This window comes from Arcicella gelida, from assembly GCF_034931025.1.
Lineage (GTDB): Bacteria > Bacteroidota > Bacteroidia > Cytophagales > Spirosomataceae > Arcicella > Arcicella gelida.
This window is the reverse complement of the sequence record NZ_JAYGIL010000012.1, coordinates 115,344-163,201: the sequence shown is the minus strand read 5'-3', so window position 1 is coordinate 163,201 and position 47,858 is coordinate 115,344. Positions and strand designations below refer to the sequence as shown.

Genomic DNA, 47,858 nt, shown 5'->3' with positions numbered 1-47,858 from the left:
AACTAATCACTTAATCTTACCAAATCTTGCTAGTAATTATCTTCTTAATTACTCTAACTATTTCCCCCTATCTCAGCCCGTTGGCGTCGTTTGGGAGTGCAAAGATGCAAGGTTTATTTCGAAATACAATGACTCCACATTAAAAAAAATTAACTTTTTTGAAAGTTTTTCGCAAATACCCTGTTTATCAATAAGTTAAAATCAAAAAAATTTTCCATAAAAAACAACTAAAAAGTAATGACTAAAACTACTCAATTTTAGACAATTAAAATATTTATAAAAATACACAAAATAAACATATTGTTTTTTTGTGCAAATTAAATGTAGCCTAGATAAAACTAAAATATCCAAGCTCCTTTTTGAAAGTAACTTGGATATTTACATCTATACTGATGAATAACAGACTAATAATTTAGTAATTGTATCATATCATCAGATATTTCTACTTCTCTTCCTTCTTTACTCATCCAATATTGGAATTTTTCAAGTCGGTTATATGGATTATATAAATCTCTTAAGGAGAAAATCATACCCATGTGCTGTTTGGCTATTTGCGTTGGTTGATTGTCTGCACTAAAATACCATTCGCTATTTCGACCAGCTTCCTGCATTTCATTTATTAAGGTAAGCTTATCGTTATCAGTCAAAGCATCATATCTTCTTTCAAAGTAATTCAGTTCCGCTTCTTTAAATAGTATTATAAGTTTTTTAAACTCTTCATGCTTATTTGCTTTCTCTGTTTCCTGTTTAACCTTCTGTTTTTTCTCTTCTACTTTCTTCTTTTTCTGTTTGGTATAGCCTTGATGTTGCTCAAATAAATTTTTCGTACTAAAGTATGCCATACTCCGCACTACAACTTTTTTATCTATTAAAGCATTGAAACAATCTTCTACTACTTCTCTCCCATTCTTTTCTACATAAGCATCTATCTCTATTTCTATCGTATTTGCTTCTGGTTTCTCTACTAAATTGATTTTCTTGAATAGTGTATATAAGTAAGTATTGTTATCTGGCTGTTCTTTTTGTTCCAAAGGTTCCGTCATTTCTGAGAAACTTTTGAATTCAATGTGTTTAATCATATCGTCCATTTCTGGCGATGGTGTTTTTTTCTTGAGCTTTATTACAAACAATAACCCCGTAATTTTTGGCCGTAATTTATCAAGGTTAGTTCCTTTCTTTTGGTAGGTAATAAAGATGTCTGTTTTATCATTGATTTCTTCAATGGCTGGAATGAGTACTCTTTTTTCAAGATTCGAGAATTTCAGGTATCCGCTGGTATTATATTCAAATTGAATTTTGAAGCGTTCAATGTCTATTTCATAAAAACCTTTGTTTAACCAAGACTTAAAAAATGGGTATAATTTAATTGATTGGCTATTCTGTAATCTAAAGAAATTCTCTTTCAAGAAACTGAAATTTTCTCTTTCGTTTACTTCCAGAATCTTTTGAGCTAAATCACGCACGATGAAAAGCTGGATTTTCCCAGAACCTTCGTCGTGAATCATTTGAGAAATAATCGTCGTACTTACTTCTAATTTTCCTTCACGCCACTTTAATAAAGTTGTTTGAAGCATTTCCGCACTTTCTATCAAATAATTATACCCCTTTTTGTGAGTTACTCCTATTCTTTCTAAAAAGTCTTTAATATGAATGGTAAAGCAAACACTTTCGTTTTGCTCCATTCCGAACAAATGTGAGGGTTTTAGACGAGAGGCTATTTCAATGAATAATTTTCTGGTATAAATATCATCTACCGAAACCGATTCATTCTTAGAAATTCTTCTAATGAATTTGGGATTGGCTAATGGATTATTGAAAATCAGATAATCTGGATTGTTCTGAAATAATTCAATACTCAAGCTTGGTTCTAATTCATTTTTCATCTGCATATTGGTTACCTATACAAAACTAATTTCTTTTGGCAACTTTACAAAAAAATGTTTCCAAAGTGGTCTATTTTTTACAGAATATTTGGTTGTTATTTTAATCCACATCCACAAAAACAAAGATTATTATCCGATAATTACCTTTAACTAATTATTTACCTACATTTTGTTGCCTAATAAAATATGATTTAATCAGGACGAAAAGCCTATATTTCATAAGAATACCTACAATTTGTTGCATAATTAAGATATTGATTGAAATTTATATCTTTCTAAGCTGGAAAATTGATTGAAATCCCAAAGAATTAGTATTCAATTATCATAAAGGAAGTATATAGACTAGCGTATCTCTGTTTTACCTACAATTTGTTGCTTAATTCAAGGAAAAAGAATCAGAAGATATGATACAAACAGCCGACAAGACATATTTCTTATTTTCACCTACAATTTGTTGCTTAATTAGTCGGAAAAAAGCCTTGAAAGCTTCTAAAAATCACCTACAATTTGTTGCCTAATTAATAGAAAGGATGTCTCATTTTACTTTAAGCTTTGTAAATAAAATGGATAAGTAGAGAGGATGAAAAAACACAATTTTTAAAAGATTTTTAAAACCTTAAAAAAGAGATTTCACCTACAATTTGTTGCCTAATACTTCAAACCGAGAAGATTATCGACATTTCCAAGTTTTTTTATAGTAATTTGTACTTAAGCCTACAATTTGTTGCCTAACGATTTTATAAATATCTATAAATCATCAACTTAAAGAGTATTGATTTTATTCATAATTAGTAAGTACCTACATTTTGTTGCTTAACACCTACATTTTGTTGCCTATTACCTACAATTTGTTGCTTAATTACCTACATTTTGTTGCCTATCACCTACAATTTGTTGCCAAACCACCTACAATTTGTTGCCAAACCACCTACAATTTGTTGCCAAAATGTAATATAAAATATTGATTTTCAGTTAGTTATAGAGGTGCTAAAAAATATATTAAAAAACTCTTTTAAAAAATATATTAAAAAAGCCTCTCTCAAAAAAGAAAAAGATTGAGAGAGAGATTTTTTTTCTTTTTATTTTAAAAAAACTTACACAAGACTTTTTGTATGATATTTTATGCTGTTTTGTATATTTTGTATAATATATCATGCAAAACCAGTACATTTGATAATATTTTCATTTCAAATCATTATATAAATGTTGACTCAAGAATTATTATTGAGGTTTCTCAGAAGAAGAAATGCAATTTCAGTGGCGACATTGGAAAGAGAAGCTGGACTTGCTAAGGATACTTTAGCCAAAGCATTGAAAGGAGAACGTAATTTAAGTGAAAAGCATTTAGAGTTACTTTTACCTGTAGTTACTTCTTATGGGTTTTCAATTGATTTGTATGAAAAGGCTAGAGTTGTTTCCGTAATTAATCATAAAGGTGGAGTTGGTAAAACGACTACAACTGGATATTTGGGTGAAGCAATTGCCAAAAAAGGCTTTAAAGTACTGATTATTGATTTAGACCCACAGGGAAATTTGAGTCAAATTTTTGATGTACAGATTCGTGATGAACAACAAGTTTATACAAGTTTGGTGAAATTGGCGAATTTACCCATTTATAATATTGGCGAAAATTTGGACATTGCACCGTCTGATATTGAATTAGCAAAAGCTGAAACAGAATTAGTGAATAAAGTAGGCGGAGAGCAACGTTTGAAAATCTTGATTGCAAGATTGAGTCAGAATTATGATTTTATTTTGATTGACTGTCCGCCGTCATTGAATATTCTTACGATGAGTGCGATGCAGGCTTCCAATAGTTGTCTGATTACTCTTTTGCCAGAAATGTCGGCCCTAAAAGGCTTAAATACTTTATTAGAACGTATTTCGGAAGCTCGTCAGATATTTAATCCAGCCTTACAAGTGGATGGCATTGTGTTTACGATGGTTAGAAAAAATACCGTTCACGATGGCATTAAAGAGACCGTGAGAAGTATTTTTCCGCATACCAAAGTTTTTGATAAAGAGATTAAGCATTTGATTGCTTTTCAAAAAGCACAAATTGAGCAAATTCCTATCAGAACGTTTGATAAAGATTCAGAAGCGGCAAAATGCTACGAAGAGTTTTGTGACGAGTACTTATCATTATTTTAAACCAATTAACATTTTAGAAAATGGCAAAGAACATCAAAATGTCGATTGCAGAGAAAGCAAGAGTAGCGATTACAAATAGTAGTTTTTCACCCTTGGAGTCGATTAAACAGAATATTACTGTTCTTGAAGAATTAAAAAGTTTTATTCCGCCACTGTTAGACGCTGAATTGGCACAACTAAAAGCTAATTTATTGGCAAATGGTTGTAAGGATCCTTTATTACTTTGGGAAACCACCAAAGACGTTATTGGCTTAGGAAGCGAATTCGAACCAGCCTATGTGTTGATTGATGGACATAATCGCTATGGAATTTGCAAAGAATTCGGGATTACTTTCAATGTTCAATTATTGTCGTTCAATTCATTTAAAGAAGTAAAAGAACACATGATTGATTTGCAATTGGGACGAAGAAACCTGAATGCACAACAGGCATCATACTTACGTGGATTGCGTTATAATACCGAGAAAAACGATGTTATTGATAATTTACAAAGCAAAAAAGAGGAAGTAGATTCAGATGGTCAAAATGTCCATTTGGAAAAAGAGCCTAAAATAACTACTGCGGAAAGATTAGCAAAAGAATATAACGTTGGAGAAAAAACGATTAGAAGAGATGCCGCTTTTGCTGAAGGATTAGAAAAATTAACGCCAACGCTTCGTAATGAAGTACTTTCTGGAAAAAAGAAAGTTGACAAAAATAAGATTCAATTATTAGCAAAATCGCACGAAGAAAATCAATCAATTAATGATATTGAAAAAGTAGATGAAATTTTACAACAAGTAACAAAAGAGAAAAGTACGGAGAATAATCAAATTGATATTGCTCAAGAAAAGTATAATAAAGTGTTAAGTACGATTAACGAAGCTTATCAAACTAGAAGTATCCAAGCTTTTGAAGCTGTTGAAATTGCTTTACAAGAATTCAAATTGATATTAAACTAGGTATTTTTCAAATGGTCAAAATGTCCATTAGGAAAATAAGTGACCAGTTAGAAATTAATGAATATTAAAAAATCTCAGATGGACATTTTGACCATCTGAGATTTTTCGTTTTACTTCTTTAAAATTCCGTCTAAAACTTTCAGTTTGCCGTCGATTTTATGCTCGTATTTTAAGCCAAGTATTTTGCTAATCATTGGATAAATATTCACATTTTCAAAACCATCAATTTTTGTTTTTGCTTTGAAAGCTGGTCCCCAAGCAAAAAAAGTTGCGTGCATATCCTCCAAAGCTGGGTCGAAACCGTGTTTGCCTGGAGTAGTCGATTTTCCTGTAATGCCAAATACTTTTGGTAAATGAGGTACAAGTAAAATATCGCCAATACGATTATACTTGTCGTCTTTTTTCCCATAATGCCAACGACTAGGAATATTTTTCTTCAAATAGACATCAAAGTCTTTCGCTTCTTTTTTCAAGGCTTTGTAAGTTGGCAAAATATCTTTTTTGTCTTTTGCATAAAGCTGGAGTAAAGCATCGCCACGAGGAATGATAAATTTAGCGGGGTCAATTGCTGTAGGTAAAAGCATTGGATGTTCGTTTTCAACCTTTGTCATTCCGTGGTCAGAAACGAAAACAAAGTTTACTGGCAAATGAAGAGAATCTACCGTAGATACGAGTTTACCAATACTTTTATCGACAAAATGCACGGCTTCTTCGGTTTCTTTTGAGTTTGGACCATAAGTATGTGCTTCGTGATCAACTTCAGGAAAATAGAAAGTAATAATATGCGGACGTTTATCTTCTGGCAATTGTAACCAATTTTTTACCGTTTGAATACGAGTATCAATATCAATTTTCTCGTTGTAATTGTAATAATAAGTAGGCAAAGTACCTTGAATATTACTTTCAGAAGCTACCCAATAAAAGCTGGCACTGAGCATTTGCTGTTTTTCTGCTAAAACCCAAAGTGGCGTTCCGCCATACCATGAGCCATCTGCAACCGCTTTTTTATTACCCATTCCATAATTTTCTTGTCGTTGAGCATCATAAAAAGAATTATCAACCAAACCATGATGTGATGGATACATTCCTGTAACAATGCTGTAGTGGTTTGGAAAAGTAAGTGAAGGGAAAGACGGAAACATGAACGAAGCCGTTACGCCATCATTACTTAATTTACGAAGATTTTTTGCTTGATATTTATCTGTAAAGTCTGCTCTGAAACCATCTGCCGAAATTAAAATAACATAAGGTTTTTGCTGTTGTTCTTGGCTATTTGTGCGGTTAGGAATGATTTGTTGGGTTAAATCCTGAGAAAAGCCACTATAAAAACACAAATATGAAAGAACGAAGAAGAATAGTTTTATTGATTTTTTCATTTGAAATACTATCAAAAATTGATAGACTTTAAAATTTATTGAAGTGAATTGATGAAATCTGTAAAAGCAATTTAACCCATAATTAGTCAAAAATCAAAAACTTATTTTATTCTTTTCCTTCATCAAATCGCCACAAAAGTCAAATTTAAAAAGGCTAAGCACATCATCGTTACATTAAATGTTTGTTAAACTTCTGTGTGGCGTACAAATTATGAGAAGTATCAAGTGGAAATTTAGAGGATTTTTTATTTGAGACTCCTTATGAATTACGTCAAACATTACTCCTTATTTCGTTTTCAAAAAAGCTTTTTGCTAATCATTCTTTTTCTTCCCAACCTTTTTTCGCAATCGCTTAAACAAGATGAGAATGAAAATATTGGCTTGTTCTCTCATAATCCAGACGCTACTTTTCGGTTGTTGAAAGAAAAATATACGAAAGCCAACGAGCAGAAAGATGCCGTACAATCTGGTATTTACTTGCAACAAATGGGGCAAATCTGTTATCATTTTGGGCATTATCCGCAGGCTTTAGATTTCCATTTGCAAGCCAGTAAGCTATTCAGGGCAAATCAAAAGAAAGATTTATTGGCAGAAAACCTCAATGATTTGGGTGTTTTGTATTACTATAACCGTCAGCGAAATCTTGCTCGACAGCATTATGACGAAGCTTTTGCCATTTATAAAAGTACCAGAAACGATTTGGGCATGGCAAATACATTGGGCAAAATAGGACAATTGTATGAAAAACAACAGAAGTACGATAGTGCCTTTACCTATCAACGACAAGCGATGAGCCATTATCAGAAAATCAATAATCGTCAGGGAATGTCTAAGATTTATGAAAATATTGGAAGTATTTATGAGGATTTAGCCCGTTACGATTCGGCTTATTTCTATTATCAACAAGCATTTTTAACCAATCAAAAAACTAAAAATCATATTGCTCAAATTGAAGTCCTGAATAATTTGGGTGATGTGTTTAGGAAAACAGGAAAGCTAAAAGAGGGTTTGGTCTATTCGAAAAAAGCCTTGGATTTGGCTTTAGTTTCTAAAGAAACTTATCAACTTTCGGGAGCTTATCGTGACATCGCCAAAGCCTATAATTTGATGGGTCGCAATGATAGTGCTTTTCATTATTTAGAATTGAGCCGAAAAACGGCTTTAGATATTTACGACGAAAACAGCAATAAGCAATTGGCTTTGCTGCAAGTAATGTATGACATTACAAAAAAAAATAATGAAATAGAGCAACTCAATAATGCCAGAAAGCAAAATCAAATCATGGGCTTTGCCATTGGCATTGTTACGATTTTGTTGGCAGCTTTGGCAACGGTTATCATCAGTCGTCAGCGTTTGAAAATCAAGAGTGAAAGAGTTTTGAATGAAGAAAGAAACCATGTGTTTGAAACGCAAAAAGCCTTGATGGAAGTAGCTTTACGCAACAAAGTTTTGGAAGAAGAGAACTTGAAAAACCTTTTGGAAATCAAAACAAAAGAATTGAGTTCGCATACGCTACACGTGATTCAGAAGAATCAATTGCTTGAAAAACTCTATCACCGATTAGAAGAAATGATTAAAGACGACCGCCGAGACCCCAAACGTCAGCTTCGACAAATCATGCAGGAAATCAACCAAAGTTTTAATCATGACCAATATTGGGAAGAATTTAGAGGGATTTTTGAACAAGTACATCAAAGCTTTTTTGATAAACTAAAAGCTACCTCCGATAACCTTACGGCGAACGATTTACGATTGATTGCTTTGCTAAAAATGAACCTTACTTCTGCCGATATTTCTTCGCTTTTAGGCATTTCTCAAGATAGTTTAAGAGTAGTTCGATACCGATTAAGAAAGAAATTAAACCTTGCTCAAGGCGATAGTCTTTCGGCATTTATTCAAGCTTTGTAAGTGCTTAATGATTTGGAAATGTAACGGTAACAATTTGATAATGTAGCGAATATTTATTTTTAAATAATTGATAATCAGTAATTTGATTTAAAATTGTTACTCTTGTTGCCTTCTTGTTTATGGGCTTTGTAACGCTGTTGCCTTTTTGTAACGCCCAAAATTTGCTTCTGTTCTGATTGTATTTGCACCTTTGTCTCATCAAAAAAACGAGTGCAAAATATTTTTTTATTTCTCTGACAGACACAAGTATCAACAAGTGAAATAAAAACAATACAAAGAAAACATGAACAGAATTTACAGCCTAATAAGTTGTTTTATCCTACTGTCATTTACTGCTTTTTCAGGAACATTCAGCGGAAAAGTAATCGACAAAGAAACAGGCGAACCTATGATTGGTGCGAATGTAAGATTGGATAAAAAAGGCTTTTATGATGCCACAGGTTTAGACGGTTCTTTCAGCATCAAGCAGTTGCCTGTGGGGAAATATCAAGTAAAAATTAGTTATGTTTCATACCAGAGTATCACTAAAGAAATCACGATTGGTAAAGAAGATGTTTCTTTAAATTTTAGTTTAGAGCCTGATGCCAAACAGTCTTTGAGTGAAGTAGTGGTAAGAGCCAGTACCGATAAATCAACTGAAAATGCTGCTCGTTTTTCAGAACGAAAAGCCAACCAGTTGATGAATATTGTTTCAGGAAGAGCCATTGAAATTTCACCAGATTTGACGGTAGCAAATTTAATCCAAAGAGTATCGGGCGTTTCTATTGAACGCAACAGCAATGGTGATGGACAATACGCCATTTTGAGAGGCATGGACAAGCGTTACAATTATACTTTGGTGAACGGCATCAAAATTCCGAGTCCCGACAATAAGTATCGTTATGTGCCTTTAGATATTTTTCCTTCAGAATTGTTAGGACGATTAGAAGTATTCAAAACATTAACACCTGATTTAGAAGGTGATGCCGTTGGTGGTGTAGTAAATATGGTGATGAAAGACGCACCGAATCAGTTAGAAATCAAGGGAAATTTGTCTGGTGGTTATAATGAATTATTTATAAATCGTGATTTTACAAGCTTCAATGCCAGCCAGATTCAGCAATTATCGCCTTATGAATTAAACGGAAGTACTTATTCTGCCACAGCCAAAGATTTTCCGAAAGGAACGCTAACACTTCAAAGTAAAAAACCAATGCCAAATATTGTAGGCGGTTTATCTATCGGAAACCGTTTCCTACAAAATCGTTTGGGCGTAATTTTAGCAGGAAGTTTTCAAAATACTTATCGTGGAAGTAATAGCAAATTTTATTCTTCAACGGTTTATGATACAGAAAAGACCTCAAGAATTACCAGTTTGGCAGAACGCCAATACTCTGAGCGTCAGGAGCGTTTGGGCTTGCACGCTAAAATAGATTTTCGATTGAACGAAAACAATAAAATTCAGTGGTACAATGCTTATATGAATTTGCTGAATGAACAATTGCGTGATACCAAAACCACAGAATACTCTTCGGGCGGCTACGACCCTGAGAAAGGAAATGCAGGCTTGACTTTCGGGATTCGTTCAAGAGTAACGCAACAGCAAATCTTTAACAGTACTTTGCAAGGAACGCATCAATTCCATGAGAAATTAAAATTCAATTGGTCGGCGGTGTATTCTACAGCTTCAAATCAAACGCCAGATAATACCAGTTTTAGCGTATTGGGCAAAAGAGAAAATTTTGTAGAAACCAAACTCTATCCAGAGCAAAGTAGTCGCCGTTGGGAACATAATGATGATAGAGATTTAGCGACTTATCTGAATCTTACTTATCTAAGTGCTTGGAAAGCTAATCCATTGGAAATCAGTACGGGCGTATTGTATCGAGATAAGCAAAGAAGTAATTTTTATAATAATTATGTCCTTCAACCAACGAATCCTTTTGCGGTATTTGGAAAAGATTTTAATAGTTACGACGAAGTAAATTTTACCGTTCAAAACCCAAGAGGAACAGTCGCTTCGGCTTTGAATTATGATGCTACTGAAAAAATTGCGGCAGGTTATGTAATGGCAAAATGGAGTACAAAAGCTACGCAAATCATCGGTGGACTTAGGGTTGAAAATACAGACCAAGGTTATCAAATGCTTTTTCCATTGGGCGAACTTCGTCCTTCTGGCAATCAAGTTTATACTGACTTTTTACCAAGTTTGAATATCAAACATCGTTTGAACGACGCTCAAAACTTGCGTACTTCTTATTTCCGTTCTATCAATCGTCCAGGATTTTTTGAAATTGTGCCTGGAAAAGTAGTAAATGAAGAATTTCAAGAAAGAGGAAATGCAGATTTACAGCGTGCTATAGCCGATAATATTGATTTACGATACGAATACTTTCCTAATCCAACAGACCAAGTAATGGCTGGGATTTTTTATAAAGCCATCAAAAATCCGATTGAATATACTTTACAAGTCGATGAAACTCGTGGACAAGACGTTTTTTATACACCCGGAAACTTCGGAAATGCCAACAATTATGGTTTTGAATTAGATGCCATTAAGTACTTCAAAAACTTCGGCATCAAAGCGAATTATACTTATACCAATTCTTCTATCACCACCAAAAAGAATATCAGAGTGCGTGACAGTGCAGGGAATTTGAGTTCTATTTCTGTTAATCAAACTCGTCCACTTTATGGGCAATCGGAACATATCGGTAATTTTTCTTTACTCTATAAAAACAATAAAACAGGCTGGGATGCCCAGTTAGCGGCTTCATATACAGGCGAGCGTATCAATACTGTTTCGCAGTTTTTGGATAATGATTTATGGCAAGAAGCCTTTATCCAAATGGATTTTTCGGTAGAAAAAAAACTCAACGACCGTTGGGTGATTTTTGCCAAAGCCAACAATTTATTGAATACTCCGATGCGAGTTTTTATCAAAAATACCAATCCCGTAAACAGTAATATTCCAGACCAAGCCAGCAGTCATGGCAAAACCTTGATTCGAGAAGACTATTACCAAAGGAGTTATCTAATCGGCATAAAATTCAAATACTAATTCAAAAATTTTAACATTTACTTTTATCATGAAAAATTCAAAAATGTTTGTGGGCATCATGTTATTGATGACCTTGTTCGCTGCGTGTAGCAAAGACGATAACACGACAACGCCAGTCGTTGAACAATCGGTAACAGGTGAAGTATCAGGCACTTGGTCAAAAGGCTCTATCATTCAAGTAAAAACCGACATCATTATTCCAGCAGGAAAAAGTTTGACAATTGAAGAAGGCGTAACCGTAGTAATGGACACAACGACTAAGCCTGAAATCGTTGTAAACGGTAATTTGTACGTATTAGGAAGTACAGCAAATCCAGTGAAATTAACTGTGCCAGAAAGTGCAAGAATTACGAAAAACAAATTTGGAAAACTTTGGGGTGGGATTTTAGCTTCAAAAACTTGTTCAGAATTGGTACTTAGCAATGCGATTTTAGAGTATGGCGGAGCAGTAACCACGGAATCTTCAACTTCTGTAAAACAAGGTTTATACAAAGCCGTTAGCGGTGAATTCGACCCAGCGATATGGTTTTCTAACACAGCAGGGAAATTGGTGATGCAAAATTCAACGGTTCGTTTTTGGCATGATGACTGTACTTATTTAGAAGGCGGAAGTATTATTTTTACAAACAACATTTTCCATACAACTGGCGAAAGCGGTGGCGAAGGCATTAATATCAAATCGGGTTGTGTGGCTGACGTTGCTTATAACTTAATTTACAGCACTAACACAAATGCCTTGAAATTATCAAATTCTGGCGACCGTACTCCGCAAGCATATATCGTGGCTTACAACAATACGATTGTAAATACAGGTTGGAGAAGACCAACCATCAAAGGCGGTTCTATTTGGTTAGAAGCAAGTGTGCGTGCAGAATTGTACAATAATTTGATGGCAAACTGTCGTTTTGGTATTAAAAGAGATGTGAAAAAACCAGAAGATAGTCGTTCTAAGGCAAGTAATTCTTTGTATTATTCGTATTCTCAAGAAGGAGTAAATCAATTTCAACCAAGTACTGAAATCTTAACTGGAACAAACGATATTATTAGTAACAAAGCAGGTGATAATGACCCAAAATTTGTGAATTATCCAGTAAGTACGAGTCAATCAAATGCCGATTTCTCAACTACTTGGGATTTCCACTTGTCAACTGGTTCACCAGCTTTGAACAAAGGAATTACTACTTTTAGCAGAAATTTTAAAGAAGGTCTTTCGATAAACGGACAAACTTACAAATCGCCAGAACCAGCTTCTTATATTGGTGCTTTTGGAGTTAAATAATTGTGATTGAGTGAGTTGTGATTGAGTGAATTAGTGGTTGATAAAATAAAAATCTAACAAATAACAATCATTGAATTTTTGATGAGTTATTAATCTTTTAATCGCTCAATCACAACTCACTCAATATCCAACACACAATTAAAAAAAGAGAAAATAATGAATCAACGGATTTTAAGCATTTTTTTGCTTGGCTTTTCGCTTACTGCTTGTAAACAAGTAGCAGTTCAAACAAAAACTAATAACAGCGAACAACAGATTATCCAGCCTACTTTTATTACTGAACCAGTAAAACACGATACCGACGACCCTGCTGTTTGGATTAATCCGCAAGATGCCAGTAAAAGTCTTGTTATTGGCACAGATAAAGACATCGACGGAGCTTTGTATGTGTATGATTTAGAAGGGAAAATTCAAGAAGATAAAGTAGTTCGTAACCTGAAAAGACCTGATAATGTGGATATTGAGTATGGTTTGATACTTAATAATAAAGCCACAGACATTGCAGTAACGACAGAACGTTTTACACACAAGCTCAGAATCTACACTTTGCCAGAGATGAAAGCCATTGATAATGGTGGCATCGAAGTTTTTGAAAACGAAACAGGAGCTGAGTTTCGTGATTTGATGGGAATTTCACTTTACAAAAATAAAGCAGGAAAAATTTATGCGATTGTCGGCAGGAAATCTGGTCCGACAGATGGTACTTATCTTTGGCAGTACTTGTTGGAAGATGACGGAAAAGGACAAATAAAAGCTACGTTGGTAAGAAAATTTGGAGCTTATAGCGGCAAAAAAGAAATAGAATCTATTGCCGTTGATGACGAATTGGGCTATATCTATTATTCCGACGAAGGCGTTGGCGTAAGAAAGTATTTTGCTGAACCTTCAAAAGGAAATCAGGAATTGGCTTTGTTTGCCACCACAGGTTTTACCGAAGACCATGAAGGAATTTCTATTTATCAGACGTCACGAAATACAGGTTATATTTTAGTTTCAGACCAAGGAGCAAACCAATTTCATATTTTTAGTCGTGAAGGAACAGCACAAAACCCCCACGAGCATACTTTATTGAAAGTAGTAAAAGTAAAAGCGGTACAAAGTGATGGTTCAGAAGTGGTTTCTGTACCTTTGAATGGTACTTTCAAAAAAGGATTATTCATCGCCATGAGCGATGACCGTACTTTCCATTTTTATAAATGGGAAGATATTGTAGGAAAAGAACTGAAATAAATGTCGAGTTTGGAGTGCGGAGTGATGATGTATAAACAACTTATAATCAATAAGTTATTTGTATAAGTTGTTTTCTATTAGCAGGTGAATTAATTCACATGCTAATAGAAAATCATTTAATTTTTATTCACGTTTACCGCTCTATGAGCTTCTACCAACAAAGCAATCTCTTCCATCATTTCCAATACTTCGTCAATTTCGCTCTCTTTCCACAAAATATAATAGTTTTTCAAGGGCGTTCGCATCATCAATTCTTTGCCATGTGAAGTCCAGAAATCAAGAATGCCAACTCTGTTTTCTAACATATCTTGAAAAGCACCAAACTCAAATTCATTGAGAATGAATAAGGAATTTTTGTATGCAAGATTGTACTTCCTGCAACATGGACAATAGCCAATATAACCGTTTTCATTTTCGGTTAAAGTATTGAAATCGTGTGAATTTTCCATAAGAATAGCTTTAAACAAGAAGTATTGAGCTAAGAAATTTTTTGAAAGCTCAGTAATGAATCTAAAAAATCAGATATCCGAAATCAGACATCCAAAATTTAAGAAAAACTACCACCGCAAAGCAGTGGCAGTTTATGCAAGAGAGTGATGTCTTTTACTCTCTCATTGAGCGATTCAATATGATCAGTTAAACTTTGTACTCGTTTCAGGTTGATAAACGTATCTAAAAGTATAATAACGAGCAGCATCGGTCATAGCAGGCGTTGTTGGTGCACCTTTGTAATAGCTCAGAATTTCTACTTTTGCGTATTTCCCGTCGGCTGTTTTGATTAAAATCACTTTCCCTGCAGTTGGTGAAATAATCCCATTTGCGTAGCTATACCAGCCATTTCCAGAGCCTGTCGGGATGGCAAATGCTGTTTTGGAATCTTGTGCAAAAGTTGCCGATGCTGGCACTTCTGTAATTTCATTAAAAATGCCGTTCAACACTACAGCTCCGCCTTGTCCACTTCCTGAAGTTCCACCATTTGTAATGATTGTCGTTGCTTTAAAAGCAATGTCCCATTTCAAACTTGCAGAGTCTGTACTTGCTACGATACCGTTTTTAAAACTAAAAAAAGTATATTTTCCTGTGCTAGTTGGCTGTCCGTTTGCTCCAACAGAAGTGGTTGGGTCGGCGGGTAAATCTTTTACTGTTTCAGATTTTACAGGTTGTACTACTACTTCATCGTCTTTTTTGCAAGCAGAAAAAAGAGTGCTAATTACTAATGTTGATAAGGTAAATTTTTGAAAAGAATTCATTTTGTGTGAGTTAATTGTATGGTAATGAAAGCTTTGAGCCTTTAGCCCAAAGCTGTTTAATTTGATTTTACGATATTTTCTCGCATTGATAACCTAAGCCTGCAAGAGCATTAATGATTTTTTCACAAGGCGTAAATTGTTCAGAGACAATTTTTAAAATCTTGTTCACATCGTGAAAGTCAATGTTGAAATTGCTAATTCCGATTGACTTGAGTGCGTCCCAAATGGCTTGTATCCCAATAGGAGAGGCAATGTTTGTTTTAAACACTAATGTTTCCATCTGATTGATTTTATTGTTTAGGAGTTAAATACAAGTCCATTAACCATCTTTGAGCATCGGAACGAGTTTCAAAAATATTTACAGGACAGCCATAAGTACGTTTGGCTAAATATTGTACAATATGGTGATAGACGTTTGCCATGAAAAATGATTTTGTAACGATTGCAATGCCAAAACACTGTTTTGAAAACTCTCTACGATAATGTTTGAACCAAGTAGTTTCTAATTTTATGACACCTCTTTCACGACATAGATTTCCTTCTGGATAATCGAAGAGTAAACCGAAATTTTCATTTTTACCAATCAACTTACTCATTTCGGATAAATAGCTTCTGGTGTCTTCTTGAGTAGTTTTTCCGCTGATTTTCATTGAAAAAACTGGGCATCTAAAATGCGTTTCAATCTGTACCATTTACTTAGTTGTTATGAAGTGTATTTCTGAAAATCAATTCTAAATCAATTCTTTCACAAGCTGTGTGCAATACAAATAGAAACTCTTTCATTTCGGTATTACTTAAACAAATTCCTGCTGAAAAAACATCTGTTTGTATGGATGGAATATCTCTTAAATTGCACAATTCTATGACATAAAATTTTTCAGCATGAGGTGCTTCATTTAATTTTTTCAAAAAACGAATCATTGAAAGCCATTCAAAAGTCATCAATGTGTTTTTAAATTGAATTTGTATTTCATTGCAACACTTGCATTGCCAAGCGCTGGCATTATCTGTTTCGATTAAAATGATATGTTTTTGTTGTGTCTCTTTCATCTTGATAAAGTTTAGTAGAAAGCTTTTAAAAACAGCCTTGATAAGCCAAGGCTGTTTTTGTACCATGTGAACGAAAAGAAAAAAACTAAATCGATTAGAAATAACTATGATAAAATTGTAGTCATTTACTATATTCTCGTGAATTCTAAGTCTTCCCACAATCAAAATCCACGACTAAGTAGCTTATGTAAGATAAACGATGTTGTTGAGTGAATTAATTACTGTATAATTAAGCTCACAACTCATCACTCATAATTCATAGCTCTTAATTATTGTTCTGTAATCTTGTGCCTTTCAAGGTTTATGCCTAGACTTAACCAAATGAGTCTTCCTGCTAAATTTGGAATGTTTTTAGTATCTGTATAACCAAGTGCATTATCAATCCCAGCTTGTAGTCTGAATTGTTCTTTGAAGGTTTTACTGGCTGAAATATTCCAAGTAACATAGCCTTTTACAAATTCATTGTCAACATCGGCAATTCCATTTCCATTATAATCAGCAAAACCGTATCTACTTCTATAAATTCCTCTTAATGAAGCTGTTAATCCATTTTTTGTGTTTTCGTAGAATACTTTAAAGTTTGCAGAATGACGAGAACGATTGAAAAGTCCTTCGTAATCAGATGCTTTTACTCTTTCGGTTATCAATGTTTCAGGGTCACGCCTGAACAGTTCTCCTTTTTCAATTTTATCAACAACTTCTTTATCTTTTGCTTCCAAAAACTGATAACCAGCACTCAGTGTAATGGGCGATTGTTGATTTGCAATTGTATAACTAGCATCCAATTCAATACCTTGCGTAAAAGCCTTGGTGAGATTCATGTAACTAAAAACACTTTGTCCGTTGGTTTTTAGTGCAACGGCTTGGGTTTGAATCAAGTTTGAAATATCATTTCTAAAAACATTTGTTTTGATTTTCAGCCCATTATCTAAATCTACTTTTCCGCCAAAATTATAAGCAAGTGAACTTTCAGCTTTTAATTCTCCAAGTCTATTCACATCAAATAATACTTCTGAAATCTGATTTTCGGCTTGTAAACGAGCTAAATTATAAGCGACTTCTTGTGTGCCAAATACGCTATAACCAGCCACAGCATTGGTGAAATTGAGATACAATTGTCGGAAATCTGGGGCTTTGAAACCCACTCCAACAGAGCCGTTGAGCCTTACCTTTTTAGATAAGTCGTAAGCCACCGATACTTTAGGGCTAAACTGAGACTTGTAAGCGGAGTGAGCGTCAAAACGACCGCCAACTGTTAGGTTTAGAGCATTCACCAGTAAATTTTCGTATTGAAAGAAACCATAATTGGTTTCAAATCTTTTGGTATCGTCGTATCGAGTTGCCTCTACACTTTCCCAAATTTTACCGACGCCCAACGTTAAAAATTGTTTTTCTCCTAAAGCATAATCCACCTGAATTTCGGGTCTTTGGAAGGTTTGAAAAAAGTACGTAGCATCATATACGTTATTGTCCTTCTGATATAAAAGTTCAGAATTGGTTTTGTAATGCGTATTATAAAATCTGAAAACTGCTTTTATATTTTGATTGAAGGCAATTCTCAGACTTGGGTTAATATTCCAATCCTTCACCGAACCTGTTCCAGCGATTTGGTCGCTTCCAACCAATAAGCTACTTTGTTGATTTTCAAGATTATACCTTGTTGAAATATTCAAACTGACACTTTTTGAAAAATCATAAGTAAACTTTGGCGTAATGGTATAATTCTGAAAAGGCGATACTGTTGCTCCGAAAGTTTCAGGCGTAAAGTCGTAACCGCCAGAAGCATAACGATTTAAAAAAAGGTTAAACCCTGATTTTTTCGTTTTCATACTCACGTTTCCAGCTAAATCGCTCGTCTGATTCGTTCCGTATCTTGCTGAAAAAGAGCCTTTTGTGCCGTTTGGTCTTTCAGTAATAATATTGACTACTCCCGCCAAAGCCTCAGAACCATACAAACTTGATGACGGTCCTTTTACAATTTCAATCTGTTTAATGTTCGCAACCGCCAATCTTGATAATTCTAAAGTACCAGCCGTTCGTCCAACCAAAGGTTCTCCATCCAATAATATTAAAGTATAATCTGGACTAAAACCTTGAATTTGAATGCCTTGTCCGTGGTCGTTCATGATAAAAAGTCCCGTTTGTTCCGCAAGTACTTCGCTTAATCGCAATGAACCCATTGCCCGAATCTGTTTCTGCCCAATCAGTGTTACAGGCATGGGTACAGCGTTTAAAGCTCTTTCATTGCGAGTAGCGGTTACAACAACTTCATTCAAATTACTTGTTTTTAGACTATCATTTACAATGTTCTTTTGCTGTCCAAATAAATTGAACGCAGCCAATATAATCAGTAAGGAAATTAACCCTTTCATAAGTCGTGTTGATAATGAGTACCCTTATTTCGGTTCTCAGCTTAGTTTTAACTATTAATTGTTGATTGATAGGTTTCGATGAAATATTGAAATTATCTTTAAAAATTCCCTCAAGTTTCAACTCTCAAGAAAAAGTAATTACTTCTTTTCTCTTTGCTTCTTGTTTCTTACAGTCCTAAAGTCTTCAAGTCCATACAATTTGTCTCGTTTCTTGCATCTTGCCTCTTTCGTCCTCAAGTCTCCCAAAGAAGCATGACAAAGGTAAATGATTATTTAGAAAGATTCCAAATAAAAATGAAAATTATTTTGAATTAGTCTAAATAAGTATAATCTTTGCAGAGTCAAAACCACATTGGCGAATACAGTTTTTTTAATCCTTATAAAAATTATCATGAAAAAACAATTATCAAAACAGGTCATAAAGGTTGTTTTCAGTAGCGTTATATTTTTAAATAGTGTGATTGCCTTTGCTCAGAATACAGCAACAGTAAAAGGAAAAGTATTTACAAGTGATGGAAAAGCAGCAGAATTTGTAAATGTAATATTGAAAGGAACAAATAAAGGAGTAATAGCAGACGTAAATGGTAATTATGAAATTACAGCAATAAAACCAGGAAAATATACAGTACAAGCGAGTTTTGTAGGTTTAGAAGCTCAGAAAGAAAGTGTAACTCTTTTGGCAGGAGAAAGTAAAGAAATCAATTTTACTTTAACAGAAGATAGCAAGCAATTAAGAGAAGTAGTTGTGGTATCGAATCCAAGTAAGTATGTAACGGATTATCCTTCTATTTCCCTTCGTTTTAAAACACCCTTGTTAGAACTTCCACAAAATATTCAAGTTGTTACGGCACAAGCATTAAAAGACCAACAGATTTTTGATATGTCGGAAGGCGTTACTCGTAATGTAAGTGGTGCGTCACGTTCGGAACATTGGGAAACTTACGCCCGTATTGTGATGCGTGGTTCAAGAATTGCCGCTTTCAGAAATGGTATGAATGTAACCGAAACTTGGGGGCCACTTACGGAAGATATGAGTATGGTTGAACGCATTGAAATCGTAAAAGGTCCAGCAGGATTTATGCTTGCCAGTGGCGAACCAAGCGGTTTTTATAATGTAGTCACCAAAAAACCAACAGGTATTACTAAATCAGAAATTGGCATGACGGTTGGAAGCTTCGGAACGTACCGCAGTACCGCAGATTTTGATGGAAAATTGAGTAAAGACGGCAAAATACTGTATCGTTTGAACGTAATGGGACAAATGAAAGGTACTCATCGCAATTTTGAATACAACAATAGAGTTTCGATAGCTCCTGTAATTAAATACCAAATCAATCCGAATACTTCATTAACAGCAGAATATACTTATCAAGGCGTTGAGATGTCGCCCATTGGTTCTGCTTATGCTTTTTCGGCAAAAGGAATTAGTGATTTGCCTTATAATTTCACCACTTTAGAACCTAATTTAAAACCAACGACTATCAAAGACCAATCTTTGTTTTTAACGCTTTCGCATAGTATTAATGCCAATTGGAAATTTACGGGGCAATTAGCGTATTTGCATTACGACCAAGTAGGACAAAGCCTTTGGGCATCGGGCTTTAGTGGCGATACTCTAAAAAGAACGACTTCTATTTGGGATATTTTAGGAGAAACGAAAGTAGGGCAATTCTTCTTGAATGGAGATGTAGAAACAGGAATCGTTAAGCATCGTATTTTGGCAGGAATTGATATGGGAAATAAAGACTATTATCACGACTGGGCTCAAGCGGGTGTTATTGGCAATCTGAATGTATATAATCCTGTTTACGGACAAGTAGCAACCAAAGACTATCCAAAATTCGACCGGAGTTTAGACATCCGTGAACGTGGTATTCATTACAATAATAGCTACACGGCATTTTATGCTCAGGATGAAGTACGATTTCTAAACGATAAATTACGTTTTACCTTAGCAGGTCGCTACACAACAACCAATGATACTGACCCTTATTCGGGAACGGTAGGAGTAAGTAAATTTACGCCAAGAGTAGGATTGAGTTATTCAATTGATAAAAGTACAAGCGTATATGCTGTTTATGACAAAGCCTTTATTCCACAAGCTGGCGGTACTTATGAAGGAAAGAAATTTGACCCAATTATCGGCGATAACAAAGAAATTGGTTTGAAAAGAGAATGGTTGAACGGACGTTGGACGGCATCGGTAGCAGCCTATAAAATCACTAAAAATAATGTATTGACAGAAGACCCAAATCATCTAAATTTCTCTATTCAGTTAGGACAAACACAAACGCAAGGTTTAGAATTTGATGTAAGAGGACAAGTGCTTGAGGGCTTAGAACTTACGATGAATTATGCGATAACGGATGCCAAAGTAACGCAAGACACAGACGGCTCACAAGTAAGCAGACAAGTACCCGGAACAGACAAATATATTTTTAATACTTGGTTGAAATATCGTTTCCAATCGGGGAAAGCAAAAGGATTGGGCTTATCATTTGGCGTACAACATTTAGCAGGAAGAACCAATTGGTACGGAGCTTACAACAAAGCCGTTGACCCTACAATGCCCGATTATACTCGTTTTGATGGAGCAGTATCGTATCAGTTTGATAAATTTGGGATAGCCTTGAATGTCAATAATCTTTTCAATACTTATCTCATTACAGGTGGGGGCTTTTATGCTTGGAATGACTACTATTTTTCACAAACAGAGGCTTTACGTAATGCAAGATTGAGTATTAATTATAGATTTTAAAATAGAATTCACAAAAAAGGATTAATGATTCTAAGACTACTTTCAATCAATTGATTATGTTGTAAATCTTCTGAATAGAGAATACTACAATTACTTTCTAAAGCAGAAGCAACAATAATAGCGTCAAAAAGTTGGAAGTCGTACTTTTCTAACAAGAACAATGCGTAAGAAAGTGTTTTAGATTGAAGAGGACTAATAATACACTTCTCAAAAACTAAATTACATCTTTTGAGTATTTCGATTTTGGGGAGTTTTAATAACCTTTTTGTAACGTTTATATATTCAGAAATAACTTGAGGGCTGATAACAGGTTTTTCAGCAACTAATTTTTCAGAAACATTACGCTTTTTTTCATCAGTGACATCGTATAAATAAACTAAAATATTAGTGTCAACTGCAATTTTATTCATCGTCGTAGTTATTGGCTTCATCTCGATTGAATTTAAAGTTGCTTAAATCAACAAGGGAGTCTTTGAAAATATTCTGAATGTCTTCTAAATATTTTTCTCTGCTAATGACATTGTTATCAACTTTATCAATCTCAAAAGCAATGACTTCTACCTGTTTTCCAATCATCTCATCGGGAAGATTGAGGGTATAAGTATTCTGAGTGGGTACAATGATTTCTCTGACAAGTTCCATATCAATTGTTGGTTTTGAATCCTAATCAAATATAGTAAGATTGTATGCAAAATTTTAAAAAAATAATAGGAAAGATTCACCTTTGGCTTGGGCTTGCGTCTGGTATTGTGGTGTTTATTGTTTCTATTACAGGCTGCTTATACGCTTTTCAAGAAGAAATACAAGACTTTACTCAGCCTTTTCGCTTTGTGGAAGCTCAAGATAAAGCATTTTTAGCACCTTCTAAGTTAGAAGCAATTGCCAAAAAAGCTTTGCCAAACAAACAGCTTCATGCTGTGATGTATGCTGAAAAAACAAAGTCGGCTCAGGCTATTTTTTATCATTACGAGCCGTCCTATTATTACATTGCTTACCTCAATCCTTACACAGGCGAAGTGCTGAAAGTAAAAGATATGGACAGCGATTTTTTCAGAATCGTACTTATGGGGCATTATTACTTATGGCTTCCGCCGAATATTGGTCAGCCAACGGTGGCAATTTCAACTTTAGTTTTTGTCGTGATGTTGATTTCAGGTATTATTTTATGGTGGCCAAAAAACGAAAGTGCCGCAAAACAACGCTTCTGGTTTCGCTGGAAAAATACCACAAAATGGAAACGTAAAAACTATGATTTACACAATGTATTAGGTTTTTACTCGGCTTGGGTTGTGTTAATCATTGCCTTAACGGGTTTGGTTTGGGGCTTTCAGTGGTTTGCTAATTCGGTTTATTGGCGTTTGGGAGGCGAAAAATCGACCGTTTTTTCAGAAGTATATTCAGATATTAAACAGAAAACAGCCGTAACAGCACAATCGCCAGCGATTGATAGAATTTGGCAGAAAATGTTGGTAGAACATCCCGACGCTAAAACGATGGAAGTGCACATTCCTGAGTCTGATTCTGCTTCGATAAATGTTAATATCAATACTGAAATCGGCACATACTGGAAAACTGATTACCGATACTTCGACCAATATACTTTGAAAGAATTATCGGTAAATCATCTTTATGGCAGATTCCATGAAGCAAAATTAGCAGACAAAGCCATTAGAATGAATTATGATATTCACGTTGGGGCAATCTTTGGTTTTGCGGGAAAAGTACTTGCCTTTTTAGTGAGTTTAGTGGCAGCTAGTTTACCCATTTCAGGTGTATTTATCTGGTGGGGCAGACGAAAAAAGCAAGCCACAGTTACTACTACTAACAAAGTATATAGCTAAAAGCTTGGTTTTGTTTTGAATCGTTTATCAAAGTAAAGTTTATTAAAAATCAATTATTACCCCAATATCTGAAATTTTGGGGTAAGGGATTCTCATGTTAAACCCTCAATAAATTCTTAAAAATACTGAGTACAATTAATAATTAACCCATGAAAAATTTATACTTTTTTAGAAAGAGTACAGCAATTGTTATCACGCTATTGATGAGTGCTAATGCTGTTTTTGCTCAAAATGCCATTATCAAAGGGAAAATCAGTACTGCTGATGGCAAGCCAGCCGAATTTGTAAATGTACAATTGAATGGCACGACGAAAGGAACAATTTCTGACGTAAACGGAGCATACCGTTTGGAGCGTGTAAAAGCAGGAAGTTTTACGATTAAAGTAAGTTTAGTCGGATTAGAAACCAAAGAGCAACGCATAGAAGTAAAAGCAGGAAAAACATTAGTCGTTGACTTTACTTTAGCCGAAACAGCCAATCAATTGCAAGAAGTAGTGGTATCGGCGAATAACAAATTCGCCCAAAAAGAAACGGATTTTGTAGCTAGAATGCCTTTGAAAAACCTCGAAAATCCACAGGCTTATAATGTGGTGAGTAAAGAACTTTTGAAGGAACAATTGGTGACAAGTTTTGACGATGCTATTAAAAATGCACCGGGTGTCAATCGCCTTTGGACAGCCACAGGAAGGGGCGGAGACGGTGCAGGCTATTTTTCAATGCGTGGTTTTTCGGTACAACCAACTATGATTAATGGTGTAGCTGGACAAACCAACGGTGGAATTGACCCAGCCAATATCGAACGCATTGAAAGTATCAAAGGTCCATCAGGGACACTTTTTGGAAGTAGTTTGATTTCTTTTGGCGGTCTGTTGAACATTGTTACCAAGAAACCATACGAAAGTTTTGGCGGAGAAATTAGCTATTCTTTAGGTGGTTATGATTTAAGCAGATTGTCTGTGGACGTGAATACGCCACTTGATAAGGAGAAAAAAGCTTTATTGAGAATCAATGGTTCTAATAATTATCAAGGTAGTTTTCAAGATGCAGGTTTTAGGAAAAGTACTTTTGTAGCACCAAGCCTTACTTATAAAGTGAATGAAAAGTTGTCGGTGAATATTACGACAGAATTCATGACGCAAACGGGTACAAATCCATTGATGATTTTCTTGAATAGAGCTCGTCCATTAATTGCGAAAACACCAGAAGAATTGCAATTTAATTATTTCCGTTCTTATACAAGTAACGATATTACCATTACAAACAACACGCTAAATGTATTCGGTCAGGCAAATTACAAGATTTCTGATAAATGGACATCGCAAACGAATATTTCTAAAAGTGTCAGAAATTCAGATGGTTACTATTCTTATGTCATGTATCAACAAGCGAGTGATACTTTGATAAATCGTTTAATTAGCGACCAAATTGCTGTAGGAACAACGACCAATCTTCAACAAAACTTTATTGGCGATTTCAACATCGGAAAAATTCGTAATCGTTTCTTGGTGGGCGTTGATTACTTGCAACTGATTACGCATAACAATAGCTCTGCTTATATTTTATTCGACCAAATAAATACCAGCAAAGAAAATGACCCACGTTATGCGATGTTAACGAAACAAGCTTTAGATGCAAAATTGGCGGCGAATACTTCGCCAACGAAATCGCAAACAGAATCGAAAACCTACAGTGCTTATGTTTCGGATGTGTTTAATCTTACAGAAAAATTAATGGTAATGGCAAGTTTGCGTTTCGACCATTTTGAAAATGTAGGAACGACCAATTTTGCTACTGGCATTACTTCTGGTAATTATAAACAAGATGCTTTTTCGCCAAAATTGGGTTTGGTGTATCAATTGCTAAAAGATAAAGTTGCCATTTTTGGTAATTATATGAATGGTTTCAGAAATGTAGCACCTGTCACGCAGCCTTTTGCAGACATCGACGGAACTTTTAAACCACAACAAGCCAACCAATACGAAGGAGGAATTAAGCTAGACCTTTTACATAATCGCTTGAGTTTGACGGCAAGTTATTATGACATCATGGTTAATAATATCACTCGTTCAGACATCCTGATTCGTGATGGAAGACAGTACAATGTTACTGTTCAAGATGGTTCTCAACAAAGTAAAGGTGTTGAATTTGATTTAGTAGCAAATCCAATCAATGGTTTGAATGTAATGTTTGGCTATGCTCATAACGACAGTAAGCAAATTAAAGTAGCTGAAAGTTTATTGAACCGTCGTCCTAATAGTGCTGGACCAGCCGATTTGGTGAATTTTTGGGCGAGCTATACTTTCCTAAAAGGACAAGCAAAAGGCTTAGGTTTAGGTTTTGGTGGAAATTATGCTGGCAAAAATGAAATCACCAACAATGCTATAACAGGCGTATTTACTTTGCCAAGTTATACGGTGCTGAATGCAACGGTATTTTATGGTGTACAAAAATTCAGAGTGGGCTTGAAAGTAGATAACCTGACCAACAAAGAGTATTTCAGTGGTTGGTCAACTGTTGAACCACAAATGCCTCGTCGTTTAATGGGTAACGTTACTTTTAAATTTTAAAACTCTTCATCCATGAAATTATCTTTAACAAGTATTCTTACTTTTCTGAGCTTATATGTTTTTGCTCAGAAAAGTACTTTGTCGGGAAGTATTTCTGACACAAAAAGTACAAAACTGCCAGGTATCAATGTATTATTGAAAGGCACAAAATTTGGTACAACAACGAATCAAGACGGTTTTTTCTCAATTGCCAATCTCAAGGAAGGCGAATATACTTTACAGATTTCAGGAATCGGTTATGAAACTCTTCTTCAAAAAGTAAAAGTTACTTCTGACCATTCACCCTTAGTGATTCAATTAAATGAATCGCTAACGGAATTACAAACCGTTGAAATTACAGGGAGAAAAGAGACTGAATATAAGAACAACTCAACTTTTATTGGTTCAAAATCGGCAACGGCTCTGAAAGATTTACCGCAGTCAATCAGTTATGTTACCAAAGAATTGATTCAAGATCAAGCCGCTTTTCGGGTGAATGATATTGTGAAAAATATGAGTGGTGTAAGTCAGTTTTCATTTTATAATGATTTGACTATCAGAGGGCATCGTGTAAGCGGAAACGATAATTATTCCATGTTAGTAAACGGAATGCGTGCTTTTACGAGTTTTTGGAAACAGCAATTAATTCCGCATATCGAACGTGTAGAAGTCATTAAAGGGCCATCTTCAGCACTTTTTGGAAATGCGGCAGCGGGTGGTTCGTTGAATCGTGTAACGAAAAAACCTTTGGATGAAAAACGTCAAGCCTTCAATATTTCGATGGGAAGTTTTGCTAATTTTCGTACTACCGCCGATTTTACAGGCCCAATGAACGAAGAGAAAACACTTTTGTATCGTTTGAATTTAGGCTATGAAAATTCTGGTTCGTTCAGAGATTTACAATTCGAAAAAAACTATATCGTTGCTCCGTCCTTTTCCTTCTTACCCAATAATAAAACCCGTTTAAACTTTGATATTGTTCTACAAAGTGGTGATTCTCGATTAGATAGAGGTCAGTCAGTTTTAGGAACAGGAGATTTATATTCTACACCGATTTCAAAATCATTGAATCGTTCAAATGATTATCTAAAAGAGAACGTATATAATGCTACGATTTCCCTAAACCATAAGTTTTCAAATCATGTTAGTTTCAATTCTTCGTTCATGCGTACTTCTTACAACGAAGATTTATTAGAACACCGTTCTGCCAATACTTATGCCAAAAATGCGGCGGGCGGATTGATAGATTCGGAGATAGAAATGCAGGTTTTTATTCGTAAAAGAACCTTTAATGTCGATAATGTTTCTAATTACTTCAACATTGATTTTGACTTGGGACAAACTGCTCATAAGGTTGTTTTGGGTTATGATTATGCCCAAGAAGTACAAGTAGCGGGCGGTTCACAACTTACGGCAAGAGGTTATAGAAATGCAACAAACACAGGAAGTATCAATACGTATGACCCGACGAAAAAAGCCAATTACTTATTAGATGCCAAAGGAAATCCTGTGCCGAACGTTGCTCATTATGATTTAACGGCGGCTAATCCTTACTTTTTGGCGGATATGAGTAAATATTTTTATCAAAGAACAGACTATCCGCCAACGTTTTATTCAACACAAGGCGTGTATTTGCAAGACCAAATTACCTATAAAAAACTACAAGTACTTTTAGGTTTGCGTCAAGACTATTTTACAGATTTAGAAAATTACCAAACGGCTACCGAAAATAAAGTAACGCAAAAAGCCCTTATTCCAAGATTAGGCTTGGTTTATAGCCTGAATAAAAATGTGAATGCTTATGGTACTTTCGTGAAAGGCTATCAGCCACAAACTTCTACAGCAGTTTCTAACGTAAATGCTGGCGGGCCTTTCGACCCACTTTATAGTACATTGTATGAAGTGGGAGCAAAATCTGATTGGTTTGATAAACGCTTGACTGCCAATGTTTCTATTTATCAATTAACGGTAGATGGTGCTTTGTACAATGCAGGAGTAAGTGGTCAGCCCGATTTATTGACACAAGTAGGACGTGAAGTATCGAAAGGAATAGAGTTAGATGTGATTGGTCAATTGGCAACCAACTGGAATTTAATCATCAATTACTCTTACAACGATGCCACTTTTACCCAAAGTAAAGATGAAACTTTAATCGGTCGCCAGAAACCAAACGCCCCAAAACATCAAGGAAATATCTGGACGAAATACGTCATTGGAAAAGGTAGTTTAAGCGGCTTGGGCATTGGTTTAGGAACAAATTTCGCCACCGAACGTTTGGGGTCAATTGTAGCCGCAAATGCTGAACCACAAGTAATTCCAACATATCAGCTTTTTACAGGAGCAATTTACTACAAGATTGCAAAATGCCAGATTCAACTGAATGCCAATAACCTGACGAATAAAACTTATTGGGTGGGTGGCTACGATAAAATCAGGATGTTCCCAGGTGCACCACGCAACTGGATGTTGAGTGTTGGCTATGCTTTTTAATATTTTCTGACAAAATCTAAAAATAAACTTCGAAATGAAATTATATTTTATCATACTTTTTCTACTCTTTAATGTCGTCGCATTTGCACAAAATGCTATCATTAGAGGAAAAATAAGTACTTCAGATGGAAAGGCTGCTGAATTTGTAAACGTACAATTAAACGGAACGAACAAAGGGACAATCTCTAACGAAAACGGAGAATACAAAATTGAACGTATCAAAGCAGGAACATATAAACTAAAAGTAAGCTTGGTCGGGCTTGAAACCAAAGAACAGCAAGTTGAAGTAAAAGCAGGACAAACGTTAGTAGTAGATTTTACCTTAGCCGAAAGTGCCAATCAGTTACAAGAAGTTGTCGTGCTGTCTAATACCAATAAATTTTCTCAGAAAGAAACAGAAAGTGTGGCTAGAATGCCCTTGAAAAATCTGGAAAACTCACAAGTATATAGTGTGGTTGGTAAAGCGTTGATGCAAGAGCAAGTAATTACAGAACGTTCAGATTTATACAGAAATGTTCCTGGTGCAGTACCAAATTTTTCGGCGGGTGGCTCGCAAGGAATGACAACAAGAGGATTTGCTACAACGGTTGGAATGCGTAATGATATGATTACCAGTGCTGTTGCTCCGATGAATCCAATTATTTTAGAACGAGTAGAAGTTTTGAAAGGTCCTTCGGGTACTTTATTTGGGGGAAATAGAAATGCTACTTTCGGTGGGGTTTTTAATTATGTAACTAAAAAACCATACGATACTTTTGGTGGAGAGGTAAGCTTTACCGCAGGAAGCTTTGGTTTTTCAAGAGTAGCAGCAGATGTTAATGTGCCATTGAATGATGAAAAAACGGCACTTTTCAGATTGAACACTGGCTGGCAATCGGAAGACTCATTTCAAGACCAAGGCTTTGCTAGGAATTTTACCATCGCTCCAACAATTACGTACCAAGTAAGTGACCGCCTAAAATTTACAGTTGACCTTGACATTACTAGAAGTTCTTATACTGTGTCGAGTTTAGCAATTGCTTCACTTGCAAGAGTAAAAGCAAGAAGTTTCGACGAATTGAAGCTTGGGTATAATCGCTCGTTGACTAATAATAATGTTGATGTTCAAAACAGAGCAACGAATTTTGGAGGACAAATGGAGTACAAGCTTTCTAAAAGTTGGAAATCAGAAACAAAATTTTTGTTTTCAGAAGGAGCTTATGAACATTTTTATTGGACAACGCTGTCGATGCTAACGGATTCTACCGTGATGCGAACTGTAAGAAACCAAACGCCTGAAACTTTTGGGAATGTACATTTTCAACAAAATTTTATCGGAGATTTTTCGCTAGGTTCATTGCGAAACAGAATGGTTCTCGGTGTCGATTATAGTGTAAATTATAATGCACTAAATCGTTCAGCAATTACTTATGATACCCTGAATATTAATAAAGCAGTAAAAGATTTTAATGTCTATAAGATTAATGAATTATCAGTAAAAAGAGGTTTTACGACAACTACTTTTAATTCTAAATCTCTTGGAGTATATGCCTCAAATGTTATCAATATTACGCCAGAATTAATGGCAATGTTGAGCTTGAGAGTAGATAGATACTCAACAAAAGGTGATTATACGCTTTCTACAGGAACATTTAAAGGAGGTTACGAACAAACTTCATTATCTCCCAAAATGGGTTTAGTTTATCAGCCATTAAAAGAAAGAGTTGCTCTTTTTGCCAATTACATGAATGGCTTTGTGAATTTAGCACCTGTTACTCAGCCAGATAATTCTGTTTTAGTATTAAAACCACAATATGCCAATCAGTGGGAAACGGGAGTAAAACTTGATTTGGTAAAAAGCAAACTGAATGCTTCTATCAGTTATTATGATATTTCTGTAACAAATGCTACTCGTACAGAAGTAATAAATGGTCAGAGTTTTACACTTCAAAACGGGACTCAGAATAGCAAAGGATGGGATGTAGAACTTATTGCCAATCCAATTTCAGGATTGAACATCGTTGTAGGTTATGCCAAAAACGAAAATAAATACACCAAAGCATCTGAAGCTTTAAATGGAAAGTCACTAACGGCTAGTCCGAAAGATGTAGTGAATATTTGGGTAAGTTATTATCTCACAAAAGGGAATTTTAGAGGAATTGGTTTAGGAGCTGGAGGGAATTATGTGGGAGAATCTTGGTTCGAGAGCACCAATGTCTTCGTTATTCCATCTTATACTTTACTCAACGCATCTATTTTTTATGACCAACCAAAATATAGATTAGCTCTCAAAGCAAATAACCTGCTCGACCAACAATACTGGAGTTCAGGAGGTTCGCCTCAGAAACCATTCAACATTTTAGCAAACCTTATTCTAAAATTCTAAACTTTTATTTCGTCAAATTATCATGAAATTATATTTAACATATCTCTTAATGCTCTGTAGTATTGTGTCATTTGCACAAAATGCTACGATAAAGGGAAAAATAAGTACTTCAGATGGAAAGGCTGCTGAATTTGTAAACGTACAATTAAACGGAACGAACAAAGGAACAATCTCTAACGAAAATGGAGAATACAAAATTGAACGCATCAAAGCAGGAACATATAAGCTAAAAGTAAGCTTGGTCGGGCTTGAAACCAAAGAACAGCAAGTTGAAGTAAAAGCAGGACAAACGTTGGTTGTAAATTTTACTTTAGCCGAAAATGCGAATCAGTTACAAGAAGTTGTAGTACAGTCAAATTCCAATAAGTTTTCACAAAAAGAAACGGATTTTGTGGCTCGTTTGCCTTTGAAAAACCTTGAAAATCCACAGGTTTATACTGTGATTCCTAAAGAATTACTGCAAGAACAAGTAGTAACCAATATTAATGGAGCATTGGCAAATGCGGTAGGAGCAGCCCCCATCAATTATCCAGCAGGTGGTTTTGGTATTACTTCAAGGGGTTTTTCTACGGGAATAAATGCTAGAAACGGAATGGAAACAACAGCTTCTCGTTCATCCGTTGAAATCGGGAATGTTGAACGCATTGAAGTTATCAAAGGTCCTTCAGGAACATTGTTTGGAGCATCTATTTCTTCTTTTGGCGGTGTGGTGAATTTGGTTACAAAGAAACCTTTCGAAACTTTTAAAGGTGATGTCTCTTATACTTTAGGAAGTTTTGGGCTTAATCGTGTTACCGCCGATATTAATACGCCTGTAAATGAAGATAAAACGGCTTTGTTAAGAGTAAATACTGTTGTGAACAGACAGTATAGTCATTTAAGCCAAGGACATAATAATACGTTTTTGATTGCGCCGAGTTTCTCTTACCAAATCAATAATCGTTTACGCATTTTAGCGGATATAGAATTTTTGAGCATCAATCAAACTCGTTCTATTTATACTCGTGTCAACAATCCTGCTGGTTATACTAGTCCAGAACAATTTCCGATAGACTACAAAAAGAATCTTTTCAACGATGATGCCAATGCAGAAACCTTTTCTTCAAAATACTTTTTAGAAGCGAATTACAAACTTTCTAGCAATTGGACTTCATCTACTTTGTTTTCATACGTGACAGAAAATGTAAAACACAGTTATCAAAATTACCTTACTTGGCTTTCGCCAACTTTGGTAGCCAGAAACGTATTGATTTATGGCCCGATTGCCAATAATTATACCAATTTCCAACAAAACTTTACGGGTACTTTTAAAACAGGAAGTATTAGCCATAAAATGTTGGCTGGCGTGAATTATCGTTATTTCAACGGCACATTTGATTACTCTTTAGTGAGTAACAATGGTTTTATAGATACTGTCAATGTTACTAAAACATCAAGTCCACTAACCAAAGCTAAAATTGACCAAGCCATTCTGAATCGTGGTGGCATGGTTCCTTTTGATGTTGCCGACCAAATTACAAGCAGTGTTTACGTTTCTGATGTGGTGAATTTAACCGATAGGCTTTCTGCAATGTTGAGTTTGAGAATTGATAATTTCAATTATAAAGGGATTCCATCAACACCGAAATACAATCAAACGGCTTTAGCACCCAAATTAGGATTCGTTTATCAAGTACTGAAAGATAAAGTAGTTGTATTTGGAAATTATATGAGTGGCTTCCAAAACCAAGCACCTATTAATCAGCCAACGGGCGAGCAATTTGTTCCAAAACCGATTTATGCCGTGCAGTCTGAAGGAGGAATTAAGACAGAATTACTTGATAAAAAACTCAACCTTACATTAAGCTATTATCATATCGCTATTGATGATGCCATCCGCAGAGATGAAAAAGGTATTTCTTTTCAAGATGCAGAGCAAGAAAGTAAAGGTTTAGAGTTTGAAATAGTTGCCAATCCCTTCAAAGGATTCAATATTTTCGCAGGCTATGCCTACAACGACAACAGAATCATCAAAGCAACCGATAAAACTACCGAAGGCAAGAAAGTAGCTTCTGCACCTGAAAATGTAGCCAATTTCTGGCTTAGTTATAAATTCACAGACAAAGCACTTAAAAATCTTGGACTTGGCTTTGGGGGTTATTATGTCGATAAAATGTTTTTCTCAACAGCCAATACTTTCTACTATCCAGCTTACACACTTCTGAACGCAACAGTTTTTTACGATTTATCTAAAGTGAGATTTGGGCTAAAAATGAATAACCTAACAGACCAAAAAAACTGGGATGCTTATGGCTATGCACAACCATTAAGGAATTATGCAGTAAGTATGTCTTTCAAATTTTAATAAAATGACTATTAAAAAAATCATTGGACAAGTACACCTTTGGTTCGGATTAGCATCCGGGCTGGTGGTGTTTATATTGGGAGTAACGGGTTGTATTTACTGTTTTGAACAGGAACTTCAAAACTGGTGGAATGCCGATAAACTTTATGTTTCGGCACAAAAACAGCCTTTACCATTAGATAATCTCCATGCAATTGCGCAAGCCCAATTAGGAAAAGAAAAGTCCATTACTCGTATTGTTACTCCTGTTGATAAACAAGGAAGCTACCAATTTGTAGCTTTTAAGTACAATGCTAAAGGGTGGAATTACTTTCAACAATGGGAGTACAACTATACGGTTTATCTGAACCCTTATAACGGAGCAGTATTGGATGTAGAAAACACAAAATTCACGCTGTTTCCAATTGTTTTGCGTTTGCACTACGACCTTCTTTTGGGTAAAGTCGGAAAACAAATTGTAGGTTGGAGTACCGTCATGTTTATTGTCTTATTGATTTCAGGTTTAGTCCTTTGGTGGCCTAAAAATAAAGCAGCACTGAAACAACGTATTCGTTTTGACTGGAAAAAAACAACACAATGGAAGCGTAAAAACTACGATTTACATAATGTTCCAGGCTTTTATAGCTTATTACTAGCATTATGTATTTCACTTACTGGGCTTTGGTTTGCTTTCGATTGGTTCAAAGCGACTGTCATTTGGACAGCAAACGGAGGCTTTATTCCTGCCAAGGAAGTACCAGTCAATTCAGATACTTTATTGACACTTCAGACTTCACGCATTTTACAGAAAGTATCAGACAAAGCACATCAAATAGTACCAGCGGGGAAGGTTTTTATGTTTAACCTTCCTGAAAAAGATAATGCCAAAGGGACGATTCGTGCCAATATTTACCACAACGCTGATAATTACATCAAACGAAGCTTCTTGACATTCGACCAAAAAAGTGGTGAACTAATCAAAAATAAAGCTTACGACACACAGACAGGTGCTGAAAAATTCACCGCAATGATTTATGATATTCACGTCGGTAAAGTGCTTGGGCTTACGGGTATGATATTGGCTTTTATGGCTTCGTTCATTGCCGCTTCATTGCCCATTACAGGTTTTTACATTTGGTGGGGTCGAAGAAAAAAGGAAAAAAAACAATCAAAAACTATTAATCATCCCCAAGAAGTATCACAAAAAGTATTGTTAAAAATATCATGAAAAAACTATTCACCGCTATTGTATTGATGGGAGTATCAATCTTAGCAGATGCCCAAAAATCAGAAGACATCAAAGCTATCAAAGGTCAATGTGGCTGTTTTGATATAAAATTCAGTTATGCCGAAACCTTTGCTCCAGATAAAAATTACCAATTTCATGACCGTTACGTAACAGGCGGAAGAGAATGGGTTTTTGTAGATGAAGAAAGTAAAGATAAATTAGTGTTGATGCACTTGTTGGTCATAAATGACACCATGGTGATAAAACACTGGCGTGAAGATTGGCAATACGAAAACACAGATTTGTTGGCTTTTGATAAAGGAATGACTTGGAAAGCAACTCAATTGCCTAAAAACCAAGTAAAAGGACAATGGACGCAATCTGTTTTTGAAGTAAACGATATGCCACGTTATGAAGGAACGGCTTCGTGGATTCATAAAGATGGAAAACACCTTTGGGCAAATATTACAGACGCACCACTTCCAAGAAGAGAATATACAAAACGTTCTGACTATCAAGTATTAAGAAGAAATAACCGTATTCATGTAACGCCAGCGGGTTATTTGCATGAACAAGATAACGATAAAGTAATTCGTGATGCTTCGGGTGATAAATTATTGGCGCAAGAAAAAGGCTTGAACGATTATCAAAAAATAGATGATGCTAAATGTAAACAAGCCATTGATTTTTGGGCAAAAAACAGAGAGTACTGGGTAGATGTACGTGCCGTTTGGGGACAATTGATAGCTCAAAACAAAGGTTTAAGCTTAAAAGCTAAATCAGAAGATGGAAAAATGTTGTGGAAAGAGTTGGATGATTTGGTAGAAGGATTCAAGAAAAAAGAAGTAAAAAATGCTACTCAACGTCAAACAGAAATTCGTTCTGTGATTAATAAGTATTTGATTAATAGTGATTTATATTCTTTTAAGAATTAGCTTGTTAAGAAGAAAGATTTTAGAGACAAGATATAAGAGGAGTAATGAATACAAGTATTAGTTTCTGATTGGAAATAAAAGACAAATTGAAATACGAAATAGATATATCAATGTATATTTGTTTCGTATTTTAATTGATAAAGAGATGAGTTTCCCAGAAAAAACCATTTTTGTATGCGATGGTAAAAAGTGCGGTAAGCATAAAGATGTTCGTAAATTTTTGAAGGATTCTATCAAAAAGCATGGAATGGATGATACCGTCGGTATCGTGAAAATAGAATGTACCGACCATTGCAAGCATGCTCCAGTGATGTGTTTTCAACCCAGTAATCAATGGTTTACGGAGGTTTCGATGTGGCAAGCAGACAAACTTTTTAAGGAAATAATTTTGAGCTAAATTAAAAAGAGCTTTCTGAGTAATTCAGAAAGCTCTTTTTAATTACAATGTTTTTATTACTCGTCGCTACCAATTTTTGCGATTTCTTTATCCAGTACAAATTTCCCTGTTGGGCTTTCTGAATCAATCAAATCGAATAATTCTAAGGCTCTGCGAGCATTCTTTTCTTCTTCTCTTTGTTCAGTTACAAACCACATCATAAAATCTTCCGTAGCATAATCGTTTACTTCACGAGCTTTTGCTACAATTTTATTGATTGAAATGGTTACTGCAATTTCACTTTGTAAAGCAATTTCAAAAACGCTTTTTAAAGAAGCGAATTCTTGTGCTACTTCATCAATCACTGGTGTGATGGCTGTTCCGCCTACTTCGGTAATATATTTGAATATCTTCAAGAAATGTTCTCTTTCTTCTTCAGCTTGTTTGTAAAGATAGTCAGCTGATTTTGCATATCCATTTCTATCTAGCCACGAAGCCATCGCTAAATATCGCTGAGAAGCCTCAGCTTCTATTTTGCACTGAGCATTTAATGCTATTTCTATTTCCTCTTTAAGAGAAGTACGGAGTCTTAATAAATCTTTCATGTTGTTTCTCTTTTTTATATAGGTCAAATTACTAAAAAAGGAAATAGAAAGCTTTGGTATTGAAGAAAAATGCTTAGAATTTGTACTAAGTCTAAACAACCTCGTAGTCTCCTAATACTTCATGCAACATAGAATACATTTCAATAGCGAATCTTGCTCCATCAAGCAATTCTCTTAATTGAACAATATCACATAAAGTTAATTTAAGCGAAAGTTGATTTTGAGGAAACTCAAGAATCTCAAAGTCATATTGATCTGAAATGTTAAAAATCATTTCATGAATATTAACCGCTTGAACTTTTCTTCGAAAAGCTAAAAAGTCTTGAATTTTAAAAGAAAAGGTCAATTCTTTAAAATTCAAGTAAATTTTATTCGATAAATCGCATTGCAAAACACTTCCCTTTTGGGTTGTGAATAATTCATGTTGGTAAGTACTCGCAAATAACATTGATTTCCATTTTTTATCTTCCTCAAAATTAATCTTCAAAAAGAATTAAATCAAGCATTATTTGAAATAAGTCTAAATAAATTTTAATAAGCGTGATATTTTAAATGAAAAACAGCTAAAAAGCCTATTTGGCATATAACTAATTACACGTTAGTACTTTAGCGAGTATTTTATTAAACCGTTTTCTTTTTTTGCTGATAATCCGCAATCGTCAGTAATAAAGAAGGTAATAAAATCAAATTGGTAACCATCGCAACCAATAAAGTAATTGATACCATTACGCCCATTGCTGCAGTACCACCAAAACTTGAAACTGCAAAAATTGAGAAACCACAGAAAAGAATAATTGCGGTATAAACCATACTTAAACCCGTACCAAAAATACTGTTGGTGATGGCTTGCGAAACGCTATGACCTCTGTCGTATAATTCCTGACGATACCTAGTTAGGAAATAAACCGTTCCGTCGGAAGCAATTCCGAAAGTAATACTAAATACCAAAATAGTAGAAGGCTTAAAATGTATATCCCAGAAACCCATCAAACCAGCAGTTAATGCCAAGGGAATTAAACAAGGAAGTTTTGATAAAATAATGACAGGAATAGAACGGAAAAGAGCCATTCCAACAATGGCAATCAAACCGATGGCAATCAATAAACTTTCGTAAAGATTTGAAAGTAAGTAATCGTTACTTTTCAAGAAAACTAAACTGTGTCCCGTTAAACTCACTTTATATTCTTTAGGGTCGAATATTTCATCTACTTGCGGGCGAATTTCGTCCATCAATTCCTTGATTCGTACAGAACCTACATCTGCCATTTGGAAACTGAGACGAGTAATACTCTTATCGTCATTCAAAAACGACTTGAATTGCTTTGCGGAAGCTCCACCATTTTGTACATATTCTGTCAATTTAGCAAGTTCCAACACGTTTGGTAATACAAAATATTTGGCATCGCCACCACGATATGATTGATACAAAAATCTAGTTGCCTCAACAATTGATAATGGTTTTGAGAACTCTTTATAAGCTCTCATTTTGTTTTGTAAAGCCTTGATTTTGTATAAAGTACGTGCCTGATCTGCAAAAACACCATTTGGTTTTTTGGTGTCAATCATGATTTCGAAAGGCAAAACACCATTGAAATTCTTCTCGAAAAACCTTAAATCCGTATAAATTGGGTCGTTTTTGGGTAAATCATCCACCACATAGCCAATTACTTGTACTTTCGTGATGCCGTAAGCCGAAATAAGCACCACAACCAAAACCACCGAATAAATGGCTTTTCGTTGATGATGTACCAAGTAATTGATTTTTGCTAAAAAATTATTAATCCATTTTACTTCTAAATGTTTCAAGTGACGAGCTTTCGGCAGTCCCATATAAAACAGCGCAATCGGAATTAATAAAATACAAAGCAGATAAGTAATCATGACATTGAGTGCGGCAATAACACCAAATTCAACCAAAAGGCTACTGTTGGTAAAGTAAAAAACGCCGAAACCAATGGCTGTAGTGACATTTGCCAAGAAGGTAGAAAGCCCAATACCAGTAATCATATTCCTCAAAGCCAACTCTTTATCGCCATGCTGAATTAATTCTGCTTGGTATTTATTAATTAAAAAGATAGCATTAGGAATGCCAATTACGATTAATAAGGGCGGAATAAGTCCAGTAAGAATCGTGATTTTGTAGCCTAGTAATTGAAGTGTTCCCAAAGAAAAAATTACACCGATTAATACGACAAAAATGGATAGCATCGTAAAACGAACAGAGCGGAAGAAGAACCATAAAATGACACCCGTAATCAAAATGGCTAAACCCATAAACAGCTTCATTTCCTTTGAAACCTTGAGCATCGTAGCCGTTCGGATAAAAGGCATACCCGAAAAATGTAATTCGGTTTGATTTTTAATAGAGTAATCTGTCGCCAGTTTTTTGATTTGATTCACAATGGCAATTCTATTGGCTGAATTCAATGTTTTTTCATTGAAAGTAATTGCCATTAAAGCCGTGTTGCTTTCTTGATTAATTACCTTGCCGTCGTAAAATTTCAAGGCTAACACTTTTTGCTGAATAGCATCTAATTGTACTTGAGAAATAGAAGAAGTTTTGCCATGAATTGGCACAACTTCAAACTTTTTTAGCGAATCATTGCGTTTTAATTCGTATAAATTAGCTATCGAAATAATGTTTTTGATGCCGTCCAATCGTTTAATATCTTCCGTTAGCTTAACTAGGTTTTGATATTTTTCTAATTCAAAAAGCTTTGGCGACTGCCAGCCAATTACCATGATACTTCCGTCTTCACCAAAAGTTTTACGGAAATCTTGGTACTCTTTTTCGATAGGGTCGTAGGCAGGTAAAATTCTCGCAATTTCATAAGAAAGTTCGATTTTGCTGGCTTCAAAACCCATAAATACTGTTGAACTAAGAATGATTCCTATCCAGAGTATGCGATATTGGATGATTAATTTGGCAATTGTATTCCACATAATGATATAATTTTGGAATCCTGATGTAGCAACAAAAGGATTATTTCCTGAAAAAAATAATCAGGAATTAGTAAGGAGAAAACCCTTCATTTTTAGATTTTTCTAAAAAAAGAAAAGGGATGAACTGATAAAACTAGAGATTTAATAACGTGAAATCATCAAAAACTTTGTAAAGCTTTTGTGAAATTGTTTTAGAAGAAGTATTTCAAGGGGCATTTTTTGCGATAAAATGCTCGAATAAAATTTGATAAAAATATCTTTTGAAATGAGATGGCGTTTCAAACTGAAATGCTAAAGGATTGGTATTTTGAATGCAAGAAAAGGTGGGGGATATTGCTGTTTGCTCGTCTGTAATAGTTAAATCCAGTAATACACGAATGTTCGAGCTAAGGTTTTGCTGTTCGCTTGGGCTTTCAATTTTGCATTTGTGTTTACCAAAATGCTGTGCCTGTTTTACCGACAAAGTTCTTCCATAAACAGAAAATACCAATATTTGGCACATCAATAATGTGCTAAATAACCGTATTATGAAAGATTTTTTTTGCATATCAGAATGCAAAAATAGGGTGTTTTTTGTTAGAAAGAAAGATTTTTAGCAAGAAGAGGCTAGGAGTAATTAACAAGAAAAAGCCCTGCATCAGAATGACGCAAGGCTGAATTACAAATTGAAAGCAAAGAGGGTTCTTAAACTTTTGTTTTAACCAGTTTCGAAAGTCCTTTTGTTGCTCTCCACTGGTCATTTCCGCCAAGTACATTTTCAACGGTATATTTCTTGACATCTGATTTTGCTAATTGTTTTGACCATTGTACTCTTGCTTGCGAAATTCCACCTACTTCTTTCGAGTTATACTCTGCATAAAAAGCTGTTTTTTCAGCATTTACTTTATGCCAATTGTGCCATCCTTCTGGCTTAATGATGTTCGACATTTCGCAACACAAAAATACTGTTTTGGCATAATCTCGCCACGGTCTTCCTAAATAATAAGTAGCAGCTGGGGCACTTCCTGTTAAAGTACAACGGTTAAAGACAAAACCATGAGATTGATTCTCTGGTGTTGAGGCAGCCGTAAAAAAGCCTGCATCTAATTTACCATTTAATTGGCAATGGTCAAAATAAGCAATTGCCCAACCAAAAATAAAATCTACTGTACCTTCAATATAACAATTTTTATAATACTGTCGAGTACCAGCACGCTTTGGGTATAATGTATCTTGAAATCCTAGAAAGCGACAATTGATAAAACGAGCCTTATCGCCATCAACCAACATCGCTACTGCTTGTCCTACAGGGCCAGCACCATTTGCAAAAGTAATGTTTACGGCCGTAAAATCATCTGCAACAATTCTGGTAGATGCGGAAGTGGTAGTACTTATTTTTATACCATTTGTGCCTAATTTACCAGAAAAATCATCGAAAGTTAAAATAGTACCGGAGGCATTTTCTCCGACGAGCGTTACCATATTTTTGGTGGAATCTAGTACGATTTTTTCTTTATAAGTGCCGTTTTTGACAAAGATAAAAACAGGGCTGTTATTATTAAAAGGGATAGCATCAAAAGCTTCTTGAATACTTTTAAAATCTCCGCTACCATCTTTTGCCACCGTTACTTGTTTGGCTGGTGAAGCCAATAAATCCATACTTATCATACAGCATAAGTAAAGGAAAACGTATTTTAATTTTGACATGGTATTTGTCTATTTAAAATAAGGCACAGTTTTCTGCTTGAAGTATATCAAACCAGATTTATCCTCATTTAATGTTTTTAAATTGTTTTTGGTTAAGTAATCTTTAATCGTGCAAATTTATATAAACTTATTGATATAAATTATGATTTTAATTATTTTTAGGTAAAATATTACTCAATAAATAAAGTTTATAGGTAGTAGTAGCCGCTTTAAAACGACAAAAGACCTCTAAATAAATAGAAGTCTTCTTTTGTTGAATATGAATGATTTTTGTTAAATTGTAATTGCTTAAGTACTAAAAGGTTATGGCTGAAACAATTTATTTTAAGGATATATTTTTATCAACAATTTACGATACTAAAAGTAAAAGGATAAGAGTACGCCCAAAAGAAGGTCAAAAAGTTCCAGTTTTGTGGGTGAGCTGTTCCCGAAAACAACGTAGCCAAATGCAATTAGGAACGGTTTTCAGAACAGATGTGAAATTAATCAATACAGGAAAAAGAAAACCATACTTAGCTGCCACTAAAAAAATTATAGGGCAGCTAAGTTTATTCTAATTCGTTTTAATGATTTTTTTCACCATTTGATCTTTACCTTGAACGACCTCGATAGCATAATTTCCAACAGGTAAATTGCTAAGGCTTATTTTTTGAGAGAATTTTACGCCAGTTTTTTCATAAACATCTTGTATCATTACTCTGCCCAATGTTAAGTCGCTTACTTTTACTTCTAAATTTTCTGTGCTTTCGTTTTCAAGGGTTAATAATACATAATCGGTTGTTGGATTAGGATATGTATTTAAAGATGCTAACGCTGGCATTTCGTCAATAGACTTCTCTGTACTAGCAAGGCTAAACATTTCTTTGGGAGGAGTAACGCTTCCCGTTTTAACTGTTACTGTTTCTGTTCCCGTTGGGATAAAGAAAATCGGAGTTTCGGTAACATTTAACGTAAATTTTCCTGAACTACCAGTAAGTGCTGAAACACTCATAGAATCTGCACCTATTTTTGGAGCGTATAAATTTCCTTTTGAAACATTACCAAGATTTAAAGTATAGCTTCCAGTACGACCTTTTTCATCTGGAATAAATAAAACATAAGCAGATTTACCATTTAATTCATAACGGTCAACCATTGGATCTTGAGAAATCGTTTCTTTATACACATATTCTCCCATCAATTTATTAGTTTGATATAAGTAATCTGCTGCTGGTCTTCGTGTTTTATCTTGATTAATTAAGCCAGAAGAAGCAAAATGTAAAGGGTTTGCAAAATTATCGTCATAGATTTCATAAAAGAATGTTTTAGCAATGCCCAAACGGTTATGTAACAATGATGATCTCAACGTCCAGTCTGCTTGAGTAACATATTCTGATTTATCTCCGATTGGAATCGCTTTCAATGCACTTCCTTGGTTGATGTCGTAACCTAATTCTGAAATCCAAACAGGCATATCATAAGCATAATCATGTGCCATTTGAACAAAATCTTTAGCTGTTTGCCCTGCACTTGATACTTCTGGAGCTGCACCACGACTAGATGTTCCACTTTGGCTAGAATTAGCATCATCAGAGTAAAGGTGATAGTTGATTACATCCCAGCATAAATCAACCTTTCCATCAGCTTTATAGCCTCTGAATTCTTTACACCAGTCAATCATTCCTCTTACATAATCAGTTGATGCTGATGCCAAACCTGCCATTACAACGTTCATTGTTGGGTCTGCATTTTTTACACCAACGCCAGGACCCATTGTATTTTTATGACCATCATAGAAAGCAGATAAGTTGGCGGCATGTTCACGAGCGGTTTGGTATGCACTGCGTCCTTTCCACCATTTGTCACGCTCATTACCACATTCCATGTATTTTACTACACCCAAGCCAACTTTAACAGTATTTACACGGTCGAAAGTCCATCTAGGTTTGTCATAAACACTCAAAAGGGTTCTATCAACATTAGTATTATTTCCATAACGAGCTGCAAATTGAAAAGCAACACGAGCTTGCTGAATATAAGAAGCAGGGTCAGTGACAGATTTTCCGTATTTAACAGGAGTAACATTTCTATCTCTTTGTTCTTCAGGATAAGTATTCACAAGCCAGTCTGGTGCTGTTTGGATACAAGCTAATACTTCGATACCTTGTTTTTTGCAACGGTCATATACTTTATCGTAATCCCAACCACCATTAAATGTAGGGTTGAAAGTATAGCTTCCTTCACGAGCTTCCAGTTTATCCCAGTCTATATAATGGCGGAAACCTGTGAAAGATTTAACTGCATTAAATTTTGTTTCGTCGATTTCATCGGCATCAAAAGGATTATAAAAATCCCATTCGAAACCGTTTGCACCAAAACCATCTCTCATTTTAACGGTGTTTTGTGCTACTGTTACTGGTTTAGTACTTTGCTTATGTGTACCATACAATTCCATTTCAGTTGGATATTGCCCATGAGTATTGATAACCAAGTATCTAATTTTTCCAGTTGGGGGATTACTCAAGATGAAAGTATTAGGATTAGCAGGATTAGGACCAACCCATTCTTGATAAGCTTCTCCTGTAAATTTAGCAACAGGTATTCTTTCCCATTTATCTGTAATGACAGAAAGAGTCATTGGGTCATTTGTAAAAATCCCTTGACCATCGTAAAAACGGATACTTTCTAATGTAATTTCTTCATCATCAAGCAGTGGATAGTAAGCATCGTAATTCGTCATTACTTTTACCCAACTTTGTTCAACGGTAGTTGTTAAATCGCCATCAACTAATTCTTTTAAGCCTCGTCCAATTGTGTTAAGTTCATACCAACGTTTAGGGTCGATTGTAATTTTTGTACCTTTCACAACAGGACTTGGTGTAGGCGTTGGAGTAACCACAACTGGATCAGGTTCAGGCGTTACAACTGGTTCTTCTGGTACTGATACAGCAGGAGTTGTGGCAGCTAAACCATAAACATATACTTTTTGTGGAATATCATTTCCGTATTTACGCACAATAATGGCATCCGCATCAAATGGATTTGCTACCACAATATCAACAAATGTTTTATAAGTAAGTCCTTCGAAAAGCCCAAGAAGTATTTTATTTGCTCCATCTAAAGCGTAAATAGATACAGGATTTTCGGTAAAAGTTCCTTCGGTATCATACAATGATACTTTTGTGATTTTACTACGTTTTTCTAAAGTCAATTTTACATCAACCCATTTATTGTTACTACTTCCCCAAGCATTTTCTACATAATTGTTTAAATCATCATTCAACCAAGGCGTAAAATCTTGACCTGTATTTTCACTTGGTTTTACAGCAATAATTTTAATGCGTTCTGGGGTAGCAGTTGGTTCTGTTGGAGTAGGCGTTGGTGTAACCACAACTGGCTCTGGTTCAGGTGTTACAATTGGTTCTTCTGGTGTTGATACAGCAGGAGTTGTTGCCGCAAAACCATAAACATATACTTTTTGCGGAATATCATTTCCATACTTACGAACAATAATGGCATCCGCATCAACTGGACTAGCAACCACAATATCAACAAATGTTTTATAAGTAAGCCCTTCAAAAGTACCTAGTAATGTCTTATTCGTTCCGTCTAAGGCATAAAGAGATACAGGATGCTCTGTGAAAGTCCCTTCGGTATCATACAACGATAATTTTGAGACTTTACTACGTTTCTCTAAAGTCAATTTTACATCAACCCACTTATTGTTACTACTTCCCCAAGCATTTTCAACGTAGTTGTTCAAATCATCATTCAACCAAGGCGTAAAGTCCTGACCTGTTTCTTCGCTTGGTTTTACAGCAGTTATTTTAATGCGTTCTGCAGCGATTGTTGGAGCAACCACAACTGGCTCTGGAGTTACAACAGGTTGTGTTGGAACAATAATGGCACCTGTCGGAATACCATAGATTTGAACTTTTTGTGGAATATCATTGGCATATTTATGAATGATAATAGCTTTTGCATCAACAGGAGTAACTAGAGAGATATCAACAAACGAATTATATGTTAGTCCTTTAAAAAGACCTAACAATACTTTATTTGTGCCATCAGTAGCATAAATTGATACGGGAGTATTTTCAAAAGTTCCTTGGGCATCGTATAAAGAGATTTTAGTAACCTTGCACGATCTTTCTAATGAAAGCGTTACATCAACCCATTTGAAATTGCCAGACCAAGCACTTTGTACTTGATCATTCAAGTCATCATTTAGCCATGGACTATAATCTTGCCCTGTATTTTCACTAGGAGTGATAGAAGCAATTTTGATTCTTTCAACATTTTGGCTAAAACCTAGAAGCGGAACTAGGTATAATAGAATAAAAAGTAAGCGTTTTTCCATTGTTTATTGGCGGTTAAAAATGGAGTGAATAAAAAATATAATAACAGGATAATTCTTGTATTATTTGTAAATTTTCAAACACTGTTTGGTTTAAACGATGAATTTATTATCCTAAGTTAAAAAATTATGTTTGATATTTTTTGAAAATATTAAAAAATAATTAAAATTTTTTCTCAGGATTTGTTTTTTGTACACTGATTTTCTTGAAAAAAAAATTAAAACATCACGCTAAAAATTATTTAGTTTATGCTCATAACTTTTATTCTTCAAAATATTTTTTGTAAAAAATAAAAAAATGTTTCTGTAAAATATACGAAAGATTATAAGTGTTTGGTCGTAATATTCTAAAAAATGAGAACAAATACTTATTAAAATTTTTACAATATTAGGAATGAGGAACACAATGAACACATGAGGATTGTTTCCTTTAAACCTGATTGATGTCAAATATTGTTTTTAGATGTATAAGGAAAGCCAGATTATTACGAGTAAAAGGGTAGAATCATAAGTCTTATGTATTTAAGTCTTAGATTTTGTTGTAATAGAATTGGATTGATTGTATTTCCTTACGATTTTTGTGACAAACCCTTTTTAACAAATTGAACATGACTAATACGCTTTCAAAAACTCCCTTACAACATCTCCTGAGTATTCCTGTAATTGTCGCCTCTTTAGGTTATTTTGTTGATATTTATGATCTTCTTTTATTTGGAATTGTTCGAGTTTCAAGCTTGCGAGATTTAGGTTTGAATGATGAAGAAATCTCGTCAGTCGGAAAAGATATTCTAAACTGGCAAATGGGCGGTTTATTAATAGGAGGGATTTTATGGGGCGTTTTAGGGGATAAAAAAGGAAGATTATCTGTACTTTTTGGTTCTATTGTTACTTATTCTATTGCCAATATTGCCTGTGGTTTTATCCAAGACCCTACTACTTATGCTATTTTACGATTCGTCGCTGGTGTAGGTTTAGCGGGCGAATTAGGAGCAGGAATCACGTTGGTTTCGGAAGTATTACCAAAAGAATTAAGAGCTTTAGGTACATCGTTAGTTGCAGGCATTGGCTTATTTGGTGCGGTGGCGGCTTATTTTACCGTAACTCAATTTGGAGGCTGGCGAAATGCTTACTTTATTGGTGGTGGCTTAGGAATTGTTTTGTTATTGATGCGAATCAGTGTATTTGAATCGGGAATTTTTGAAAATTTAAAAAAACAAAAACACGTTAGTAAAGGCAATTTTTTTGCTCTTTTTACTAACGCTGATAAGCTTAAACGATATTTAAAATGTATTGCTATCGGTATGCCTACTTGGTTTGTGATTGGTATTTTAGCCACATTCGCCAATGAATTTGGAAAGAAATTAGGTATTCCAGAAAACATTGAACCAGGCAAAGCCATTATGTTTTGTTATGTTGGGCTTGCAATTGGGGATTTATCTAGTGGAATAATTAGTCAACTATTGAAATCTCGTAAAAAAGCTGTTACCATTCTATTAAGCCTTTCCTTGATTTGTAGCATTATTTTCCTTTACGCAGGAATTTCTACCGCATCTGGCTTATATACAGTCTGTGTTTTTATGGGCTTTTCAGTGGGATACTGGGCAATGTTTGTGACAATTGGTGCAGAACAATTCGGAACAAACCTCCGAGCTACCGCCGCTACTACTGTACCCAATATGGTACGTGGAACAGTAATTGGTATGACTTTATTGTACTCAAGCTTAAAAGGAGATATTGGTGTATTTCATTCGGCAGCCATTGTTGGTGCTATCTGTTTTACAATAGCTTTCTATTCTATTTTAACCATTCAAGAGACACACGGGAAGGATTTGGATTATTTAGAAGAATAATAGAAGTAAGTTTCGATGTTTTTCTACAAATGGTCAAAATGACCATTTGTAGAAAAACATCGAAAAAGATTTTTGATTACTTTACTAAATACCTTTTAAAACAATATCATTTTCACCAGCCCATTGAAATAAGTCTTTTTTCTGAATAGCCGCAGCCATCAAATCTGGAAACATATCAGGAGTACAGGCAAAAACAGGAATTGAATGCTCTGAAAAGAATTTTGCCACCGAAGACTCATAAGAAGGACTTCCATCATCATTTAGTGCCAACAAACAAATCACTTGTACGCCCGATTCTACTAAAGCAACGGCTCGTTTTTTCATTTGTTCAAGATTTCCTCCTTCAAACAAATCTGTAATCAAAACCAAGATTGTATCATCGGGCTTTTTAATAATTTCCTGACAGTACTGTAAAGCCAAATTGATGTCTGTTCCACCTCCCAATTGTACGCCAAAAAGTAAATCAACTGGGTCTTGCAGGTCTTCGGTAAGGTCGGCTACTTGTGTATCAAATACAATCATTCGAGTACTCACATTCGGCAAAGAAGCCATCACTGCTCCGAAAATACCCGAATACACAACCGATGTTCCCATAGAACCACTTTGGTCTAAACAAAGTACAATATCTTTGAGCGAACGCTTTGCTTTTCGTCCATAACCAATTTTGACTTCAGGAATAATCGTTTTGTAATCAGGCTGATAATGTTTTAGATTTTTTTTGATGGTGGCATTCCAATCAATCTCATTGTAACGTGGACGATAATTTCTAACAGAACGGCTTAAAGCACCCGATAAAGCAGTAACCGTTTTTTGTTCTAATTTTTGCATCAATTCATCCACTACTTTTTCAACTACTCGGCGAGCAGTATCTTTTGTTTTTTCGGGAATCAATTTTCCTAATTCCATCAAAGTTGCCACCAAATGTACGTCGGGCGTAGTTTGCTCTAAAATTTCGGGCTCGAGCATCATTTTTCTTTGCAATTGAGGGTGTTTCAAAGCGTCATTTTGCATGACTTTCACAACCGATTGCGGAAAATAATTGCGAATATCGCCCAACCAACGAGCAACACTTGGGCTTGAACCTTCGCTACCACCT

The 47,858-nt window shown here is 35.1% G+C and carries 34 protein-coding genes (1 of these 34 only partly in view); 17 read left to right on the top strand and 17 right to left on the bottom strand.

Annotated elements, in window-relative coordinates; all coding sequences use genetic code 11:
• Positions 1–404: 404 nt before the first annotated feature.
• Positions 405–1,883: a replication initiation protein gene (locus VB776_RS11895; protein WP_323329275.1), complete on the bottom strand. Its 1,479-nt coding sequence runs from the start codon at positions 1,881–1,883 to the stop codon at positions 405–407.
• Positions 1,884–3,086: 1,203 nt separating this feature from the next.
• Here VB776_RS11895 and VB776_RS11890 point away from each other — a divergent pair.
• Positions 3,087–4,034, top strand: a complete 948-nt coding sequence (locus tag VB776_RS11890) for a ParA family protein (protein WP_323329273.1) — start codon at positions 3,087–3,089, stop codon at positions 4,032–4,034.
• 20 nt (positions 4,035–4,054) lie between these two features.
• On the top strand, positions 4,055–4,975 hold the full coding sequence (locus VB776_RS11885) for a ParB N-terminal domain-containing protein (RefSeq protein WP_323329271.1): 921 nt from the start codon (positions 4,055–4,057) through the stop codon (positions 4,973–4,975).
• 110 nt (positions 4,976–5,085) lie between these two features.
• On the opposite strand, the gene VB776_RS11880 is transcribed toward VB776_RS11885, so the two are convergent.
• Positions 5,086–6,351, bottom strand: a complete 1,266-nt coding sequence (locus tag VB776_RS11880) for an alkaline phosphatase family protein (RefSeq protein WP_323329269.1) — start codon at positions 6,349–6,351, stop codon at positions 5,086–5,088.
• 261 nt (positions 6,352–6,612) lie between these two features.
• Here VB776_RS11880 and VB776_RS11875 point away from each other — a divergent pair, with 261 nt between their 5' ends.
• The 4 genes from VB776_RS11875 (at position 6,613) to VB776_RS11860 (ending at position 13,808) form a co-directional block, all read left to right on the top strand.
• Complete coding sequence (locus tag VB776_RS11875; protein WP_323329267.1) at positions 6,613–8,259, top strand: tetratricopeptide repeat protein; 1,647 nt, start codon at positions 6,613–6,615, stop codon at positions 8,257–8,259.
• A 283-nt stretch (positions 8,260–8,542) separates the two neighbouring features.
• Positions 8,543–11,299, top strand: a complete 2,757-nt coding sequence (locus VB776_RS11870) for a TonB-dependent receptor (protein WP_323329265.1) — start codon at positions 8,543–8,545, stop codon at positions 11,297–11,299.
• A gap of 28 nt (positions 11,300–11,327) precedes the next feature.
• Positions 11,328–12,578 carry a right-handed parallel beta-helix repeat-containing protein gene (locus VB776_RS11865; RefSeq protein ID WP_323329263.1) on the top strand — a complete coding sequence of 417 codons (1,251 nt, stop codon included), beginning with the start codon at positions 11,328–11,330 and terminating at the stop codon, positions 12,576–12,578.
• Between the two features lie 156 nt (positions 12,579–12,734).
• A complete protein-coding gene (locus tag VB776_RS11860; RefSeq protein WP_323329261.1) occupies positions 12,735–13,808 on the top strand; it encodes a phytase in 1,074 nt (357 codons plus the stop codon).
• A gap of 116 nt (positions 13,809–13,924) precedes the next feature.
• Here VB776_RS11860 and VB776_RS11855 read toward each other — a convergent pair whose 3' ends face one another.
• The 6 genes from VB776_RS11855 to VB776_RS11830 form a co-directional block, all read right to left on the bottom strand.
• Complete coding sequence (locus VB776_RS11855; RefSeq protein WP_323329259.1) at positions 13,925–14,257, bottom strand: DUF6686 family protein; 333 nt, start codon at positions 14,255–14,257, stop codon at positions 13,925–13,927.
• A gap of 183 nt (positions 14,258–14,440) precedes the next feature.
• Positions 14,441–15,058, bottom strand: a complete 618-nt coding sequence (locus VB776_RS11850; RefSeq protein WP_323329257.1) for an HmuY family protein — start codon at positions 15,056–15,058, stop codon at positions 14,441–14,443.
• Between the two features lie 67 nt (positions 15,059–15,125).
• The gene (locus VB776_RS11845) at positions 15,126–15,338 is read right to left on the bottom strand and encodes a hypothetical protein (protein WP_184134048.1); all 213 of its coding nucleotides are present in this window, start codon (positions 15,336–15,338) and stop codon (positions 15,126–15,128) included.
• A gap of 10 nt (positions 15,339–15,348) precedes the next feature.
• The gene (locus VB776_RS11840) at positions 15,349–15,750 is read right to left on the bottom strand and encodes a SpoIIAA family protein (protein WP_323329253.1); all 402 of its coding nucleotides are present in this window, start codon (positions 15,748–15,750) and stop codon (positions 15,349–15,351) included.
• Positions 15,751–15,754: 4 nt separating this feature from the next.
• Positions 15,755–16,108, bottom strand: coding sequence for a hypothetical protein (locus VB776_RS11835; RefSeq protein WP_323329251.1), 354 nt, complete (start codon positions 16,106–16,108; stop codon positions 15,755–15,757).
• 269 nt (positions 16,109–16,377) lie between these two features.
• A complete protein-coding gene (locus tag VB776_RS11830) occupies positions 16,378–18,480 on the bottom strand; it encodes a TonB-dependent receptor plug domain-containing protein (RefSeq protein WP_323329249.1) in 2,103 nt (700 codons plus the stop codon).
• 391 nt (positions 18,481–18,871) lie between these two features.
• Between VB776_RS11830 and VB776_RS11825 the strand changes: the two genes are divergently transcribed.
• On the top strand, positions 18,872–21,238 hold the full coding sequence (locus VB776_RS11825) for a TonB-dependent receptor (protein WP_323329246.1): 2,367 nt from the start codon (positions 18,872–18,874) through the stop codon (positions 21,236–21,238).
• 8 nt (positions 21,239–21,246) lie between these two features.
• Here VB776_RS11825 and VB776_RS11820 read toward each other — a convergent pair whose 3' ends face one another.
• Together VB776_RS11820 and VB776_RS11815 are read right to left on the bottom strand one after the other, a co-directional pair.
• Entirely contained in the window at positions 21,247–21,648 is a 402-nt protein-coding gene (locus tag VB776_RS11820) for a PIN domain-containing protein (protein ID WP_323329244.1), read from the bottom strand.
• Positions 21,641–21,880: a hypothetical protein gene (locus VB776_RS11815; protein ID WP_323329242.1), complete on the bottom strand. Its 240-nt coding sequence runs from the start codon at positions 21,878–21,880 to the stop codon at positions 21,641–21,643. The genes VB776_RS11820 and VB776_RS11815 overlap by 8 nt, the downstream gene beginning before the upstream one ends.
• A gap of 44 nt (positions 21,881–21,924) precedes the next feature.
• On the opposite strand from VB776_RS11815, the gene VB776_RS11810 reads away from it, so the two are divergent.
• The 8 genes from VB776_RS11810 to VB776_RS11775 all read left to right on the top strand — a co-directional run bounded on the left by VB776_RS11810 (position 21,925) and on the right by VB776_RS11775 (position 35,363).
• Positions 21,925–23,079, top strand: coding sequence for a PepSY-associated TM helix domain-containing protein (locus tag VB776_RS11810; RefSeq protein ID WP_323329240.1), 1,155 nt, complete (start codon positions 21,925–21,927; stop codon positions 23,077–23,079).
• A gap of 149 nt (positions 23,080–23,228) precedes the next feature.
• Entirely contained in the window at positions 23,229–25,646 is a 2,418-nt protein-coding gene (locus VB776_RS11805; protein WP_323329238.1) for a TonB-dependent receptor, read from the top strand.
• A 12-nt stretch (positions 25,647–25,658) separates the two neighbouring features.
• Positions 25,659–28,115 (top strand): TonB-dependent receptor, encoded by a 2,457-nt coding sequence (locus VB776_RS11800; protein WP_323329235.1) that lies wholly within the window; start codon positions 25,659–25,661, stop codon positions 28,113–28,115.
• 34 nt (positions 28,116–28,149) lie between these two features.
• The gene (locus tag VB776_RS11795; protein WP_323329233.1) at positions 28,150–30,480 is read left to right on the top strand and encodes a TonB-dependent receptor; all 2,331 of its coding nucleotides are present in this window, start codon (positions 28,150–28,152) and stop codon (positions 30,478–30,480) included.
• A 22-nt stretch (positions 30,481–30,502) separates the two neighbouring features.
• Positions 30,503–32,824, top strand: a complete 2,322-nt coding sequence (locus VB776_RS11790; RefSeq protein ID WP_323329231.1) for a TonB-dependent receptor — start codon at positions 30,503–30,505, stop codon at positions 32,822–32,824.
• Between the two features lie 4 nt (positions 32,825–32,828).
• Positions 32,829–34,031 (top strand): PepSY-associated TM helix domain-containing protein, encoded by a 1,203-nt coding sequence (locus tag VB776_RS11785; RefSeq protein ID WP_323329229.1) that lies wholly within the window; start codon positions 32,829–32,831, stop codon positions 34,029–34,031.
• Positions 34,028–34,966, top strand: a complete 939-nt coding sequence (locus VB776_RS11780) for a DUF6607 family protein (protein ID WP_323329227.1) — start codon at positions 34,028–34,030, stop codon at positions 34,964–34,966. The genes VB776_RS11785 and VB776_RS11780 overlap by 4 nt, the downstream gene beginning before the upstream one ends.
• 145 nt (positions 34,967–35,111) lie before the next feature.
• Complete coding sequence (locus tag VB776_RS11775) at positions 35,112–35,363, top strand: (2Fe-2S) ferredoxin domain-containing protein (RefSeq protein WP_323329225.1); 252 nt, start codon at positions 35,112–35,114, stop codon at positions 35,361–35,363.
• A gap of 56 nt (positions 35,364–35,419) precedes the next feature.
• On the opposite strand, the gene VB776_RS11770 is transcribed toward VB776_RS11775, so the two are convergent.
• The 5 genes from VB776_RS11770 to VB776_RS11750 form a co-directional block, all read right to left on the bottom strand.
• Positions 35,420–35,947, bottom strand: coding sequence for a ferritin (locus VB776_RS11770; protein WP_323329223.1), 528 nt, complete (start codon positions 35,945–35,947; stop codon positions 35,420–35,422).
• Positions 35,948–36,038: 91 nt separating this feature from the next.
• On the bottom strand, positions 36,039–36,308 hold the full coding sequence (locus VB776_RS11765; protein ID WP_323329220.1) for a hypothetical protein: 270 nt from the start codon (positions 36,306–36,308) through the stop codon (positions 36,039–36,041).
• Positions 36,309–36,568: 260 nt separating this feature from the next.
• Entirely contained in the window at positions 36,569–38,890 is a 2,322-nt protein-coding gene (locus VB776_RS11760; protein WP_323329217.1) for an efflux RND transporter permease subunit, read from the bottom strand.
• Between the two features lie 205 nt (positions 38,891–39,095).
• Positions 39,096–39,392 carry a hypothetical protein gene (locus VB776_RS11755; protein WP_323329215.1) on the bottom strand — a complete coding sequence of 99 codons (297 nt, stop codon included), beginning with the start codon at positions 39,390–39,392 and terminating at the stop codon, positions 39,096–39,098.
• 182 nt (positions 39,393–39,574) lie between these two features.
• Positions 39,575–40,576: a pectinesterase family protein gene (locus VB776_RS11750; protein WP_323329213.1), complete on the bottom strand. Its 1,002-nt coding sequence runs from the start codon at positions 40,574–40,576 to the stop codon at positions 39,575–39,577.
• A 305-nt stretch (positions 40,577–40,881) separates the two neighbouring features.
• Between VB776_RS11750 and VB776_RS11745 the strand changes: the two genes are divergently transcribed.
• Complete coding sequence (locus VB776_RS11745) at positions 40,882–41,133, top strand: hypothetical protein (RefSeq protein WP_323329211.1); 252 nt, start codon at positions 40,882–40,884, stop codon at positions 41,131–41,133.
• Here VB776_RS11745 and VB776_RS11740 read toward each other — a convergent pair.
• Positions 41,130–44,915, bottom strand: coding sequence for a T9SS type A sorting domain-containing protein (locus tag VB776_RS11740; RefSeq protein WP_323329209.1), 3,786 nt, complete (start codon positions 44,913–44,915; stop codon positions 41,130–41,132). The genes VB776_RS11745 and VB776_RS11740 overlap by 4 nt on opposite strands.
• A gap of 605 nt (positions 44,916–45,520) precedes the next feature.
• Here VB776_RS11740 and VB776_RS11735 point away from each other — a divergent pair.
• Positions 45,521–46,762 (top strand): MFS transporter, encoded by a 1,242-nt coding sequence (locus VB776_RS11735; RefSeq protein WP_323329207.1) that lies wholly within the window; start codon positions 45,521–45,523, stop codon positions 46,760–46,762.
• An 84-nt stretch (positions 46,763–46,846) separates the two neighbouring features.
• Here the strand turns inward: VB776_RS11735 and VB776_RS11730 are convergent, their stop codons facing one another.
• Positions 46,847–47,858, bottom strand: partial view of a VWA domain-containing protein gene (locus tag VB776_RS11730; protein ID WP_323329205.1) — the 3' portion only. The gene runs 170 nt beyond the window's last position; only the last 1,012 of its 1,182 coding nucleotides appear in the window; its start codon lies off the right edge, out of view; the stop codon is at positions 46,847–46,849.

What these genes read in the sequence shown, in the direction of transcription:
- VB776_RS11895 (WP_323329275.1), bottom strand. Translation starts at nt 1,883, where the DNA reads ATGAAAAATGAATTAGAACCAAGCTTGAGTATTGAATTATTTCAGAAC.
- VB776_RS11890 (WP_323329273.1), top strand. Translation starts at nt 3,087, where the DNA reads ATGTTGACTCAAGAATTATTATTGAGGTTTCTCAGAAGAAGAAATGCA.
- VB776_RS11885 (WP_323329271.1), top strand. Translation starts at nt 4,055, where the DNA reads ATGGCAAAGAACATCAAAATGTCGATTGCAGAGAAAGCAAGAGTAGCG.
- VB776_RS11880 (WP_323329269.1), bottom strand. Translation starts at nt 6,351, where the DNA reads ATGAAAAAATCAATAAAACTATTCTTCTTCGTTCTTTCATATTTGTGT.
- VB776_RS11875 (WP_323329267.1), top strand. Translation starts at nt 6,613, where the DNA reads ATGAATTACGTCAAACATTACTCCTTATTTCGTTTTCAAAAAAGCTTT.
- VB776_RS11870 (WP_323329265.1), top strand. Translation starts at nt 8,543, where the DNA reads ATGAACAGAATTTACAGCCTAATAAGTTGTTTTATCCTACTGTCATTT.
- VB776_RS11865 (WP_323329263.1), top strand. Translation starts at nt 11,328, where the DNA reads ATGAAAAATTCAAAAATGTTTGTGGGCATCATGTTATTGATGACCTTG.
- VB776_RS11860 (WP_323329261.1), top strand. Translation starts at nt 12,735, where the DNA reads ATGAATCAACGGATTTTAAGCATTTTTTTGCTTGGCTTTTCGCTTACT.
- VB776_RS11855 (WP_323329259.1), bottom strand. Translation starts at nt 14,257, where the DNA reads ATGGAAAATTCACACGATTTCAATACTTTAACCGAAAATGAAAACGGT.
- VB776_RS11850 (WP_323329257.1), bottom strand. Translation starts at nt 15,058, where the DNA reads ATGAATTCTTTTCAAAAATTTACCTTATCAACATTAGTAATTAGCACT.
- VB776_RS11845 (WP_184134048.1), bottom strand. Translation starts at nt 15,338, where the DNA reads ATGGAAACATTAGTGTTTAAAACAAACATTGCCTCTCCTATTGGGATA.
- VB776_RS11840 (WP_323329253.1), bottom strand. Translation starts at nt 15,750, where the DNA reads ATGGTACAGATTGAAACGCATTTTAGATGCCCAGTTTTTTCAATGAAA.
- VB776_RS11835 (WP_323329251.1), bottom strand. Translation starts at nt 16,108, where the DNA reads ATGAAAGAGACACAACAAAAACATATCATTTTAATCGAAACAGATAAT.
- VB776_RS11830 (WP_323329249.1), bottom strand. Translation starts at nt 18,480, where the DNA reads ATGAAAGGGTTAATTTCCTTACTGATTATATTGGCTGCGTTCAATTTA.
- VB776_RS11825 (WP_323329246.1), top strand. Translation starts at nt 18,872, where the DNA reads ATGAAAAAACAATTATCAAAACAGGTCATAAAGGTTGTTTTCAGTAGC.
- VB776_RS11820 (WP_323329244.1), bottom strand. Translation starts at nt 21,648, where the DNA reads ATGAATAAAATTGCAGTTGACACTAATATTTTAGTTTATTTATACGAT.
- VB776_RS11815 (WP_323329242.1), bottom strand. Translation starts at nt 21,880, where the DNA reads ATGGAACTTGTCAGAGAAATCATTGTACCCACTCAGAATACTTATACC.
- VB776_RS11810 (WP_323329240.1), top strand. Translation starts at nt 21,925, where the DNA reads ATGCAAAATTTTAAAAAAATAATAGGAAAGATTCACCTTTGGCTTGGG.
- VB776_RS11805 (WP_323329238.1), top strand. Translation starts at nt 23,229, where the DNA reads ATGAAAAATTTATACTTTTTTAGAAAGAGTACAGCAATTGTTATCACG.
- VB776_RS11800 (WP_323329235.1), top strand. Translation starts at nt 25,659, where the DNA reads ATGAAATTATCTTTAACAAGTATTCTTACTTTTCTGAGCTTATATGTT.
- VB776_RS11795 (WP_323329233.1), top strand. Translation starts at nt 28,150, where the DNA reads ATGAAATTATATTTTATCATACTTTTTCTACTCTTTAATGTCGTCGCA.
- VB776_RS11790 (WP_323329231.1), top strand. Translation starts at nt 30,503, where the DNA reads ATGAAATTATATTTAACATATCTCTTAATGCTCTGTAGTATTGTGTCA.
- VB776_RS11785 (WP_323329229.1), top strand. Translation starts at nt 32,829, where the DNA reads ATGACTATTAAAAAAATCATTGGACAAGTACACCTTTGGTTCGGATTA.
- VB776_RS11780 (WP_323329227.1), top strand. Translation starts at nt 34,028, where the DNA reads ATGAAAAAACTATTCACCGCTATTGTATTGATGGGAGTATCAATCTTA.
- VB776_RS11775 (WP_323329225.1), top strand. Translation starts at nt 35,112, where the DNA reads ATGAGTTTCCCAGAAAAAACCATTTTTGTATGCGATGGTAAAAAGTGC.
- VB776_RS11770 (WP_323329223.1), bottom strand. Translation starts at nt 35,947, where the DNA reads ATGAAAGATTTATTAAGACTCCGTACTTCTCTTAAAGAGGAAATAGAA.
- VB776_RS11760 (WP_323329217.1), bottom strand. Translation starts at nt 38,890, where the DNA reads ATGTGGAATACAATTGCCAAATTAATCATCCAATATCGCATACTCTGG.
- VB776_RS11755 (WP_323329215.1), bottom strand. Translation starts at nt 39,392, where the DNA reads ATGTGCCAAATATTGGTATTTTCTGTTTATGGAAGAACTTTGTCGGTA.
- VB776_RS11750 (WP_323329213.1), bottom strand. Translation starts at nt 40,576, where the DNA reads ATGTCAAAATTAAAATACGTTTTCCTTTACTTATGCTGTATGATAAGT.
- VB776_RS11745 (WP_323329211.1), top strand. Translation starts at nt 40,882, where the DNA reads ATGGCTGAAACAATTTATTTTAAGGATATATTTTTATCAACAATTTAC.
- VB776_RS11740 (WP_323329209.1), bottom strand. Translation starts at nt 44,915, where the DNA reads ATGGAAAAACGCTTACTTTTTATTCTATTATACCTAGTTCCGCTTCTA.
- VB776_RS11735 (WP_323329207.1), top strand. Translation starts at nt 45,521, where the DNA reads ATGACTAATACGCTTTCAAAAACTCCCTTACAACATCTCCTGAGTATT.